Here is a 56,793-nt window from a genome sequence, read left to right on the forward strand (position 1 = left end):
ACGCGGTCGACAACGTGCCGGGCGTGGCCAAGGTCGGGCCGAAGACGGCGGTCAAGTGGCTGACGCAGTACGGCTCGCTCGACGGGGTGATGGCCGCCGCCGCGCAGATCGGCGGCGCGGTCGGCGAGAACCTGCGCGCCGCGCTCGATTTCCTGCCGCTCGGCCGCAGGCTGGTGACCGTGCGCTGCGATCTCGAGCTGCCCGTGCGGCCCGAAGACCTCGCGCCGCGTCCGCCGCAGCGCGAGAAGCTGATCGAGCTGTTTACGCGCTACGAGATGAAGTCGTGGCTGAAGGAGGTGAGCGCGGCCGGCGACGGCGCCGCCGTGCCGCCGAAGGTCGAGGAGCCGGCCGCCGCGCCTGCCGAACGGTACTATGCGACGCTGCTCGACTGGCCGTCGTTCGAGGAGTGGCTGAAAAAAATCGAGGCCGCGCCGCTGACCGCGCTCGACACCGAGACGACCAGCCTCGACCCGTTCGCCGCGCGCATCGTCGGCATCTCCTTCGCTGTCGCGCCCGGCGAGGCAGCCTACGTGCCGCTGGCCCACGACTACGCCGGCGCGCCCGCGCAGCTGCCGCGCGACGAGGTGCTGGCGCGCCTGAAACCCTGGCTCGAATCGCCGCGCCACGCCAAGATCGGGCAGAACCTCAAGTACGACCAGCACGTCTTCGCCAACCACGGCATCGCGCTCGCCGGCGTGGCGCACGACACGCTGCTGCAGTCCTACGTGCTCGAAGCGGGCAAGTCCGGCGTGCGCGGCCACGACCTCGGCCAGCTCGCGCTGCGCCATCTCGGGCTGGAGACGATCGCCTACGAAACGCTGTGCGGCAAGGGCGCGAACCAGATCGGCTTCAACCAGGTGGACGTCGCCCTGGCCGGCGAATACGGCGCCGAGGATTCCGACCTCTGCCTGCGCCTGCAGGAGCGGCTGTTCCCGCAGATCGCCGCCGACTCCGGGCTCGCGTACGTCTACGGCGAGATCGAGATTCCGGTGCGCGACATCCTCTTCCGCATGGAACGCAACGGCGTGCTGATCGACGCCGACCTGCTCGCCCGGCAGAGCGACGAACTCGGCCGGCGCCTGATGGAACTGGAACAGGAAGCGCACGAACTGGCCGGGCAGCCGTTCAACGTCAATTCCCCGAAGCAGCTCGCCGACATCCTGTTCGGCAAGCTCGGCCTGCCGGTACGCAAGAAGACGCCGTCCGGCACGCCGTCGACCGACGAGGAAGTGCTTTCCGAACTGGCGCTCGACTATCCGCTGCCGAAGCTGCTGCTCGAATCGCGCCAGCTCGCCAAGCTGAAGGGCACCTACACCGACAAGCTGCCGAAGATGGTCAATGCGCAGACCGGGCGCGTGCATACCAGCTACGCGCAGGCCGTGGCGGTCACCGGCCGGCTCGCTTCGAGCGATCCCAACCTGCAGAACATCCCGGTGCGCACCGCCGAAGGGCGGCGCATCCGCTCGGCCTTCGTGGCGCCGGCGGGCGCCAGCATCGTCTCGGCCGACTACTCGCAGATCGAGCTGCGCATCATGGCGCACCTTTCGGAGGACGCGCGCCTGACCGAGGCCTTCGCGCACGGCGAGGACGTGCACCGCGCCACGGCGGCCGAGATCTTCGGTGTCACGCCGATCGAGGTCGGGCCGGACCAGCGGCGGGTGGCCAAGGTCATCAACTTCGGGCTGATCTACGGCATGAGCGCCTTTGGCCTGGCGCGCCAGCTCGACCTCGAACGCGGCGCGGCGCAGAACTACATCGACCGCTATTTCGCGCGCTATCCCGGCGTGGCGAAGTACATGGAGAGCACGCGCAGCGCGGCGAAGATCAACGGCTACGTCCAGACCGTCTTCGGCCGCCGCCTGTGGCTGCCGGACATCACAGCGGCGCAGGTCGGCCGCCGCCAGGGCGCCGAGCGCGCGGCGATCAACGCGCCGATGCAGGGCACGGCGGCGGACCTGATCAAGCTGGCGATGATCGCCGTGCAGCGCTGGCTCGACCGCGAAAAGCTGCGGACCAAGCTGATCATGCAGGTGCACGACGAGCTGGTGCTGGAAGTGCCGGACGACGAACTGACGCGCGTGCGCGTCGAGCTGCCGCCGCTGATGACGCAGGTCGCCGCCTTGCGCGTGCCGCTGGCGGTCGAGGTCGGCGTCGGCGCCAACTGGGACGAGGCGCACTGACCGGAATCGCGGCTTCCGCAGCGCCGCCGCGGAAGCCGCCGCCGGTCAGACCCTGAAGCGCGCGATCTGCGCCTGCAGCCCCTGCGCGATCCGTTCGAGCTGGACGGCGTTGTCCGCCGTGCTGCGCACGGTCGCCGTCGTCTCCTCGACCATCTGGGCGATCTGCTCGACGCGCTGGGCGATCGAGGTGCTGGCGCTGCCCTGTTCCTGGGTCGCCGCCGCCACTTCGCGGACGCGCTCCAGCGTGCGGCCGGCGCCGTTCTCGATGGCCTGCAGCGACTCGGCGGCCGACTGCGCGAGCTGGACGCCCTGCTCGACTTCCGGCAGCGCCTCGTTCATGGCGCCGACGGCGCCCTCGGTGTCGCCCTGGATGCCGGCGATCATCTGCTCGATCTCGGTGGTGGCGGTCGAGGTGCGCTCGGCCAGCTTGCGCACCTCGTCGGCGACGACGGCGAAACCGCGCCCCTGCTCGCCGGCGCGTGCGGCCTCGATGGCGGCGTTGAGCGCCAGCAGGTTGGTCTGTCCGGCGATATCCTTGATCACGTTGGCGATCGAGGAAATCTGCAGCGCCCGGCCCTCCAGCGCGCGGATGCGCTCGGAGGCGTCGGTGACGGTGGCGGCGATCTTCTGGATGGCGCCGCTCGCCTGCCGGACGCGCCCGTTGCCTTCCCCGGCGAGGCTCATGGCTTCGCGGGAGTCGTTCTCGGTGTCGCGGGCGCTGTCGGAAATGTGGGTCGAGCTGACCGTCAGCTGCTCGATCGCCGCGGCCATCGCCGAGGTCGCGTCGGCCTGCTGGCCGGCCGCCGCCGAGACTTCGGTCGACGCGCGGCTGATCTCCTCCGCGTTGCCGACGAGCAGCGCGGCGCTGCGGTTGATCTCCTGGATCAGGCTGCGCAGCGACGCGACCATGCTGCCCAGGGAGTGCAGCAGGCTGCCCGGCGGCGCGTCGACGCTGGCGGAGAGGTCGCCGTCGGCGATCCGCTGCATGACCGCCACGGCCGCCGCCGGTTCGCCGCCCAGCTGGCGCAGCACGCCGGCGGCGATGCGCCAGCCGAGAAGGATCAGCAGGACGATCAGCACGGCGGAGACGCCGCCCAGCATCAGGGCCGCGCCGCGGAAGGCGGTATCGACGTCGTCGATGTAGATGCCCGTGCCGATGACCCAGCCCCACGGCTTGAACAGCTGGACGTAGCCCAGCTTGGGCTCCGCCTGCCGCTGTCCCGCGCGCGGGAACCAGTAGTCGACGAAACCGCCGCCGCCATTGGCCGTGGCCACGATCTCCCGGATCAGCGGCTTGCCGCGCGCGTCCTTCACGTCCTTCTGGTTCTGGCCTTCGAGGGCCGGGTTGGCCGGCTGCAGCAGGTAAACGTGATCGGTGTCGACGATGAAGTAGTAGTCGTTGGCCGCGTAGCGCACGCCGCGCAGGCTTTCCTTGGCCGCCTGCCGCGCCTGCGCGTCGGTCATCGCGCCGGTGCGGACCTGCTGGTAGTGATGGTCGAGCACGGCCAGCCCGACCTCGACGAGGTTCCGCGTCTTTTCCTTGCGGTCTTCGAGCATGCTGCCGCGTAGCTGCAGGAGCGCGATGGCGCAAAGCACCAGCAGGCCGGCCAGGGTCAGGCCGATCAACAATTGCATGCGCGTCGATACGCGCCACGAACTCAACCCGGCCATGTTGCCCCTTTGCTGTTCATTAGAATCACTACACCCGTCTCATTCTACCTAAACACCGACGGCGGGAATGCGCGGCCGGCGCGGCCTCAGTAGCGCAGCACCCGGGCGAGAAAGGCGGCCAGCAGCGGATGGCGCGGCTGGCCGAAGACCTGCTCCGACGGCCCTTCCTCCAGCGCCTGCCCGTCGGCGATGAACAGGCAGCGGTCGGAGACCTCGCGAGCGAAGCCCATGTTGTGCGTGACGATGATCAGGTCGCGCCCCTCGCCGCGCAGCTCGGCGATGAAGTCGAGCACTTCGGCGGTCATCTCCGGGTCGAGCGCCGAGGTCGGCTCGTCGAAGACCAGGAAGCGCGGCCGGATGGCGATGGCGCGCACGATCGCCACGCGCTGCTGCTGGCCGCCGGACAGCTCGGCCGGGCGCTGGCCGGCGTGGCGGGAAAGCTGGAAGCGCGCGAACAGCGCGTCGACGATGGCCTCGGCCTCCGCCGCCGGCAGGCCGTGTACTCTGACGAGCGGCAGCAGCACGTTTTCCCGGGCGCTCAGGTGGGGAAACAGGTTGTACGCCTGGAATACCGTGCCGATGCCGCGCCGGTGCGCCAGCAGTGCGGTTTCGGAAAACTCCAGCGCCTGCCCGTCGATGGACACGCTGCCCGCGTCCGGCGCCGTCAGGCCGGCGAGGATGCGCAGCAGCGTGGTCTTGCCGCCACCGGACGGGCCGATGATGGCCAGCGACTGGAAATCGGGGATGCTCAGCGTGACGCCGCGCAGGGCCTGGCTGTTCCCGAAGCGCTTGCCGACGTCGCGCAGTTCAAGCCGCAAAGTGGAATCTCCGTTCCAGGACCCGCCCGATCAACGAGATCGGCAAGGTCAGCAGCAGGTAGCCGAGCGCCAGCGGCAGGTAGCTTTCCAGCGTGCTGTAGGTGAAGGCGTTGACCTCCTGCGCGTTGAGCGTGAACTCGCTGACGGCGATGATCGACAGCAGCGACGAATCCTTGATGATCGAGGCGAACTGCCCGGCCAGCGGCGGCACGAGCTGGCGGACCACCTGCGGGAAGACGACGTAGCGGTAGGTCTGCGCGGGCGTCAGGCCGATGGCGCGCGCCGATTCGAGCTGCGAATCGCGGATGCTGTCGATGCCGGCGCGGATCATTTCCGAAAGGTAGGCGCCGGCGAACAGCGACAGCGCGAGGACGCCGACGAGGTAGCGGTTTTCGATGCCGAAGGCGTTGGCCACTACGTAGAACAGGATCAGGATCTGCACCAGCAGCGGCGTGCCGCGGATCGACTCGACGTACAGTGCGGCCGCGTAGCGCAGCGGCAGGAAGGCCGAGCGGCGGGCCAGCGCGGTGAGCAGCCCGATCAGCAGGCTGGCGGCCAGCGACACGGCGGAGATCGCCACGGTCATCAGCCAGCCCTGCAGGAACTTCTGCCGGTAGGTCCAGATCGCCGGCCAGTTCCAGCCGTAGTGCAGCTGGTTGAAGGCGAAGCTGAACAGGCCGGCGGCGAGCACCGCGACCAGGACCCAGGAGACGGCCTGGGCGAGGCGTGCCGCAGGCCCCCTTGATGGCGCGAAAAGGAGATTCACGAGCCGGGCGGCCGTCTCTTACATGAAGAACGCCGATCCCATGCTCTTGAACTCGTCCTTCATCTCCTTCAGGTAACGGTCGCCGAGCCGGTCGAAGCCGCCCTGCGCCCGGTAATCCTTGAGGAAGGCGTTGACCTCGGCGCGCAGCGCGTCGTTGCCCTTGCGGATGCCGACCGCCCACGACTCCTTGCGGAAGGGTTCGAGGATCGCCCGCGTGGTGGCCTGGTTGCGCCGCCAGTTCTGGTAAACCGACATCTGGTCGTAGATGAAGGCGTCGGCCTTGCCCTGCGCGACCTCCAGGACGGCGGCGGACTCCTTGTCGAGCACCAGGATTTCCGCCTGCTTCAGGTTGCCGGTGGCGAAGACGTGGCCGGTGGTTCCCTTCTTCACCGCCACCTTGACGCCTTTCCGGTCCAGGTCGGCGATGCTGCGCGCGGGCGAATCCTTCTTCAGCAGCAGGCACAGGCCGGTGGCGATGTAGGGATCGGAAAAGTCGATCGACTGCGCGCGCTCGGCGGTAGCGGTCATCGAGGAAATGATCAGGTCGACCTTGCCGGTCTTCAGCGCGGGGATCAGGCCGTCGAAGGCCATGTTCTCGATGACCACCGGGCGCCCGAGCGCCTTGGCCAGATCCGTCGCCAGGTCCACGCTGACGCCCGTGGGCTTGCCCTGCGGGTCGGTCATCTCGAACGGCGGATAGGCGAGTTCCATGCCGACGACCAGCGGCTTGCCGGCCTCGGCCTTGTCCGCCGCCCCGGCCGGGGAAACGAGCGTCAACAAGGCCGCGGCGGCGGCGAAAAACAGGCGTATTTTCTTGTCCATCTGCATTCTCCTTGGCGCGATTCATGACTTCCGTCGTTGGAGAATAACTCCGCGCAGCGGCCAACGTCATGGTTTTTTTCTCCGATCCGGATACCATTCATCCCTTCGGACTCTTGTACGGATTCCCCGCGATGGATCGATGTTTCCGCCCGCGCCGGGCGCTGCTCCTGGCCGTCCTGCTTTCGCCGCTCGCCGCGTTCGCCCAGAAAACCGACGGCGCGAACCCCGAATGGATCGGGCTCGGCCGCAACGAGAATTTCCGCGCCTACCTCGACCAGCGTTCGGTACAGCGTGACGGCGACCGGGTGCGGGTGTACCAGCTGACCGATTTCGCCACGGCGCAATGGGCCGACGAGCGCACCGTCGTCGGCTCGATCCGGGCACTGGTCGAATACGACTGCACCCGCGCCCGCACGCGGACGCTGGCCCTCGAAGCCTATTCCGAACAGATGGGCGAGGGGCGGCTGGTGGCCAACGAACAGAAGCCCGACGCCGAGTGGGAAGCCATCGCGCCGGGAGGGTCCGGCGAGAACGTGCGGCGGCTGGTGTGCGGGAAATGATCGTCCGCGCGGCGTCCGCCCGCCCCGTCGCGCTGACGTGAAAAGACCGCGCCGCTGTTGGCGGGCGCGGTCTTTCCGGATGCTTCCGACACCCTAGCCGATTTCGATCAGCACCTGCCCCTTGGTCACCTTCTCTCCGGCGGCGACGGCGATCGTCTTGATCTGGCCGTCGACCGGGGCCTTGATGCGGTTGAGCATCTTCATCGCTTCCAGGATCATCAACGTGTCACCCTGCCGCACGGCCTGGCCGGGTGCCGTGCCGATCTCGGCGACGACGCCGGGGATCAGCGCCCTGATGACGCCGGGGTTCTGCTTCTCGAACGGCTTGCGCCGAAGAAACTTCTTGGTGGGGCACGCCTCGTAGGTGCCGCCTTCCAGCGCGATCTCGCAAAACTGTCGTTGTTCGCTCATGGTCGTCCTCCGGTCAGAACGGCGGCACGCCGTGCTTGCGCTCCGGACGCGCTTCTTCCTTGTGGCGCGTCAGCCTGAGGGCGTGGGCGATGCTCGCGCGCGTCTCCGCCGGCGGGATCACCGCGTCAACGTAGCCGCTGGAGGCGGCGACGTACGGGTTGGCGAACTTGTCGGTGTATTCCTTGACCTTGAGCTTGCGCATCTCCTCCGGATTGTCGGCGGCCAGGATTTCGCTGCGGAAGATGATGTTGGCCGCGCCTTCCGGGCCCATCACGGCGATCTCGGCGGTCGGCCAGGCGAAGACGAAATCGGCGCGCAGGTGGTGCGAGCACATGGCGATGTAGCCGCCGCCGTAGGCCTTGCGCAGGATCACGGTGATCTTCGGCACGGACGCCTCGCTGTAGGCGTAGAGCACCTTGGCGCCGTGGCGGATGACGCCGTTGTGCTCCTGGTCGGAGCCGGGCAGGTAGCCGGGGATGTCCATCAGCGTCAGCAGCGGGATGTTGAAGGCGTCGCAGAAGCGGATGAAGCGGGCGATCTTGTCGGAGGCGTCGATGTCCAGCACGCCGGCCAGGAACAGCGCCTGGTTGCCGATGATGCCGACGGTCTCGCCCTCGATGCGGGCGAAGCCGATGATCGCGTTGGGCGCGAACAGCTCCTGCACCTCGAAGAACTCGGAGTCGTCAACCAGCGCGCGCACGATGTCGCGCACGTCGAACGGGATCCTCGAATCCTTGGGGATGAGCTCCTCGATCCTGTAGCTGGCCTTGGGCTTCTTCGCGTCGACAATCGCCGCCCTGGCGCGGTTGCTGTCGGGCAGGTAGCCGACCAGCGTACGAATCTGCGCGAAGCAGTCCAGCTCGCTGGCGGCGAAGAAATGCGCGTTGCCGGCCGTCTCGGCCTGCACGCGGGCGCCGCCGAGGTCCTCCATCGAGATTTCCTCGCCGAGCACGGTCTTCACAACTTCCGGCCCGGTGATGAACATCTTGGAGATCTGGTCGACCACGAACACGAAGTCGGTCAGCGCCGGCGAATACACCGCGCCGCCGGCGCACGGCCCGAGGATTACCGAGATCTGCGGCACGACGCCGGAAGCGAGCGTGTTGCGGTAGAATATCTCGCCGTAGCCGGCCAGCGAATTGACGCCTTCCTGGATGCGCGCGCCGCCCGAGTCGTTGATGCCGATGATCGGCACGCCCATCTTGATGGCATGGTCCATCACCTTGGTGATCTTGCGCGCGTGCATCAGGCCGAGCGAGCCGCCGGCGACGGTGAAGTCCTGCGCGTAGATGCACACCGGGCGGCCGTTGATGGTGCCCGAGCCGGTCACCACGCCGTCGGCGGCCAGTTCCTTGCCGGCCATGCCGAAGTCCTGGCATTTGTGCTCGACGAACAGGTCGTATTCGTGGAACGAGCCTTCGTCGAGCAGGACGGCGATGCGCTCGCGGGCGGTCATCTTGCCGCTGGCCTTCTGTTTGCCGATGGCCTTTTCGCCGCCGCCCTGGGTCACGGTCGACTGGCGCGAAAAGAAGTCGATGATGCGCTGCATGAATGACATAGTCTTATTCTCCCTTCAATGTTTCAGTGGAACGGCAAGAAGCGGCGGACGGGCGGCCGCGCAGCACGCTGGCATGGCGCGGCCGTTTCCCGGCGCCGGATCGGAGAGTCCGCTTGCCGCCCCGAAAGCGGCCGCAGCCGGCCTTCGGGAGGCGCGAGTGTAGCAGGATTGTGCCGGGCGGACCTCGACGCGCTACACGGATCACCTTGATAATTCAGGGATTTTTCTGCAAGTTAAGCGATCATCGCGGCATTTTCGGAGGATTTTCACGGCCGTTCGCCGCCATTTCGCGACCGGACGAAAAATGTGCGAAAGCCGACCTTCGAACGCGCGACGATCTCTAGCGCGATTCCTTGATGATGCGTCCGAAAGCCGGCTGCACGGGGCGCGCATTGGGCTGGTACAGGCGCCGGAACATCGCCAGCTGTTCGGCGGAAACCTGCTGCGGCTGCTTGAGGACCATCCACAGCACGTCCTCGGAGCAGGGCGGCGTGGTCAGCGACCCCATGAAGGTGAAATAGCCCCGCTCGGCCGGGAGCAGCCGGTCGATGTCGATGGCCAGTCCCGGCGGCGCGGTCTCGCCGCCCTTTTCCAGCGGCAGGTTGTTCAGCGCGGCCTGGACCACCGGATTCTCGCCGCCCTGTTCCAGCAGGACCGAGACGATGGCCAGCTTGCCGTCTTCGGCGCGGTGCACGAGTTGCGCCTCCATGTCGAAGGCCTTGCCGGCGACCGAGAATTCCGCCGGGTTGTGGAAGCGCACGTGGGTCAGGCGGTAGTTCTTGCCGAGCAGCAGCAGGTTGCCGCCGTAAACCGCCAGTTGCAGATGGCGGCCCGTATCGACGACGCGGAACGGGACGGGCCGGTAAACGAACTGGATCGGCTCCAGGTCGACCGCGAAGCCGTCGCGCAGGTCGATCGGCGACTGCCGCCGGCCGCTCGCGCAGACGGCGTAATCCGGGCCGAGCTCGCTCCAGTGCTCGGGGCCGGCAGCGCCTTCGTAGTAGGCCCAGTTTGGCGGCGGCGCGCGGCGCGCCTCCGCCGCATGCGCCACGGGCCGGCCGGCCGGCGCGGACGCGGATTTACCGGCGAGCATGCCGGCGGATTGCCGGGCCAGCCGCTGCGCGTCCTTTTTCACGGCCTGTTCGACCAGCGTCTCGTTGGTCTTGCGCAGGTCCGCGGCGAGCTCGTTGACCTTGTCCAGCGTCTTCGCCACCGACGGCGCGGCCGCGGCATCGCCTTTCGGCCGGCACACTTCGCGCAGCAGGCGGTCATCCGGCGTGCCGCTGCGCACGGGCATCTCGAACGGACTGCGCACTTCGTCCTGGCGCAGCACGCTGTCGTCTTCCCGGTAATAGATGCGCTTGAGCGTGGCATGCGTGCGCTCGGCGCAGTCGTAGCGGCTCTCGATCTCGATGACGCGATAGGACGCCGAGGTCTTGGGGTCGACGATCGGCTTGTCGAGCACGATGCGCCCCCTGGCGGTCAGGGCGGTGCCCGGCCCGGGAGCGATGCTTTCCCGGTCGATCTCCACGCGCTTGCCCTGTTCCGTGGCCACCGCCTGCCAGGCGGCCGAAACGGCAGCGGGCAGCGTCGCGAGAAGGACGATGGCGAGAATTTTCGGGGGCATGCCGGGATTCATTTTTCGACTCATCGTTTCTTTGACGGACGATCCGCCGAATACTTTAGGGTGGTCCGTGACGAGCTTGTACCGCACCGGCTTACGTAAAGAGCAGCCCGCCTTCGGGCGAGGAGTCGAATGTCCCTTTGCCGAATTGATCTGACGCTCAAGCCTCTGAAAAAAGGTAACTGTCAGGCTACCCCTGGATTTTACAAATTAGGAGAACTCCGATGGTTGGGCTTGCCGCTAGTGCCTAAACTCCGGTGCCACTAAAGAGACGGTTTGCTGTGTACGGAGTGGAGGAGTCGATCTTGAAGTCGTCCATGTTTACGGAAGTGTTCCATGCTGGTTCGGTTAACGAGGTGGGAATGAGTAGCTGCGATTTTGAGGGGGGGGGGGGGGGGGGGGGGGGGGGGGGGGGGGGGGGGGGGGGGGGGGGGGGGGGGGGGGGGGGGGCAAACCCTCCACCAAACCCTCCATTATCCAAGGTGCGTGTGCTGGTGGTCGATGACGATCCTGTTCAGCGTGCTTCGCTGGAAATGTTGCTTACAGCCAGGGGCGCGATCGTACATACCGTACCAGATGGCTTTGGCGCGATCGAGGCATATCTGGCCACTTCGATCGATGTGATCGTTATGGACTTGAGAATGCCCGATATGTGGGGAGACGAAGCATGCGAGGCGATACGCATGTTTACTGAATCAGCCCAGCCCGTTGTTGTAGGCTGCTCTTCATTGGCGAATGGTCCGGAGCGTGCCAGGCGGGCGGGGATGGACGGCTATGTCGGGAAGCCGGTAGCGGGAGACTGTCTGATCGATGAAATTGTCCGGTGCCTGCACCGCGCCAGGTAATTTGAATGCGTTGAACGGTTTATTGAATCCACTGACCGCCTTGTCCCAACCAAAATGTTTTTCGGCATGCTTGCTCTACGGCACAGCAACGTTGCCGACCAGTACGATACCCGTGGAGCTTCGACGACCGTTTCGCTGAGTCTTTCTCCTGTGGGTTCATTGAAAATCCCGGCTGCGGGTCGGCAGGCTGCCCAGCAGCGGCGTGTGATCGACCAGCCGCCGGGCGATCAGGTGCAGGACTTCGCCTTCGCGCTGCAGGACGCCGAGCACGCCGAGCAGGCGGGCGCCGAGCAGTTCGCGGCGCTGCCGTTCGACGAGGCGGGGATGGACGATCACGTTGACCAGCCCGGTTTCATCCTCCAGCGTCAGAAAGACGACGCCGGTGGCGCTGCCGGGGCGTTGCCGGTGGGTGACGAGGCCCGCGCAGCGGGCCGGCGCGTTGTGGTTCGCGCTACGCAGCGTGGAGGCGGAGACGTAGCGGCGCTGCGCGAGAGCGGTCCGCAGCAGCGCTAGCGGGTGCCGGCCGAGCGTCAGGCGCAGGGCCGCATAGTCGGCGACGATATCGTCGCCCTCGCCGGGCGGCGGCAGCGATACCGCTTCCTCGTACGCGGGCGCTTCCAGCAGCAGGTCGCGCTGGACCGGGACGGCGGCGACCGCCCATGCGGCCTGCCGCCGGTGTCCGGCCAGCGCCGCCAGCGCGCCGGCGGCGGCCAGCGCGTCGAGAGCGTTGCGGTCCAGGCCGGCGCGGCGGGCGAGGTCGGCCGCGTCGCGGAACGGCCGGGCGGCGGCGATGCGCGCGCCGGCTTCCGCGTCCAGTCCCTTGATCTGGCGCAGGCCGAGGCGGACGGATGACGGCGCGTCCTCTTCCAGAACCGTTTCCCACGCGCTGCGCTGCACATCGGGCGGATGGACTTCGACGCCGTGGCGGCGCGCGTCCTGCACGAGCTGCGCGGCGGAGTAGAAGCCCATCGGCTGCGCGTTGAGCAGGCCGGCGAGAAACGCGGCCGGTTCGTAGTGCTTGAGCCAGGCGGAGATGTACACCAGCAGCGCGAAGCTGGTAGCATGCGATTCCGGAAAGCCGTATTCGCCGAAGCCCTCGATCTGGCGGAAGATCGCCTCGGCGAATTCGCGCGGGTACCCGTTGTCGAGCATGCCGTTGATCAGCTTGTCGCGCAGGTGCCCGACGCCGCCCTTGCGCTTCCACGCGGCCATCGAACGGCGCAGGTGGTCGGCCTCGCCCGGCGTGAAGCCGGCGGCGACGATGGCCAGCTGCATCACCTGCTCCTGGAAGATCGGCACGCCGAGGGTGCGTTCGAGGACCGATTTCACGTCGTCCGACGGATAGCTCACCGGTTCGACTTTCTTCCGGCGGCGCAGGTAGGGATGCACCATGTCGCCCTGGATCGGGCCGGGCCGCACGATGGCCACCTCGATGACGAGATCGTAGAAGCACTCGGGCCGGAGGCGCGGCAGCATGGCCATCTGCGCGCGCGACTCGACCTGGAAGACGCCGATCGTGTCGGCGCGGCTGATCATCGCGTACACCTCCGGGTCCTCGCGCGGGATGTCCTGCATGCGGAAGACCTGCCCGCGCCGCTGCGCGACGAAGTCGAGCGCGTGGCGGATCGCCGTGAGCATGCCGAGCGCGAGCACGTCGACCTTCATCAGTCCGAGCGCGTCGATGTCGTCCTTGTCCCACTCGATGACGCTGCGCCCTTCCATCGCGGCGTTCTCGATCGGCACCAGCCGGTCCAGGCGGCCGCGGCTGATGACGAAGCCGCCGACGTGCTGCGAGAGGTGGCGCGGGAAGCCGCGCAGCTGCTCGGCCAGGACCAGCCATTTTTCCACGCGCGGGCTGCGCGGATCGAGTCCGACGGCGGCGAAACGTTCGGGCCACTGCTCGCGCTGGTCCCACCAGGCCAGCGAGGCGGTCAGCGCGTCGATGCGGTCGATGTCGATGCCGAGCGCCCGGCCGGTGTCGCGCAGCGCCGAGCGCGTGCGGTAGCTGATCACCGTGGCCGTCAGCGCGGCGCGCTCGCGCCCGTATTTCCCGTAGACGTACTGGATGACTTCCTCGCGCCGCTGGTGCTCGAAATCGACGTCGATGTCAGGCGGCTCGTTGCGCTCCTTCGAGACGAAGCGTTCGAACAGCAGTTCCGACTGCGCCGGATCGACCTCGGTGATGCCGAGCGCGTAGCACACCGCCGAGTTGGCCGCCGAGCCGCGCCCCTGACACAGGATGCCCTGCGTACGCGCGAACTTCACCACGTCGTAGACGGTGAGGAAGTAGGCTTCGTAGCGCAGTTCGGCGATCAGCGCGAGCTCGTGCCCGATCTGACTGCGCACCTTTTCCGGAACGCCGGCGGGATAGCGCACAGCCAGCCCCTGTTCCACCTCGACGCGCAGGTAGCGTTCCGGGGTCTGGCCGTGCGGCACGATCTCCTCGGGATACTCGTAGCGCAGTTCGTCGAGCGAAAAGGCACACAGCCCGGCGATGCGCACGCTCTCGGCCAGCAGTTCGGGCGGATAGAGGCGCGCCAGCCGCAGGCGCGGGCGCAGGCAGCGCTCGCCGTTGGGAAAGAGCGCGTGGCCGGCCGCGTCAACCGAGGTCTTCAGGCGTAGCGCGGTCAGCGCGTCCTGCAGCGCGCGGCGGCCGCGCGCGTGCATGTGCACGTCGCCGGCGGCGACCAGCGGCAGGCCGGTTGCCGCCGAGAGCGCGCGCAACGCCGCCAGCCGCCCGGCATCGTCGGCCGCCAAGTGCCGCTCGAAGGCGATCCAGGCGTGGCCGGAAAACGCCTGCGCCAGCCAGCGCGCATCGCCCTCCGCCGCATCGGCCGGCGCGATCCACAGCGCCAGGCAGCCGGGAACGCCCCGCGCCAGGTCGCCGCGCGTCAGGTGGTAGCTGCCCTTCTCCGCGTGGCGGCGGCCGAGGCTGACGATCGCCGAGAGGTTGCCGTAACCGTCGCGGTCCCGCGCCAGCAACACCAGCTTCATGCCGCCGGCAAGGACGAGCTCGGTCCCGCAGATCAGCTTCAGCCCGGCCACCTTCGCCGCCACGTGCGCGCGCACGATGCCGGCGAAAGAACACTCGTCGGTGATCGCCAGCGCCGCGTAGCCGAGTTCCTGCGCCCGCGCCACCAGTTCCTCCGCATGCGACGCGCCGCGCAGGAAGCTGAAGTTGGACAGGCAGTGCAGTTCGGCGTAGTCGGGGAGGACCATCGATGGAAATTCCGGGTCACGAAAAATAGCCATGCAGGAACCACCCGCCCGCCCGGCACTCGCGATAGATCCACAGCCATGCCGCATCCTGCGCCAGGGCGACGAAGTAGTCGCGGCGCACGTCGCCGGCCTGTTCCCCGCCATCCCACCAGCCCGACTCGATGCGCTCCGGACCGGCCAGCAGCGTCAGCGGGCCGCGCCGATATGGCCGGCCGTCAACTTCCGGCAAGGCTTCGGGCGCATCCAGCAGCCAGAGCGGACGGGGCGGCGGCAGCGGCGCGCAGGCCGCATATTTCCCGAGCGGCGCGGTCCGGCGTGTCGCGCATTCCGGGCGATGGTCGGCGTGCGCCGCGACCCGATACACCCGCGCCTCCCCGAGCCGGGCGCCCAGGCGTTCCAGCAGGACGCCGATCGCTTCCTGGCCGGCCCGCGCGTCGTCCAGCAGCGGACGGTTGCGCGCGGGCAAGGCCTCGACCCGCGCCGCCTCCAGGCACAGCGCCTCGACCGGTGCGGCCAGCGCCATGCGCTCCAGGCGTTCGCGCAGCACGCGCTCGATGCGGCCGCCGTCCGCCGTCACGTCGGCGAAGCGCAATTCCACGCGCGTCTCGCCCCGGCGATGCAGCAGGCGCAGCACCGCCTCGCGCGCGCCGGCCTGGCGCGCCGCCAGCCAGCCGGCCAGCGCCCCCGTCAGGCGGCGCGCCGCGAACAGCAGGGCGGCGGCGTTGTCCACCGCGGCCGGCAGTTGCAACGGCAGGGCGAAACGTTCGGGAAAGACGAAGTCGGGACGCGGATCGGGGCATTCGCCGTACGCGCGCCCGAGCAGCCGCATGCTTTCCTCGCCGAGGCGCCGGGCCAGGGCGGTCGCCGGCAGACGGCGCGCCGCGCCCAGCGTGCGTGCGCCGAACCGCGCCAGCGCGGCCGCCGCGCCGCCCGGCAGCACGGTCACCGGCAGAGCATCCAGCTGCCGGCCCAGAGCTTCGGCGTCGGCACAGCGCGTCTCCGGGCGCAGGCGCGCCAGCCACTCGGCGCCGAGCGGCGTCGGCGCCGCCGCGGAAGAAATGGAGAAGCCCTGCGCCGCCACGCCGGCCAGCGCGGCCGCCTGCAGTTTTTCCAGCCCGCCGAACAGGCGCAGGCAGGCCCCGACGTCCAGCAGCAAGGTATCCGCCGCCAAAGCGACCCGTGGCGTCAGGCCGCCGGCCCAGCAGGCCAGCGCGTGCATCGCCGCCGCCTCGCGCGGCCGGTCGCGCGCCAGCAGGACGATGCCGGGCGAGAGCGCGCGCGCCGCGGCGACGCCGATGCCGGACGCCACGCCCGCCCGCCGCGCCGCCTCGTCTTCGAGCAGAACGCGGCCGTGCTCGACGACGGCGCTAGGCGACGGCAAAGGGACGCGGGCCTCGAGGGGAAGCCGCGGCAGATGCAGGGCGAGCCATATGGGTGTCATGGCCGTCGCGCCACGCCGACGGGCGCGGCGGTTCGAGCAAGATCGTCCGCTCGCACGGCGGGCCGCGCCGCTTGAGCACGTCCACGCCGAGCGTCCCCCGCGGGCCGGCGGAAAGTAACAGGCGCAGCGGCGCCGCCGACGCTTCCGCGCGGGTACGCCGCGGGCGGAACAGGAACGCCGGGGCGCTGCCTGCGGCGGCGGCGACCTGCAGGCGGCGCACCTGCGCGGGATCGGCATGCCCCGCCCAGCACACCACGGCGCCAGCGGCGCCGCTGGCCAGCGTCTGCTCCGCCGCCCACAGCAGATCGCGCGGCGATTCCGGCGCAACCACCGCGAGGTGCGCGCAGTCGGCGCCGCCGGCAATCCACGCCGGCGCGTGCAAGGCGTGCGGCGGTGCGATCAGCACCGCCCAGCGCCCCTCCGCGCGCACCGCGTTCAACACCGGCAGCAGCAGCGCGCACTCGCCGAAGCCCGCGCCATCCGCCAGCAGTTCGCTCAACGCCCCGCGCGGCCAGCCGCCGCCCGGCAATTCGGCGTCGAGCGCCGGAAACCCGCTGGACAGGGCGGGAACCTCCGCGCCCGCCAGCCGGCCGCGCCAGACGTCGGGACGCGCCAGGATGTCGTCGAGGGCAACGGCGGTGCGCATGATCCAAAGGCATTGATTCAAGCCACGGAAAAAAACGTAAAACAACAATTAACCACAGCGACACGGCGGGCACGGCGAAAAGGCAAGTTTTGGTTTTTCCGCCGTGCCCGCCGTGTCGCCGTGGTTAAACCAACCCCGATCACCGCGGCAAGCGGCGGACCAGCCCGACCATCACGCCGAAGATTTCCAGCCGGCCCGCCGGGCGGATCACCGGGTAGGCCGCGTTGCGCGGCTTGAGGACGTTCCGTCCGTCCTCCACCGCCAGTTCCTTGAGCGTGAATTCGTGGTCCACCACGGCGACCACGAAATCGCCGGGCCGGGCCTCGCCGGTGCGCTCCACCGCGATGATGTCGCCGTCGTGGATGCCGGCCTCGACCATCGAATCGCCGCGCACCGGGATCATCACCGTGCGCGAGGGATGGCGGACGAGGTAGTCGTCGACCAGGAAGGCGTCGGCGCCGACGCCGTCGATCGCGTCGGGCCGGCCGGCGCGGACGTTCCCGCCCGCCAGCGGCCGTTCGAAGAAGCGCGCGGCGGGAATCCAGGCATCCTCGTCCGGCGCGCGCTGGACGAAGCCGGCTGCGGCCAGGCGCTCCAGCAGCTTGCGCGACGCCGTTTTGGAGGCGAAGCGCAGCAACTCGGCGATGCGCTGCATCGACGGAATGCGGCGGTTCTCCGCGTAATAGTCGCGCAGGAGGTCGAGGTACGCTTCATCCTTGTTCGGGGTCACCATGGCCATCGCTCCAGTGCTCATTCGGGCACCATGGTAGTGCCCGAACGGACACCTGTCAAACCCGAGGCATGTAAAAAAACGGCGCACCGGCAAACGCCGGGCGCCGTTACTTTAGCCGGTCCAACCGTCAGACCTTGATGCTTTCATCCTCGATGTAGCTGCGGATGATCGACTCCACATCCTGGTCGGCGCTGAAGCCGAGCCGGGCGGCGCGCTCGGTCGTGAAGGCCGCCGGCCAGGAGAGCACCAGCGCCTCGATGCGCGGGTCGGGCTGGATGCGGATGCGGTCGGCCACCGCGTCGCCGGCGATCCGCCGCAGCGTGTCGATCATCTCGCCGACCCCCGCGGTGGTGCCCGGCAGGTTGAGCACCCGCTTAGTGCCCCACGCCGACGACGGCAGTTCGCCGGCGTGGATCAGCGCTTCGATCACCTTGGCCGGGGAGAGCAGCCAGATCTTCGCCTCGCGCCCCACCGGGCAGATCGCTTCGACGCCGTTGAGCGGTTCGCGGATGATGCCGCTGGCGAACGAGGAAACCGCCAGATTGGGCTTGCCGGGGCGCACGGAGATGGTCGGCAGGCGCAGCGAACGGCCGTCGATGTAGCCCTTGCGCGAGTAGTCGGTGACGAGGTATTCGCAGCAGACTTTCTGGGCGCCGTAGGAGCCTTGCGGGTTGGGTGTGGTGCCGTCGTCGAGCACCGCCGGTAACTCGCCGCCGAACACGGCGACCGAGCTGGTGAAGACGAAGCGCGGCGGTTTGGCCTGTTTTCGGCAGAGGTCGAGCAGGCCGCGCGTGCCGTCGAGGTTGACGCGCATGCCGAGGTCGAAGTCGGCCTCGGCGCCGCCGCTGACCACCGAGGCGAGGTGGAACACCGCCGTGGTGTCGCCGCCGAGCGCGGCCTCGACGCCGGCCCGGTCGGTGAGGTCGCCCTTGACGCAGGTGAGCCGCGCATCGACGTGCTCCGGGAACGCCATGTCGAACAGGGTGATCCGCGCGATCGGCACCTGCCGGCCCTCGCCGTCCGCCAGCGTGCCCTTCTTCAGCAGCGCCTGCGCCAGACGGTAGCCCAGGAATCCTCCTCCTCCGGTAATCAGTACTTTCATGTCGAGCCCTCGCCAAGTGGTTGTTTACAATCCGGGGGCGCCGCCCGGCGCCCCCTATGCCGGAATCGTAGCAACGGCGAATGTTTCCGTATATTGAAAAGAATAGAATCATCGATTCCGAAATTTCATCGATCGGCCATGTCCAATTCCGTCCCGCCGCTGCTGCTCAACCGCCTCCGTATGCGTCAGGTGCTGCTGATGCTGGCGATCCACGAGCACGCAACGCTGCACGCCGCCGCGCGGCAGCTCGGCACGACGCCGTCGGCCGCGAGCAAGATGCTGCACGAGCTCGAAGCGGCGGTCGGTGAGGCGCTGTTCGAGCGCGAGGGACGCGGGCTCCGGCTCAATCCGGCCGGCCAGGCCGTGCTGCATGCCTGCCGCGGCGTGCGCGGCACGATGGCCGCCTTGGGCAACGAGCTGTCCAAGCTGCGCCAGGGCGGCGCGGAAAAGATCTTCATCGGCAGCATCATGGTCGCCCTGCCCGACTGCCTGAGCGGCGCGCTGCTGGAGACCAAGCGGCGCTATCCGCTGCTGTCGGTCGAGGTGACCGTCGACACCAGCGACCGGCTGATCGAGCGGCTCTGCGACGGCAGCCTCGACATCGTCGTCGGACGCCTGCCCCGGCCCGGCGATCCGGCCAGCCAGGAATGCGTCTTCCGCCCGATCGGCGAGGAGGAGGTGGCGATCGTCGCCTCGCCGGGCCATCCTCTAGTCGGGCTGGCCCGGCGGGAACCGCTCCCCTTCAAGGCGCTGCTGGACTACCCGTGGATATTGCAGCCCAAGGGCAGTCCCTCGCGCGAGGTCATCGACCAGGAATGCATCGGCCACGGCGCCGGCATGCCGACCGGCTTCGTCGAAACCTCGTCGCTGGTGTTCACCGCCACGCTGCTGATGCGCGAGCACATGCTGGCCGTCGCGCCCCGTTCGATCGCCGCGCAGTACGTGGAAAGCGGCGTGCTGAGCGTGGTCCCCTACGAGTTCATGCACCGGCTCTCGCCCTGGGGCAGCATCGTGCACCGGGACCGGCACGCGAGCCCGGCCAAGGACACGCTGCTCGAACTGCTGCATGCCGGCGCAATGGCCGGGAAACGCTGAGACGGAACCGGAAAGCGGCCGGCCCGCACGGATTTCCGGCGCGGCTTTCGCACCCGCGCCGGGCGCTCTAAACTTGCCGAATTCCGTTTTCCCGAACCGCGCCATGGACGATCTGGACCGCCTCCACGCCGACATCGACGCCCGCGTGCTCGCCATCCGCGCCGGCGCGCCCGACTGGCCCTGCGCCAAGGGTTGCGATACGTGCTGCCGCCATCTCGCCGACGTTCCTTCGCTGACCGCGATGGAATGGGAACGGCTGCGGGACGCGCTGGCCGCCTTGCCGGAAAGACAGCGGGAACGCATCTCCCGCGCCGTCGCCGCGCTCCCGGAAGCGCCGGCGGGTCCGGTCGTCTGCCCGCTGCTCGACGGCGAGACCGGCGCCTGTCCGGTGTATGCCTGCCGCCCGGTGGCCTGCCGGACCTACGGTTTCTACGTGCAGCGCGATCGCGGCCTGTATTGCCGGGCCATCGAGGTCCAGGCGGCGGCGGGCGCCCTGGCGGACACCGTCTGGGGCAACCACGATGCCGTTGACCGCCGGCTGGCCGCCTTGGGCGAGACGCGCCCATTGACGGCGTGGTTCCGGGCCGCGCCCGCCTGAACGCCGTACCGTTTTCGCGGTCTGACGGCCGATCACAAGGAAACCGCTCTTCACAACAAGTACAGTTCATGACCGACGACACAAGAAAAGATCCCGTATCGGCCCGCATCCGCGCGCGCATCCAGCGCGCCGGCCAGCGTTTCCACGCCAACGACAACATCGCCGCCTTCCTCGAACCGGGCGAGCTGGACGCCCTGGTTGACGAGGTCGAGGAAAAGATGAAGGGCGTGCTGGCCAGCCTGGTCATCGACACGGAAAGCGACCACAACACGCAGGACACGGCGCGCCGCGTCGCCCGGATGTACCTCGGGGAAGTGTTCCGCGGCCGCTATATGCCCGCGCCGCCGGTCACCGAATTTCCCAACGTCGAGCGGCTCAACGAGTTGATGATCGTCGGGCCGATCACCGTGCGCAGCGCCTGCAGCCACCACCTCTGCCCGATCATCGGCCGGCTGTGGATCGGGTTGATGCCCAACGAACATTCCAACCTGATCGGCCTGTCGAAATACTCGCGCCTCGCCGAATGGGTGATGAGCCGGCCGCAGATCCAGGAAGAGGCGATCACCCAGATGGCCGAGCTGCTGATGCGCAAGGTCAGCCCCGACGGCCTGGCCGTGGTCATGGAAGCCGATCACTTCTGCATGCACTGGCGCGGGGTGAAGGACGCCGAAACCAAGATGATCAACAGCGTGATGCGCGGCAGCTTCCTCAAGGACGCCGCGCTGCGCCGCGAATTCCTTTCCCTGATCAAGCTGAAGACTTAGAAGAGGCCACGATGCTCGTCCGATTGCTCTACGCCAGCCGCCCCGCCGCCCCGCTGACCGCCGCGGTGGTCGACGCCATCCTCGTCCAGTCGCGCGCACACAATGCCCGGCTCGGCATCACCGGCATCCTCTGCTACGGCCGAGACACCTTCCTGCAGGTGCTCGAAGGCGGCCGCGACGAGGTGTGCGAGCTTTACAACACCATCGTGCGCGACGACCGCCACGCCCACGTGCGCATCCTCAGCTTCGAGGAAATCTCCGAGCGCCGCTTCGGCAACTGGACGATGGGCCACGTGGACGTGTTGACGGTCAATCCGTCGCTGCTGCTCAAGTACGCCGAACTGCCGCTGCTCAACCCGTTCAACTGTTCGGGCAAGGCGTCGCTGGCGCTGCTCGACGAACTGCTGGCCACCGCGGCGGTGATCGGCCGAAGCGGCTAGCCGGCCGCGCTACTTCGGGTTCCCGGCGCTCGCCGCGGTCTGCCCGAAGAGCACGGCGCGGGCTTCGTCGGTGACGGTCGGCGCGGTGTTGATCCCCTCGGCCCGGCGGTACGCCTCGACCACCGCCGGCCGCGTCCGGATCGCCTCGAACCAGCGCTTCAGGTGCGGGAAGTCGTCCAGGTTCTGCTGCTGCCGCTGCCACGGCACGATCCACGGATACGCCGCCATGTCGGCGATGGAATAGTCGCCGGCGACGAACTCGCGGTCGGCCAGGCGCGTGTTCAGCACGCCGTACAGCCGGTTCGTCTCCTTCACGTAGCGCTCGATGGCGTAGGGAATCTTCTCCGGCGCGTACAGGCCGAAATGGTGGTTCTGCCCGGCCATCGGGCCGAGCCCGCCCATCTGCCAGAACAGCCATTGCAGCGTCTCCGTGCGCCCGCGCAGGTCGGACGGGATGAAGCTGCCGGTCTTCTCGGCCAGGTAGAGCAGGATCGCCCCCGACTCGAAGACGGAGACCGGCGCCCCGCCGTCGGCCGGCGCGTGGTCCACGATCGCCGGGATGCGGTTGTTCGGCGAAATCCGCAAAAAGTCCGGCCGGAACTGCTCGCCCTTAGAGATGTTGACCGGAAAGATCCGGTACGGAAGCTGCGCTTCCTCCAGGAAGATGGTGATCTTGTGGCCGTTGGGGGTGGTCCAGTAATGGAGGTCGATCATGGCGGGTCTCCTGAAAGCCGGTTGGACCCGCCAATTGTGCGCCCGTTTCGACTTCAGAACGGCATCGCACCGGTGATCGAATGCATGAACAGGTAGATGAAGAGGATCGGCCAGGTCAGCTTGAAGAACAGTTTCTGATAGTTCGACGAAGTTCATCTCGCAGCGCTCGCACAGCAGGTACAGCGCCGGAATGACCGGGCTCGCCAGGCGCCAGGCCTGGCCGACCATGGACGCCACCGCGATCTCCTCGGTCGAGATGCCCAGCTGACTGCCGACGGGCGCGACGATGGCCGCGATGCCGAAATAGAACGCATCCTGGGGCAGGAAACAGATCGCCGGGGCAGCGAGCAGAGCGTAGATCGGCGCCATGTGCACGCCCAGCGACTGGGGCAGGACGGCGATGATGCTGTTGGCCACGGCGGTTGACATGCCGCTGTTTCCCAATATCCCCGTGAATGCGCCGGCGGCGAACGTGGCCAGCGACGGGATCAGGACGTCGGAGGCGCAGTTCCTGATGAGATCGAGCTGCTCGTCGAGCTTGTAGTTCACCGCCAGCGCGATGGCCGAGCCGACCATGAACAGCACGCCGCCGTGCCCGATGTCCGCAATCAGCGCGCCGACGACGAGCACGGTCAGGATCAGGTTGAAATAGAAATACCGGGGCCGCTTGAAATCCGGCTCGAAATTCTTGACCGAGGACACCATCTCCTCGATGTGCTCGGGCGTGACGTTCAAGGAATGCGCCGGGTCGTAGTTCAGCCGGGCCCGTTCCTTCTTGCCCAGCCAGAAGGCAACGCCGATCACGTACATCCACGCCATGAGCATGCCCGGCAGTATCTGCCTGAACATCGTGCCCATGTTAACGCCGAGCGCCGTGGCGTTGGCCACCAGCGGACCGCCCCACGGCAACTGGTTGAAGATGCCGACGGGCAGGGTGATCAGCACCGCCAGATACGACAGTTTCATCTCCATGCGTTTGAACAGCGCCAGGAACGCCGCGGTACACACCACGATCGTGGTGGTGGTGTCGCCGTCCAGCGTAACCATGCTGGCAACCATGATCGTGGCGACGCTCACCTTCAGCGGATCGCCTTTGGCCATCTTGATGAAGAAGATGCAAAGCGGGTCGAACAGGCCCGCCTTGAGCATGACTCCGAAATAAAGGATGGCGAACAGGATGAGCACGAGCCCGGACATCACGCCCATCTTGACCTTGTGGGTCGTCGGGTTCTGGCTGAAGAACAGCCCTTTCTTGATCCAGTCGAAGATCAGGACGGGGTCCTTGCCGGTGATCAGGCATGCCGCGATTCCGAAGACGATCGGAACCAGGATCAGCGCGGTGAAGACGTTCAGTTTTTTCTTGGTCAGCAGCACCAGGAATGCTGCGATCATCCCGTAGGCCAGGAACGTTATCATTGTTTTCCCCTTGATTTGAATGTGCCGGTCTCGGCATCGGCGATGCGTGTCGCCGAACCCTCGTTGCGTTTGCTGCCCTGAGAAGCTTGTTTTTTGCTACTTGGCGAGAAGCCGCGGTTCCAGGCGGATGCCCTACCCCGTTTTCGCCGGCCCTGTGTCGGGTCGGCGAAGGATGCCGCCGTACGGGCCGATCGTTGCCCGGCGGCATCCGCCCGTTCACGTCACTTGATGAACCCGACCCGGCCGTGGATTTTTTTGACGATCTCGCCTTTCCGGGCGTTGAACTCGGCCTTGTTTTTCTCGATCAGGTTGTTGCCCTGGGTGTCGATCGAGATGATCAAGGGCCCGAATTCCCTGACGCGGTTGACCCACAGCGTTTCCGGCATGCCGAGGTCCTGCCATTCGGCGCGCTCGATTTCCTCGACCTGGGTCGCCGCGACGACGGCGCATCCGCCCGGGAAGATCGCGTGAACCGCCTTGTGCCTTTTGCAGCCCTCCTCGGTCAGCGGCCCCATGCCGCCCTTGCCCACGATCAGCTTGACGCCGGTCTGTTCGATGAACTCCTTTTCGAACTTTTCCATCCGCATGCTGGTCGTCGGACCGATCGACACCATTTCGAATTTGCCGTCCTCCCGCTTGCGCACGATGGGGCCGGCGTGGAAGATCGCGCCACCCTTGAGGTCCACCGGCAGCTCGCGCTTCTGTTCGATCAGCCGGCGGTGCGCCACGTCGCGGCAGGTGACGAGGTGGCCGGTCAGATAGACGACGTCGCCGATGCGCAAATCCTCCAGGTCCTGATCCCTGATCGGCGTGGTGAGAATCTTCTTGCTCACAGCGTGACTCCTTCGTGCGAAATGATCCGGTAGCTCAGATCGGGGTTGACGCGGATGCGGCCGCGCCGATGCGCCCAGCAGCCGGTCGAGACGGCGACGCCGATCGTCGAGGGATGGCGCGCGGAGGACTCGATGTTGACGCCCATCACGCTGTCGGTACCGGTCAGTCCTTGCGGCCCGATGCCCATTTCGTTGAGTCCTGCTTCGAGCAGCGTCTCCATCATCGCGGCATCGGCATCCGGGTGGCGGGAGCCGATCGGGCGCATCAGCGCCTTTTTGGAAAGGCGGGCGGCCGTCTCGACCGCCGTCGAGATGCCGACGCCGACCAGCAACGGCGGACAGGCATTGACGCCGCGCGACGAGATGACGTCGAAGACGAAATCGGTCACGCCCTCGTAGCCCTGGCCCGGCATGAGCACGGTCGCCGAACCCGGCAGCGTGCACCCGCCGCCAGCCATATAGACGTCGATCGTCACGCCGTCATCGTCGGGGACGATTTCCCAGTCGAGCCAGGGAATGCGCGAGCCGGTGTTGGTGCCGGTATTCTTCTCGACGAAGGTTTCGACGGCGTTGTGTCGCAGCGGCGCGGCGATCGTGGCGCGGCGCGTGGCTTCGGCGAGGACGTCGCCCAACTCGCCGAGCAGCGGGAACCCGGCGCCGGCCGTGATGAAATACTGGATGACCCCGGTATCCTGGCAGCTCGGCCGGTCCAGCCGGTTGGCGGCTTCCTGGTTCTCGGCCATCGAAAGATAGATCGCCTTGGCCAGCGGTTTGGTTTCCCGCGCGCGGAGCTCCGCGAGTTTCCTCTCGACATCCGTCGGAAGATGCTTGCCTATGTAGGCGGTGAATTTCGCCATCGTGTCGGTGAGCGACTGCACGGCGTCTTGCTTGTCCATCGGTTTCTCCTGTCCATGCCCCTTTAGGCGGCGTGGGTAATCTATAATTTTCCAGGAGAGACAGAAATACGTATTTCGGCAAACCATATGTGCCATACAGGAAAAAATGAAATTGCGCACCGACCTCGCCTTTTTTTCCACCCTGATCAAGAGCGGCAGCCTTTCGGCCGCGGCCAGGGAGTTCAACGTCACGCCCTCGGCGGTCAGCAAGTGGCTGGCCCAGCTCGAATCGCGCCTGGGGGTGCGCCTGATCGCCCGCAACACGCGGCGCATCAGCCTGACGCAGGAAGGGGAGATTTATCTCGCCGAAGGTCGGCGCATTCTTGGCGAAATCGATGAGCTGGAACGCACGATAGCGAGCGGCCAGGGCGCGCCCGTCGGGCTCCTGAAGGTGCAGGCCACGCTGGGCTTCGGCCGGTACTTCATCGCTCCGGCGATATCGAAATTCGCGGAGTCATACCCGGACCTGGAGATTCAGTTGCTGCTCACGGACCGGCCGTTGAGCCTGGCGGAAGGCGACGTGGATGTGAGCATCCGCTTCGGCCCGCCGCCCGACGGCCGGGTGATGGCGCGCAAGATCGCCAATCACCGGCGCCGGATCTTCGCCTCGCCGATCTACCTCGAAGGCCGCAGCAGGCCGATGGTGCCGCACGACCTGACCCAGCACAACTGCCTGATCGTCCGCCAGGACGACGTGGCCTACGGTCAATGGCATTTCACCAAGGCGCGCAAGACGCAGAGCGTCAAGGTGCGCGGCACGCTGAGCAGCAACGACGGGGCGGCCGTGCTGACCTGGGCGCTCCAGGGACATGGCGTGATGATGCGTTCGGAATGGGACGCCGCGCCGTTCGTTCGGAGCGGCCAGCTGGAGGTTCTACTGGAGGACTATGCGCTGCCTCCGGCCGACATTTACGCCGTCTACCCGCAGAAGCGGAACCTCGCCGCCAAGGTGCGCGCGTTCGTGGACTTCCTGGCGGAACATTTCGCCCAGAAGTCCGGGCGGCAGCGTTTCCTGTGGTGACGCGCGCCGGCTGACGGACATCCTTCCGTCATCCGGCGCGGCGAGCAGGCGGCGGGGATCAGCCGCCTGCCACGGTCTTCAGAGAAGTTCCTTCGGGATGTTGCCGCCGTTGTCTGCCAGGCGCTGCAGGACCGTCTTGTGCAGCCACATGTTCATCTGGGCGGAATCGGCCATCTTTTCCGGCGGGCAGCCGAGTTCCGCGGCGAGGGTCTTGCGCGCGTCGAAACTGCTGTCGAGGCCGAGCAGCTTGAGCAGGTCGACGATGGAGGTCTTCCAGTTGAGCTTCTGGGGATTGGACGCGGCCAGGCCTTCGAGCTTGGCGACGACGTCCACCGGCGAGATCGCGGCCGGTGCCGGCGCCGCCGGGGCTGCGGCCGTGGGCGACGCGGCCGGCGGAGTGGTGGGTTGGGGTTTATTGCCGAAACCGAGCTTCTCGAGGATTGCGCTGAACAGGCTCATGGGGAGTTCCTTTCGGGACGGTTGACGACACCTCGGAGCATACGCACGACTCCGAGCCACGCTTCACTCTACATCACCGGAAACCCCGGCAATTTCAAGGTAAATCGGATTTTGCAATTCACCGGGTCCGGGCGATCCGGACGACCGCCTCCATGTGCCAGGAAATAGCTTTTCGGCAGCGCATTGACCGTAAAATTAGAATAATCTAATATATAGATCGAGCGCGGCACGCGGATTCCCGCTCTTTCGCACCGCTGCCTTTCTTGCCGCCGCCCTGTCCGCAACCGGAGCGCACGCCTCATGACCATCGACTGGAGCCATTTCACCCCGGCCGCTGCCCTCGCCGGCGGTCTGCTGATCGGGCTGGCGGCCGCCCTGCTGCTGGCGTTCAACGGCCGCATCGCGGGCATCAGCGGCATCCTGGGCGGATTGCTGGCGCGTCCGCGTTCGGGCGAATTCGCCTGGCGCGCCGCCTTCGTCCTCGGGCTGATCCTCGCTCCCGCGCTGTACCAGGTCTTTGCCGCGCTGCCGGCAAGCCGTGTCGACACGGGCGGCGCCGGACTCGTCGCGGCGGGCCTGCTGGTCGGCTACGGCGCCCGCCTGGGCTCGGGATGCACCAGCGGCCACGGCGTCTGCGGCCTGTCGCGCCTGTCGCCCCGCTCGCTGGCGGCCACGCTGACCTTCATGGCCGCCGGCTTCGCCACCGTTTTCGTCGCGCGGCACCTGCTCGGATGAGATCGCGATGCCTGTTCTGACCGCCTTCGCGGCCGGGCTGATGTTCGGGCTGGGGCTGATCGTCTCGGGCATGAGCGATCCGGCCAAGGTGCTCGGCTTCCTCGACCTCGCCGGGGCCTGGGACCCTTCGCTGGCGCTGGTCATGGCCGGCGCGGTCGCCGTGGGGCGGGTCGCCTTCCGCCTCTTCCGCGACCGCTCGCGGTCGCTGCTCGGGATGCCGCTGCAGATGCCCACCGCGCGGCAGATCGACCGGCGCCTGCTGGCCGGCAGCGCGCTGTTCGGCATCGGCTGGGGGCTGGCGGGCATCTGCCCGGGTCCGGCCCTGGTCCTGCTCGGGGCGGGGTCGACGCCGGGCATGCTCTTCACCGCCGGGCTGCTCGGCGGCATGGCGGCGTTCGAGGCGCACCGGCGCCGGCGGGAAACGCCGCGTCCTTGAAGCGGAGGACGTGGCGAGAGCGGAACTGGCTATACTCGCCCGCATGCAGAGACGATCGCTCCTCGCCGCATGCGCGCTGGCATGCTTCCTCGCCGCGTGCGGCAGCGTGCCCACGGCGCCGGAACACGTGCCGGCGGCCCCGGCGCGGCCGCTGGCTTCCGAACCGGGGCGGGAAGTCGCCCTGTATGCCCTGGGGCTGATCGACACCGGCTACCGCTTCGGCGGCAAGAACCCCGAGGCCGGCCTCGATTGCAGCGGCATGGTGGCCTACATTTTCGACCGGGCCGCCGGCCTCAAGCTCGGCGGCAGCGCGGCGGACATCGCCCGGCGGGGCCGTCCGGTCGGCCGCGACGACCTGCGGCCGGGCGATCTGGTGTTCTTCAACACGCGCAACGCGCCGTTTTCCCACGTCGGCATCTACATCGGCGACGACCGTTTCATTCACGCGCCGTCAACCAACGGGCGCGTGCGCATCGACCAGATGAGCGCGCGCTACTTCGCGCAGCGCTTCAACGCCGCGCGCGCCTACTTCGACTGATCCGGCGGCCGGACCGGCCGGGATATTTACACCATTTTTATTCCCGGCGCGGGAGAATCGGCGGCGACACCACCACCCGGCCGGCCTTCCGGCGATTACATGGCGATTCCCGGCAAAAACGGCGCGACCCGCTCCTTTCCCCGCGCGGACTGGCTGCCGCAGGCGCTGACCGTGCTCGCCTGCGCCGGCACCGCCGCCATCGCGATGCCGCTGGCCGCCGTCCTGGACCCGGCGAACATCGTGATGCTGTTCCTGCTCACGGTATTGCTCGTCGCCGTCCGTTTCGGGCTGCGGCCGGCGCTGCTCGCCGCCGTGCTCAACGTCGCCCTGTTCGATTTTTTCTTCGTGCCGCCGCGCTTTTCCTTCGCCGTGCGCGACGGCCAGTACCTGGTGACTTTCGCGGTCATGCTGACGGTAGCCGTCATCACCGGCCGCCTGACCGCCGGGCTGCGCCGGCAGGCCGACGACTCCGCCGCCGCCGAGGAGCGCGCCCGGGCGCTTTCCGAAATGGCCCGCGACCTTTCCGGCGCATTGACGCTGGAACAGGTGGCCGACATCACGCGCGCCTTCCTGTCCCGCCAGTTCGACGCGCGCGCCGACCTGCTGCTGGCCGACGACGGGCAGCTGCGGCCGCTCGCCGGCGGCAAGGGGCCGCCGCTGCACGTCGAGCCCCGCCTGGCGACGATCGCGTACGAACAGGGCAAGCCGGTGGAATGCTCGCAACTGGCGTCCGGCGGCTATGCCGCGCTGTATCTGCCGCTGCAGGCGCCGACGCGCGTGCGCGGCGTGGTCGCCGTGGCGCCCGCCGGCGACGCGCCGCCGGAGGCGCTGTTCGCCCGCAGGCCGCAGCTCGAAACCGTGGCCCTGCTGATCGCCATCGCCATCGAACGCATCCATTACGTCAACGTGGCGCAGCGCACGCAGATGCAGATCGTCGCGGAGCGGCTGCGCAGTTCGATCCTCTCGGCGCTCTCGCACGACCTGCGCACGCCGCTCACCGTCCTGGTGGGGCTGGCGGACTCGCTGGCCGTCACCCGCTCGCCGCTGGACGGGGCGGCGCGGGAAACCGCCGGGGCGATACGCGACCAGGCCGGACGGCTGGCCGGGCTGGTCGCCAACCTGCTCGACATGGCCCGGCTGCACGCCGGCGAGGTGACGCTGCAGAAGGAGTGGCAGCCGATCGAGGAAGTCATCGGCGCGAGCATCAAGCTGCTCGGCCACGCCCTCGCCGAACATCGGGTGAAGGTGGCGCTGGCCGTGAACCTGCCGCTGGTAGCGTTCGACGCGGTGCTGATCGAGCGGGTGTTCTGCAACCTGCTGGAAAACGCCGCGAAGCATTCGCCGGCGGGCAGCCCCATCGAGATCGAAGTGCGGGCCGCGGACGGATGGCTGTGCGTCGACGTTGACGATCACGGCCCGGGCTTCCCGGCGGCCGCCTCCGCCATGTTCGACATGTTCGTGCGCGGCGAGAGCGAATCGTCCCGGCCCGGCGTCGGGCTGGGGCTGGCCATCTGCCGGGCCATCGTCGAAGCGCACGGCGGGACCATCGCGGCGGCGAACCGGCCACAGGGCGGCGCCTGTGTGACGTTTACCCTGCCGCTGGGCGAACCGCCGGCCATCGAGGATGAGACGCCCGCCGAGCCGGGAGCCGGCGCATGAGCGCGGAGAAGCCCACGGCGCTGATCGTCGAGGACGAGCGACAGATTCGCCGCTTCGTGCGCAGCGCGCTGGAGGAGGAAGGCTGCCGCGTGGCCGAGGCGGAAACCTCGGCGCAGGGGCTGCTGGAAGCGGGCAGGCAGACGCCCGATCTCGTCCTGCTCGACCTCGGCCTGCCGGACGGCGACGGCGTCGAATTCATCCGCGCCCTGCGCGGCTGGTCCGACGCGCCGATCCTGGTGCTGTCCGCCCGCGCCCACGAAAAGGACAAGGTGCGGGCGCTCGACGCCGGCGCCGACGACTATCTGACCAAGCCTTTCGGCGTCGGCGAACTGCAGGCCCGGGTGCGCGCCCTGCTGCGGCGCAGGAATCGCGGCGACGCGGCGTCGCCGCGGGTGGAGTTCGGCGAAACCGCGGTCGACCTCTCGCTCCGCCGGGTGGTGCGCCACGGCGAGCCGGTGCATCTCACGCCGATCGAATACCGCCTGCTCTGCGTGCTGCTGGCCAACGCCGGCAAGGTGCTGACGCAGCGCCACCTGCTGCACGAGGTGTGGGGCCCGGCCAGCGTCGAGAGCCATCACTACCTGCGGGTGTACGTCGGCCGCCTGCGGCAGAAACTGGAAATCGACCCGACCCAGCCGCGCCATTTCCTCACCGAGACCGGCGTCGGCTATCGCTTCCAGCCCTAGGGTTGCCCGACGCACCTTTTTCCGAAAGCCATCATGCATCGAGCCGCCAACGCCCACGGCCAAGCCTCCGGCCGGGAATTCCGCGCCCTGACCCTGGCCGCGCTGGGCGTCGTTTACGGCGACATCGGCACCAGTCCGCTGTACGCCCTGCGCGAAGTCTTCGCCAGTCCGCACCACCCCGTGCCGATCACGCCGGAGAACGTGCTCGGCATCCTGTCGCTGGTCTTCTGGACGCTGATGCTGGTGATCAGCGTCAAGTACGTATCGTTCATCATGCGCGCCGACAACCGCGGCGAAGGCGGCATCATGGCGCTCATGGCGCTGGCCCTGCACGAGGCGCCCGACGGGCGCCTGCGCCGGGCCGTGGTCATGCTCGGGCTGTCCGGCGCCGCGCTGTTCTACGGCGACGGCGTCATCACGCCCACCGTGTCGGTGCTGTCGGCGGTCGAGGGGCTGGAAATCATCACGCCGGCCTGCAAGCCCTTCGTCATCCCGCTGGCGCTCGTCATCCTGGTGTCGCTGTTCTGCATCCAGCGCCACGGCACCGGCAGCGTCGGCAGGCTGTTCGGGCCGATCATGCTGCTCTGGTTCGCCGTCCTGGCCGTGCTGGGCCTGCGCAGCATCTTCGACGCGCCCGAGGTCTTGCGCGCGCTGAATCCGGCCTGGTGCTTCGCCTTTCTCGCCGGGCATCCGCTGCTCGGCTTCTTTGCGCTCGGCGCGGTGGTACTGACCATCACCGGCGGCGAGGCGCTGTACGCCGACATGGGCCACTTCGGCCGCCGGCCGATCAGCGTGGCGTGGTTCGGGCTGGTGCTGCCCGCCCTGCTGATCAATTATTTCGGCCAGGGCGCGCTGCTGCTGACCGACCCGGCCGCCGTCGAGAACCCGTTCTACCTGCTCGCGCCCGGCTGGGCGCTGTACCCGATGGTCGCCTTGTCGACGGTGGCCACCGTGATCGCCTCGCAGGCCGTCATTTCAGGCGCCTTTTCGCTCACCCTGCAGGCCATGCAGCTCGGCTATTCGCCGCGCTTCGAGGTGCGCCACACGTCGGAGCAGCGGATGGGCCAGATCTACCTGCCGGCGATCAACTGGCTGCTGCTGGCCGCCGTCATCGCCGCCGTCATCGGCTTCGGCTCGTCGAGCAACATCGCCGCGGCCTACGGCATCGCCGTCACCGGCACCATGCTGATCACCAACCTGCTGGCCTTCGTCGTGGCGCGCCGCGCCTGGCGCTGGACGCTCGGCCGGGCATTGCTCTGCGTCGTCCCGTTCGTGCTCATCGACGTCGCCTTCTTTGCCGCCAACTCGACCAAGATTATCGACGGCGGCTGGTTTCCGCTGGCCTTCGGCGCGGCCGTGTTCACCGTGCTGACCACCTGGAAGCGCGGCCGCCAGCTGCTGCACGACAAGCTCGGCCAGGACCGCATCCAGCTGGCGCCGTTCATCAGGAGCCTGTCCCTGGGCGGCGCCACGCGCGTGCCCGGCACCGCGGTGTTCCTGACCGGCCGGCCGGAGGGCGTGCCGCACGCACTGCTGCACAGCCTCAAGCATTACAAGGTCCTGCACGAGCGCATGGTCATCGTCACCCTGCGCATCTTCGACGTGCCCTACGTCCCTGAGATCGACCGCGTCGAAGTCACGCCGCTGGGCCAGGATTTCTGGCAGGTCACCGTCCAATACGGCTTCAAGGACGAACCGGACCTGCCGGAGGCGCTCACCCACTGCGCGCAATACGGCCTCGAATTCGACATGATGGACACCTCGTTCTTCCTCGGCCGGGAGACGCTGGTCCCCCGCTTCGGCAAGGAGATGGCCTACTGGCGCGTGCTGCTGTTCGCTGCTCTGTTCCGCAACGCCACCAGCATCACGGCGTTCTTCAAGATCCCGACGAACCGCGTGGTCGAACTGGGGTCGCAGGTCGTGCTGTGATTTTCTGACGAACTTTTTTTACCACGGCGGCACGGCGGGCACGGCGAGAAAACAAGAATTGCTTTTCGCCGTGCCCGCCGTGCCGCCGTGGTTGATTATTTCTGGTTTCCCCCGTGGTTAATTCACCACGCCCCCGAAGAAAAGCGCGTCCTGCTGCTTGCGCAGGGCCAGCAGCTCCGACGCCGGATCGATCTCGACGTCGGCCAGGGTGATCAGCGCGCCGGCCTCGACGTCGCGCACCAGCCGGCGGTTGGCGGCGAGGTAGAACGGCAGCGGGTTCTCCGGACCGAGCGGCCGCCCCGGATGCAGTTCGGCGGTCGCACCGTCGATGGTGTGATGGTGCCCGCCCATGGACAGCGGCGATCCCGCGGTCAGCCGGCGGACGGCGCGCGCCACCAGGTCGAGGTGCGGGCGCGGTTCCTGCGCGCCGCACGAGCGGCCGTACACGGCGGCTTCGAGCACGCTCGTCGCGGCCTCCAGGCCGAGCAGGTGGCGCGGGTTGAAGATCATGGCGCGCTTGCCGTCGCGCGAGACGAGATGGCCCTTTTCCGCGAGCAGCTTCCAGGTTTCCGCGTCGTCGCAGCGCACCACCACGAAGACGCCGCCGGCGAAACTGGCCTCCTCCGGACGGCGCAGGCAATGGAACACGTCCAGCACGCCGGCGCGGCCGAACAGTCCGCCTTCGGCCGCCGGCCCGAACAGCGTCGGCACCTCGGGAATGCGCGCGATCGGCGCGTGCAGGTCGGGCCGGTCGGGGACGAACCCGGTCGAGTTGGCCACCACCAGCAGTTCGCACAGATCGGGCACGGCGCGCTGCGGCAGCGCGGCGCACACCTGCGCCCGCTCCCGCGCCGCCTCGGCCGCCATGCGCCGGCCGAGCGCCATGTGCCCCGCCAGCGCGGGCAGCGGGTGGGCCGCGCCGTTGCAAGTCAGCACGCCGGCGGCTTCGTCGAAGACGAAGTCGTATTCGCTCGATTTGCCGGCGGCGAGAATCTCGAAGCCGAGCGTCTGCGCCCAGGTGATCAGCCCGATCAGCAGGCTCGGTTGATCGCCGTCGACCGGCGTCGCGACCTTGCCGCGCTGGCGCGCGTAGGCGGCGAGATAGGGGCCGACCACGCTGTCGACCTCTTTCGACACCAGCACCAGGTGATGGCCGGCTTCGATGGCCAGACGCCCGTGCCGGGCGCCGGCCTCGGGGTTGCCGGTGGCTTCCACGACCACGTCGAGCGGCAGGCCGGACACGCTGCCGAGATCGGCGGCGGCGATGTATTTGCCCGCCGCCCACGCCTTCTCGGCCTCGCCGGCCGTGGCGCAGACCGCCACGTCGCCGGCGGGAACGCCGACCGCGACGAAGCTCTTCGCCGCCACCGCCGCGTCGAGATCCACCGCCACGCGGACGTTCATCAACGGCACGCGCAGCCCCTGCGCGATGAAGCTCCGGCCGAAGCCGCCGCTGCCGACGACGCAGGCTTCGACCGGCCGGCCGGCCGGGGAAAAATAATCGAGATGGTTCATGCGGGTCTCCGTTCGGTGATGGCTGCACGGCCGGAAGGCCGGTGATCAGACCAATGATTGCATGCAATAAAAGGCAATATCTCAGCGATTAACGCTTCTATCCGGATATTTGTCAAGTTATTAAATGCAATAACCCTTATGGAGACAAGGCGACAGGCAAAAAAAACGGGCGCCGACCGGGCGCCCGAAGGAGATGCGAGGAGGAAACCGAGAATCAATAGTGGTACGCCGATTCGCCGTGCGAGGTGACGTCCAGGCCTTCGCGCTCCTCTTCTTCCGGCACGCGCAGACCGATGAACACGTCGACCAGCTTGTAGGCGATCAGCGAGACCACGCCCGACCAGACGATCGCCGTGCCCACGCCCCACAGCTGGCTGACCACCTGGGCGGACATGTCGTATTCGCCGACCGCGTTGGCCACGTAGTCGTAGACGCCGCTGCCGCCGAGCGCCGGATCGCAGAACACGCCGGTCAGGATGGCGCCGAGCATGCCGCCCACGCCATGCACGCCGAACACGTCGAGCGAATCGTCCGCGCCGAGCATGCGCTTCAGGCCATTGACGCCCCACAGGCAGACGATGCCCGCCAGCAGGCCGATGACGATGGCGCCGATGACGCCGACGAAGCCGGCCGCCGGAGTGATCGCCACGAGTCCGGCGACCGCGCCGGACGCCGCACCGAGCATCGACGGCTTGCCCTTGAGCATCCACTCGACGAGCATCCAGGACATCGCCGCGCAGGCCGTCGCCACCCAGGTGTTGACCAAAGCCAGCGCCGAACCGCCGCTCGCCTCCAGCGCCGAGCCGGCGTTGAAGCCGAACCAGCCGATCCACAGCAGCGAAGCGCCGATCATGGTGAAGGTCAGGCTGTGCGGCGCCATCGATTCGCGCCCGAAGCCGATGCGCTTGCCGATCATGAAGGCGCCGACCAGGCCGGCCACGGCCGCGTTGATGTGCACCACGGTGCCGCCGGCGAAATCGAGCGCGCCCTTCTGGAACAGGAAGCCGGCCGTCTTGCCCGCCGCTTCGGCGGCCGCCGCGTTGACGTAGGCGTCGGGACCCGCCCAGTACCACACCATGTGCGCCATCGGGATGTACGAGAAGGTGAACCACAGCACCATGAACGCCAGGATCGCCGAGAACTTGGCGCGCTCGGCGAAGGCGCCGACGATCAGGCCGCAGGTGATCGCCGCGAAGGCGCCCTGGAAGGCGACGAAGGTGAACTCGGAGATCGACACGCCCTTGCTGAAGGTGGCGCCCAGCGAATCGGGCGTGATGCCTTTCAGGAACAGCTTGTCGAGCACGCCGTAGAAGCTGCCGCCCTCGGTGAAGGCCAGCGAGTACCCGTAAACCACCCACAGCACGCTGATCAGCGAGAAGACCACGAAGACCTGCATCAGCACCGACAGCATGTTCTTGGTGCGCACTAGGCCGCCGTAGAACAGCGCCAGGCCGGGGATCGACATGAGCATGACCAGCGCCGCGCAGACCATGATCCAGGCGTTGTCGGCCTTGCTCAGGGCCGGCGCCGGCGCGGCGGCCTCGGCAGCGGGTGCCGCGGGCGCCGCCGCCGGAGCGGCCGCGGCCGCAGCCGCCGGGGCGGTCGCCGCCGGGGTCGCGGGCGCGTTGTCCGCGGCCCAGGCCGGGCTGCCGAAAGCCACGGCGCCGAGCAGGGCAAGAATGGCGAATAGATGTTTCATGGTTAACTCCTTCACAGGGCGTCCTCACCGGTTTCGCCGGTGCGGATGCGGATGACTTGTTCGAGGTCGAAGACGAAGATCTTGCCGTCGCCTACCTTGCCGGTGCCCGCCGACTTCTCGACGGCTTCGATGACCTGGTCGAGGATGGCGTCCTGGATCGCGGCCTCGACCTTCACCTTGGGCAGGAAATCGACGACGTATTCGGCGCCCCGATAGAGTTCGGTATGCCCCTTCTGCCGGCCGAAGCCCTTGACCTCGGTCACGGTGATGCCCTGCACGCCGATGGCGGACAGCGCCTCGCGGACTTCGTCAAGCTTGAACGGCTTGATGATGGCGGTAACCATTTTCATGATGCGCTCCCAGTACGAAGAAATCAGAACGTGCGGCTGACGGACAGGATGGCGATGCCGCGTCCGGCGTCCTTGTTGCTGCTGCTCAGGTCGGCCGCGCCTCCGTCGTCCTGCCAGGACTTGGCGAAGCAGTACGGCTGGTACGAGGAGGCGCCGGAACACTTGCCGGAGGCGTTGGTATCCACGTAGGACAGGCCGATGACCCAGCCGTTGATGTCCTTGGTCACGCCGATCTTCCAGTCGGTGTAATCGCCGTTATGCACGTTCTTCAGATCGAGGCGGCCGACGTGGCCGTTGACGCCCCAGCCGTCGCCCAGGTCGTAGTTGGCGTTCAGTTCAAGGTAGCCGGTGCCCCGGGTGCGCTTGCCCGTTCCCGCGCCCGTCGCGTTGACGCCGCGCAGGCCGAAGTAGTCGTCGATGCCGTACGAATACTTGAGGGTGAGGAACTTCCACGAACCGGCGAGATAGAGTTCCTTGTTCGTCACCGCACCGCTGTCCGCCTTCCAGCCGAGCGAGCGGCCCTGCGAACCCGGGTAGTAGTAGAGGATGCCGCCGACGTCGACGCCGAAATCGCCAAAGCTCGCCTTGTAGCCGCCGTAGAAATCCATCTCCAGGTTGCCGTCGGGGAAGCCCGCGCCGGAACTGACGTTGGAGTTCCAGTTGCCGAGATACAGGCCGCTGGCATGGGCGTAGTCGAAACCGCCCTGCAGCGCCGGCTTGCCGTAGGTCTGGTCGATGCCGCGGAAGCGGTAACTGGACGTCAGCCCGACGTTCGCCGTCAGGGTGTGCGGGCTGGCGTCGGCGTCGGCCGCAGCCGGCGTCTGCGCCAGCGCGGGAACGGCGGCGCCGGCGGCGAGCAGCGCGGCAAGCAAGGTTTTCTTCATGGACGTTTCTCCTTCGGGACATTGCGGTTGATTTTCACGAAGGGCATCAAAGCATCAGCCGTGCCAGGTAAAAAATAACTTATTTTTCATTGCTTTGCATACAAATCCATGCATCATCCGCCGGCCGGCGCACAGGGCTGGCGCGAAAAAAGGAAGAGGGCGCACCAATGCAGTGCCGACCCGCCCGCCGCCCTGCCTTGCCATGCACACGGAATTTTCCGTGAGGCCGGACGCCATCCCCGCGCCCGGCGCGCGGCCCATGACGGACAACACGCTGTGATAAACTCGAATCCCCTTTCCGAGGAGCGCCGCCATGCTCGACCCCAAGATTTTCGAAGAGCTCAGCGCCCGCCTGAGCGCGCTGATCGCCGCCAGCCCGGCCGCCGACATCGAGAAAAACGCCCGCGCCCTGCTCTCGGGATTCTTCAGCCGGCTCGATCTGGTCAGCCGCGAGGAATTCGACATCCAGGCGCAGGTCCTGCAACGCACGCGCGAAAAGCTCGCCGCGCTGGAAGAGCGCGTCGCCCGCCTGGAGAAGCCCGCCGAGCCGGCCGACGCCGAGTGATCCTCCGCGTCCGCCCGTAGCGCCCCGGCCGCCCCGCATGTCGCTCGCCATCGTCAACAGCCGGGGTCTCGACGGCCTGGGCGCGCCACCGGTCGCCGTGGAAGTCCATCTGGCCGGCGGCCTGCCGAGCGTCACGCTGGTCGGTTTGCCGGACACGGAGGTCAGGGAAGCCCGCGACCGGGTCAGGGCGGCCCTGCAGAACTCCGGCTTCGAATTCCCCGCCCGGCGCATCACCGTCAACCTCGCGCCCGCCGACCTGCCCAAGGAATCCGGACGTTTCGACCTGCCCATCGCGCTCGGCATCCTCGCCGCGTCGGGCCAGATTCCGGCCACGGCGCTCGGCGGCTACGAATTCGCCGGGGAACTCTCGCTCTCCGGCCAGCTGCGGCCGATCCGCGGCGCGCTGGCCATGGTGCTGGCCGCCGGTCGGCGCGACGGCGGCTTCGTCCTGCCGCGCGAAAGCGCCCGGGAAGCGGCCCTGGCGCACGACGCGCGCATCCTGGCCGCCGACAGCCTGCTCGAAGTCTGCGCCCACCTGACCGGCCAGGGCGCGCTGGAGGCGTGCCCCGGCGCGGACGGCGAGCCCGGTCCGGCCGCCGCCGCGCCCGATCTGGCCGAGGTGCGCGGCCAGGCGCACGCCAAGCGGGCGCTGGAAATCGCCGCCGCCGGCAACCATTCGCTCCTGCTCGCCGGACCGCCCGGCACCGGCAAGTCGATGCTCGCCAGCCGCCTGCCCGGCCTGCTGCCGCCGATGACGCGCGAGGCGGCGCTCGAATCGGCCGCCGTCCTTTCACTGAGCGGCCAGTTCGAACCGGAGCGCTTCGGCCGCCACCCCTATCGCTCGCCGCACCACACGGCGTCCGCCGCCGCGCTGGTCGGCGGCGGCAGCGTGCCGCGCCCCGGCGAGATCTCGCTGGCGCATCGCGGCGTGCTGTTCCTCGACGAGTTCCCGGAGTTCGACCGGCGCGTCCTGGAAGCGCTGCGCGAGCCGATGGAGAGCGGCCGCATCCACATTTCCCGCGCCGCGCGCCAGGCCGAGTTTCCCGCCGATTTCCAGCTGGTCGCGGCGATGAACCCCTGCCCGTGCGGGCATCACGGCGATCCACGCGGCCGTTGCCGCTGCTCGCCGGACCAGGTCGCCCGCTATCGCGGCCGGCTGTCCGGTCCCCTGCTCGACCGCATCGACCTGCAGATCGAGGTGCCGGCGCTGGCGCCCGAGGCCCTGCAGGGCGCGCCCGACGGGGAGCCGTCCGCCGCCGTGCGCGCCCGCGTCGTCGCGGCCCGCGAGCGCCAGCTGCGGCGCCAGGGCAAGCCGAACGCCCGGCTGGAGCCGCGCGAGATCGACGTCCATTGCCGGCCCGATGACGGCGGCGCGGCGCTGCTGAGGAACGCCGCGGCCCGCCTCGACCTTTCCGCGCGCGCCTATCACCGGGTCCTGCGCGTCGCGCGCAGCATCGCCGACCTCGCCGGCAGCGAGGCCCTCCTCTCCGCCCATATCGCCGAAGCCATCCAGTACCGCCGCCTCACCAAGGATTGACCGCATGTCCGCAACAACGAAAGAGCCCGGCAACGCCGGGCGGAACGCCGTTTTTCTGCTTGCCGCCCTGGGCACGATCGGGCCGTTCACCGTTGACACCTACCTGCCCGCCATGCAGGACATCGCGGCGACGCTGCAGGCGTCGCCGCTGGAAGTCCAGCAGACGCTGACCTCGTACCTGTTCATGTTCTCCGTCATGTCGCTCTGGCACGGCGCGATCTCGGACGCGATCGGGCGCCGGAAAGTCATCCTGGTGACGCTGGTGCTGTTCATCCTGGCCTCGCTCGGCTGCTTCTTCGCCGGACACGTCGGGCAGCTCTGGGTCCTGCGCGGCCTGCAGGGCTTCGCGGCCTGCGCCGGCGTGGTGGTCAGCCGCGCCATCGTGCGCGACATGTTCCACGGCGCGCAGGCGCAGCGCCTGATGTCGCACATCACCATGATGTTCGCCATCGCGCCGGCCATCGCCCCGGTCATCGGCGGCCACCTGCAGGCCGCCTTCGGCTGGCGTTCGATCTTCGTCTTCCTGATGCTGGTCGGCGCCGCGCTGGCGCTCGGCTGCTGGAAATGGCTGCCCGAAACCCTGCCGCCGGAGCGGCGCCAGTCGCTGCACCCCGTTCTACCTGGGCAAGGCCTACTGGCACGTCATGACCTCGCCGGTGTTCCTGGCCGCCTGCGGCGGGCTGGCCTTCAACTTCGCCGGGTTCTTCCTCTACATCATGTCGGCGCCGGTGTTCCTGATGCGCCACCTCGGCGTGCCGGAGACCGGCTTCCTGTGGCTGTTCGGCCCGGCGATGCTCGGCCTGCTGGCCGGCTCCTGGCTGTCGGGGCGGCTCGCCGGCAAGCTGTCCCCGTCGCGCACGATCCTGCGCGGCTACCTGCTGATGGCCATCGCGGCGGCGTGCAACCTGGCGCTCAACCTGGCCCTGCCGCCCAGCCTGCCCTGGAGCATCCTGCCCATTCCGCTCTATACGCTCGGCATGTCGCTGACCATGCCCAGCCTGACGCTGCTCGCGCTCGACCCCTTCCCGCAGCAGCGCGGGCTGGCCGCGTCGTGCCAGATGTTCCTGCAATCGTTGAACAACAGCCTGCTCGCCGGCATCATCGCCCCGGCGGCCTGGGGCTCGACCCTCTCCCTGTCGATCGGCATGGCCTGCCTGATGCTCACCGGCGCGGCATGCTCGTGGCTGCACCACCGGCTGTCCGCCGGACGCCGGGTCTAGCCCGGATACTTCACAAACCGCCGGAAAGGCGCCTGGAGCCGGGCACGACACGCCGACGTGCTGGCCCCGAATCGCGTGCGGGGGAGCAGTTCATTGCCACTGCACCTGATGTTCGCCGCACTCAAGGAAAACTCCGATCCAACTTCACCCTCAACGTCCATCCATGGACCTCTGATGAAATATTCGGATTAGGGCACTTGCCCAAAGACGCTTGCCGAGAGGTGATGTGTCTTTTGGAGGTGGGGTGTGTATCCGCCGCCGTGCCGGGCACGAATCGATAATAAAATCCCTTTGTTCTATGCAATCGGGTTGACTTTAGATTGATTCCATGGGCATCATCCGTGGATTGATGCATACCGCATCCTTTCGGAGACAACCATGTCGCATGGATACCAGACGCCGTTCACCTGCGCCGAAGGACGCTCCATGAGGGTAAGTAACCTGTCCCGCCGGGCGGTTCTGGCCGGTTTTCTGATAGGCATGCTGGTGCCGCTGCCGGGCGCGGGGGCGGCACCGTCCCCGGCCGGGGCGGCGGCCGGCGCGACCGAGCCGGCGCCGGCCCACGCGGCGCCGCTGACCTCCCGCCTGCTGGCCGAACCGCTCGTCCCGACCGGCCCGTCCTCGCCCGCCGAACGGACCGCGCTGCGCGCGGCCCTGGCGCGCTTCGACGCCGCAGGCGACCCGCTGGACCGCGGCGTCCTCGACGCCTTTCTCGAACGCCACCCGGACAGCGTGTGGACCAGCGCCCTGCGCGGCAACCTCGGCCTCGCCGCGGCGCATGCGGGACGCTACACGCAGGCCCTGCGCGACTGGCAGGCCGCCTGGGACGCCGGTCAATCCGCCACGGCACGCCCGGCCCGGGCCTTCGCCGACCGCCTCCTGGGCGAACGCCTGCACCTGCTGACCCGCCTCGGCCACCAGGATGCCGTCGCCGCCCTGCTGGCGGACACCGACGACCGGCCGCTGGCCGGCAGCGCCAGCGAAGCCCGCACCTTCGCGCGCGAAGGCCTGTGGCGGATGCGTCACCAGCCGGAAACGGCCTTCCTCTGCGGCCCGCGGGCCCTGGACCAGCTGCAGCCCGCGCCGTCGCCCGACCGGTCTCCCGGCGCCGCCGTTCCCCCGCCGGCCGCGCCGGGCGGCCATACCCTGGCCGCGCTGCACGCCCTGGCCCGGGCCCGGGGACTCGACCTCACGCCCGTGCACCGCCGCGACGGGCAGGCCATCCCCGTCCCCGCGATCATCCACTGGCAGAGCGGCCACTACGCGGCCCTCGTCGCCGCCGACGGCGACCGCTACCTGGTGCGCGACCCGGTCATGCCCCAGGAAACCTGGCTGCCCCGCGCCAGCCTCGACGCCGAAGGCAGCGGCTACTACCTCGCGCCGGCGCCGCAGGTGGCGGCCGCCGGCTGGCGCGTGCTCGCCGCCGACGAAGCCGGCCGCATCCGGGGCGCCGGCAACACCGGCACCATCATTCCCACCGAGACGCCGCCGTGCGACGCGAGCACGGCCTGCGCCTGCGACGGCGGGGACGGCGACGGCGCCGGGGGCGGCGATGGCGGCCCGTTCGGCTTCATCCCGCCGGCGGCCATGCTCACGGCCCGCGTCCAGTCGCTGGCGGTCAGCCTCGCGCTGTCCGACACCCCGCTCGCCTACACCCCGGGCAAAGGCCCCGCCGTCCCGCTCACGCTCACCTACAGCCAGCGCGAAGCCTACCAGCCGGCCGCCTTCACCTATTTCAACGTCGGCCCGAAATGGACCCTCGCCAGCCTGTCCTACATCGTGGACGACCCGCGCAGCGCGGGCAGCGGCGTGCAACGCTACAACGCCGGCGGCGGCACCACGCTCTACGCCGGCTACGACGCCGCCACCGGGCAGTTCGCCCCCACCGCCCGGGACATGGCGGTGCTGGTGCGGACCGCGGCCGAGCCGGTCGCCTACGCACGGCGCCTGGGCGACGGCAGCACGGAAATCTACGCCCACAGCGACCGCCAGGCGGCCTATCCCCGGCGCGTCTTCCTGAGCCGGATCGTCGACCCCGCCGGCAACGCCCTCAGCTTCACCTACGACGCCCGGTTGCGCCTGACCGCCCTGCGCGACGCGGACGGGCGCAGCACCACCTTCCAGTACACGCACGCCGACCCCTTGCGGGTGACCGGCATCACCGATCCCTTCGGCCGGCAGGCGACGATCGCCTACGACTCCCTCGGGCGCCTGGTTTCGATCACCGACGTCCTGGGCTTCACCTCCAGCGTCACCTACGCCGGCGGCGGCCACTTCATCGACAGCCTGACCACGCCCTACGGCACTAGCCGGTTCGCCTACGGCGAGAACGGCGTGCGGCGCTGGCTGGAACTCACCGATCCCCACGGGGCCACCGAGCGCGTCGAATTCCTCAACGGCGCCGCCGGCATCCCGTTCAGCGAAACGCAGGTGCCGGCCGGCATCGACGCCTTCAACGCCTACATCAACGGCCGCAACACCTTCTACTGGGACAAGACCGCCCATGCCCGCGCCCGGGGCGACTACACCCAGGCGCGGATCAAGCACTGGTACCACGACCGCACCGACGGCAACGCCGCGGTCGGCGTGCTCGAATCGATCAAGCAGCCGCTCGAATCCCGCGTCTGGTTCAACTATCCCGGCCAGGGCTGGGCCGGCGCCAACGGCACCTGCGACCGCCCCTCGGCGATCGCCCGGGTGCTACCCGACGGCCGCACGCAGTTGACCCGGATGACCTACAACGCGCAGGGCCAGCTGCTCACCCGCGTCGATCCCAAGGGCCGGCGCACCACCTACACGTATGCCGACAACGGCATCGACCTGGTGAAGGCCACGCGCGCCACGGCCGCCGGCGAGGACGTGCTGCTGGAAATGACCTGGAACGCGCAGCACCGTCCCCTGACGTTCACGGACGCCGCCGGGCAGGTCACCCGCTTCACCTACAACGCCGCCGGCCAGACGCTGACGCAGACCAATCCGCTGGGCGAGACCACGACCTACCGCTACGACGCCGACGGCCGCCTGCAGGCGGTCCTCGACGCCCAGGGCCGGACGCAGCGCCGCTACGCCTACGACGACCACGGCCGGCTGGCCGCGGAGACGGATTCGGAAGGCTACGCGCTGGCCTACGCCTACGACGCCCTGAACCGCCGGATCAGGACCACCTACCCGGACGGCACCACCCGTGAGCACACCTGGGACAGGTTCGACCTGGCCGCCACCCGCGACCGCCACGGCAGGACCACCCGCTACACCCACGATGCCACGCGCCGGCTGACCGCGGTGACCGATCCGCTGGAGCGCACGGTCCAGTACGGCTACCAGGAGAACGGCCGGCTCGCCAGTCTGACCGACGCGCAGGGCAACGTCACCCGCTGGGAGCGGGACCTGCAGGGGCGCGTCACCGCCAAGGTCTATCCGGACGGCGCACGCGACACCCGGGCCTACGACAGCGCCGGCCGGCTGGCCGAGCGCACCGACGCCCTGGGCCAGACCGAACGCCGCCGCTACGGGCTGGACGACCGCCTGACCGGCATCGAGTACCTCAACCCGCAGCAGCCGACCCCGGCCGTGCAGGTCCAGGACGACGACGCCTACCCGCGCCTCGCCGCCCTGACCGACGGGCTGGGCACCACGCGCTACGCCTACGTGCCCGCCGGCACGCCGGGCGCCGGGCAGGTGCAGGCGATCGACGGGCCCTACGACAACGACGTCGTCGCCTACGTTTACGACGCCCTGGGCCGCCCCACGCAACGGACGGTCGGCGAGGCGGCCGAGACCTTCGCCTACGACGCGCTCGGCCGCCTCACGGCGCACGCGACGCCGCTGGGCCGGTTCAGCTACGCCTACCTGGGCCAGACGCCGCAGGTCCAGCGCCAGCAACTGGCCGGCGGCTTCGTGATCGAGCGCATGTACGAGGGCAATGCCGGCGACCGGCGCCTGAAGGTCATCCTGCCGTGGTCGCTGGCCAGCCTGCCGGGCACGAACGCGGCGGTGCACGTGTACGAGAACCGGCCGGAGCAGCTGATCGCGGCGCACGGCACGCTGCCGGGCCGTGCGGTGCGCTACGCCTACGATGCGGCCGACCGGCTGGTGCGGGAGGAGCGCCTGCCCTGGTTCCTGGACTGGAAGACCTGGATTCCCGGCCTGGCCGAGGCCGGCGCGCCGCTCGCCACGCTGCTCGGCGAGCACGGCCGCACCCCGCCGAACCCGCCGAACCAACCGAACGTCCCGAGCAGCCGGCGCACCACCGCCTACACGCTGGACGCGGCCGACAACCTGACCCGGGTCGAGGCCCCGGACGCGGGCTGGAGCGGGACGGTCAATGCGAACAACCAGTACGTGACGGCCCAGGGCGCGCTCTGGCACTACGACGCGGCGGGCCGCCTGCGCGACGACGGCCGGCGGACGTATGCCTGGGATGCGGCCCAGCGGCTGGTCCGGGTGGCCGACACGGCTTCGGGGCGAATCAGCGAATTCGCCTACGACGGGCTGTCGCGGCTGACGGTGCGCAGGGAATACGCCCACGCCGGCGCGGCGCCGGTCGAGACCCGCTACCTGTGGTGCGGCGACCGGGTCTGCCAGCGCCGCGACGGGCGGGACGTGCCCGTCGGCCGCCACTTCGACGAGGGCGAACTGCAGGGCAGCACGGCGCTGTATTACGTGAAGGACCACCTGGGCAGCGTCGCCGACGTGGTGACCTCGCAGGGCCGCCGTCTCGGCACGCTCGACTACACCCCCTACGGCGACACCGCGGCCGCCTCCGGCACCCTCCCCGACCACCGCTACGCCGGCATGCTCGCCCATCCCGAAACCGGCCTCTATTTCACCCACTTCCGGGTTTATGATCCCCTCACCGGTCGATGGCTCTCCAGGGACCCCAGCGGCGAAGAAAGCGGGCTGAACCTCTATGCCTATGTCGGGGGGAATCCGGTCAAGTACAAGGACCCGTTAGGTCTCGAGAAAACTGTTGACGACATGCTCGGGTCGGATTACAAGGACATCCCGCCTCCTGCCGATTACCCGACAAATGATCGCCGGCCCGTACCGCCGCCTCCACCGCCTCCACCATCCACGCCGAACCCTGATCCGTGGCCAGGCTTGGATGACTGGCGTGGTCAGTGCATTCGGCTCTACGCGCAGTGTGTGAACCAGAGGTGGACAGGCAATTGCGGCTCGTGCTTGAATAAATGTACTGCTCAGCAAGAGTGGCCATTCACCGGCCTCGGCTCATGCAGACCTCGGCGTAATCAGTGCCCGGCTTTGTAGCTATGGATCAGGATTTCGATGTATTGATTGGCGAGTGGCACGAATTGGCCGATCAGCGACCAGAAGTGATCGAGGGCCGTTTTGCATCTGATGGCAAGGCGCTATTGGAGCAGGTGTTGAGCAATGCGATGGGCAGTACTCCTTTCTGGGAATTCTCATCACCCTCGGAGTTTGCCCAGTACGTGATCAATCTTAGAGAGAACGAAAAAGCTTGGTCACGGCACCTTGGAGAAGTCATCCTTGCTTCGCAAAGCTTGCTGGACCAAGGCAATCCTGACGCAGCGGAAAAGATCTTTGACGAATTCGAGGCCAAGTGCCCTTGGCAAATGTTCGTGGATATCGCCAGGACGCAGCGCGCGAATACCTTGGGCGACCGAGGGGCAGGCGCAGCTTGAGCGGTACTGCGGTCGGCCTGGTTTCGGAAAAAAGGCCGGAGCAATTTAGATTTTCAATTTATTCCTACCCTTTTAATGCTCCCGCCCGACCCGTTCCCGGAGTCGCGTCATACCAAATGTTCTGCAATCGATGAATAACACGGCGCGGCATGCTCGTGGCTGCATCAGTGGCTGTCGGCGGGGCGTCGGAATTAGCTGGCGCCCAACTTCGCCTCGTAGGCCGACAGCGTCACCCCTGCGCGCGCCAGGAATTCGCGCAGCTGCTTGATTTCCTGCTTGGGGCAGGTCGCGTTGTTGTGGGGATGGTGCATGAAGAACTCGAAACGGTTCAGCACGATGCGGAAGCGCGCGCCGTGCGCCGATTCGATGGTCGCCCCGAGATGGACGAGCAGGGATTCGACTTCACGCCAGTGGATGTTGGCGCTCGGGGGATCGTGGTAGATGGTCCGCAGGAGATGCAGGTGTTTGTGGCTCATGGCGGTCTCGCGGGAATTGGACTGCTTCCATGATAGACCCGATTGGCGCGATCGCGGCAGGGGCTGATCGGGCCTCTACAAAGCGGCGATCTTCGCGCGCATGGCTTCGGTCCCGGCCGCTACCTTGTCGAGGATGGCGTCGAGCGCCCAGAAGCGCTCGCGCACGTCGAAGGTGATGGTGCGGCTCCTGATCGAGGCGAAGGTGCCGAGGCGCTGGTGATACAGCTTGGCCAGCACCGGGTAGCCGAAGGGTTCGGACAGCGCCGCCAGGACCAGGAAGGTGGCGACTTCGTCGGCCAGCTCCGGGTGCCGCGCGCCCGAAGTGTACAGCCATTTGTACAGATCGGGGTGGAAGTTGGTGTGCACGCCGTTGAAGCCGCGCGAGCCCGCTTTCATCGCGTCATAGGCGATCGCCGCGTTGGCGTTGAGGATGGCGAAGGACGTACCGGCGGTCATCGCCACGCGGCGCTTGACCGTGTCCAGGTCGCAGGAGACGTCCTTGAGCATGACGAAGCGCCCGCTGTCGAGGCAGTGGCGCAGTTCGTCGTCGCTCAGCAGGCGGCGGTAGGGCGCCGGGCATTCGTAGAGGCCGAGCGGAACGTCCTGCGGCAGGCGGTCGAGCAGCCACTGCAGGTTGCCGCGGAACACCTCGCTGCCGCGATTCTTCGGGTCAAGGTGGTTGGTCACCAGCACCACGCCGTCGGCGCCGGTGTCGACCGCGGCGGTCAGTTCTTCGAGCTGGCTGTACGGATCGTCGCTGACGTGGCCGGACGCCACCACCGGCACCCGCCCGGCGGCCTGCCGGACGACGAACCTGCCCAGTTCCAGACGCTCCCTGACCGACAGGAACTGCATCTCGCTCGACTGGCAGACCGCGAACAGCGCGTCCGCGCCGTGGGCGATGTACCACTCGATCAGCCGCTCCAGGCCGGGATAGTCGATTTCGCCGCTTTCCAGAAACGGCGTGATCATCACCGGGATGATTCCCTCTATGCGCCTGGCACCCATGCTTCTCCTCCGCTCGAATTGCGGGAAGCGCGTTCCCGCGCGGCTGCAGCGCCGCGAACGGCGATTCTAGTCCGGTCGCGGCGGCGCGGGCAATCGGCCGGCGTTGCGTTCAGTGCTGCAGGATCTTGGCGAGGAACTGCTGCGCCCGTTCGGAGCGCGGGCGGTCGAAGAAGTCGTCCTTCCTTTCGTCCTCGACGATGCGGCCGTGGTCCATGAACACCACCCGGTGCGCGACGCGCCGCGCGAAGCCCATTTCATGGGTGACGCAGATCATGGTCATGCCTTCCTGCGCGAGTTCGGTCATCACGTCGAGCACTTCGTTGATCATCTCGGGGTCGAGCGCCGAGGTCGGCTCGTCGAACAGCATGCAGATCGGGTCCATCGCCAGCGCCCGCGCGATCGCCACGCGCTGCTGCTGGCCGCCGGACATCTGCCCCGGATACTTCATCGCGTGGATGCGCAGGCCGACGCGGTAGAGCAGGTCGGCCGCGCGCTGCTCGGCTTCCGCCTTGTCGCGCCCGAGGACCTTGACCTGGGCGATGGTCAGGTTGTCGATGATGGTCATGTGCGGGAACAGCTCGAAGTTCTGGAAGACCATGCCGACGTGCGCGCGCAGGCGCGGCAGGTTGGTGGCCGGATCGCCGACCGAGGTGCCGTTGACGCGGATTTCGCCTTTCTGGAACGGCTCCAGCCCGTTCACGCACTTGATCAGCGTCGACTTGCCCGACCCCGAGGGGCCGCACACGACGACGACCTCGCCGGGATCGACGTGCGTCGTGCAGTCGGTGAGCACCTGGAAGCTGCCGTAGTGCTTGTCCACGTGGCTGATTGTGATCATCGGGGTAGCGGACGTTTCGCCTGGGTTCATCGTATTCATCCATCAAGGTATCGGTTGTCGGGCAGCGCCCGGGGTTCTCCGCTCAGCGCCCGACGGCCAGCCTGGCCTGCAGCCGCTTCACGCCTTGCGAGAGGACGAGGCAGAGGACGAAATACACCGCCGCGACGAACACGTACATTTCGACCAGCCGGCCGTCGCGCTGGGCGATCTTGCTGGCGATGGTCACCAGGTCCGGCAGGGAGATGATGTACACCAGCGACACGTCCTGGAACAGGATCACGGTCTGCGTCAGCAGCACCGGCAGCATGTTGCGGAAGGCCTGCGGCAGGATCACGTAGCGCATCACCTGCCAGTAGGTGAAGCCCAGCGCGTAGCCGGCGCCGCCCTGCCCGCGCGGGATGCTCTGGATGCCGGCGCGCATGATCTCGCAGTAGTAGCACGCCTGGAAGAAGATGAAGGTGACCAGCGCCGAGGTGAACGCGCCGACCCGGATCGGCTGGCTGGCGCCGACGATCCACGCGCCGATGTACGGCATGAGGAAGTAGAACCAGAAGATCACCAGCACCAGCGGCACCGAGCGCAGCAGGTTGACGTAGCCGCTGGCCAGCCACGACAGCGGCTTGATCGACGACAGCCGCATCATGGCCAGCAGCGTGCCGAGGATGACGCCGCCGAGCATGGACAGCACCGTCACCTGCAGGGTGAAGGCCAGCCCCTGGAAGACGAGCACCCGCCACGAGCGGGCGATGACTTCGAAGTCGAAATTCTCGAGCATGCCGGCCTCCTCAGCGCCCGCCGCCGATCACGAAGCCCGGCACCGCCAGCCAGCGCTCGACGCGCCGCATGGCCAGCACGATCACCAGGTTCAGCAGCAGATAGAGGATCGTCGCGGCGGTGAAGGCTTCGAACACCTGGAAGCTGAACTCCTGCATGGAGCGCGCCTTGGCGGTCAGTTCCATCAGGCCGATGGTCAGCGCCACGGCGCTGTTCTTGATGATGTTCATGAACTCGGAGGTGAGCGGCGGCAGCACGAAGCGGAAGGCCATCGGCACCAGCACGTAGCGGTAGCTCTGCCACAGCGTCATGCCGAGCGCGGTGGCGGCCATCATCTGGCCGCGCGACTGCGACTGGATGCCGGCCTTGAACTGCTCGGCGATGCGCGCCGAGGTGAAGAACGACAGGGCCAGCACGGACGTCCAGAAGGACGAATTCGGCAGTTGCTTGACCCAGGTGCCCAGCGCCTTGGGCAGCAGTTCCGGGACGACGAAGAACCACAGGAACATCTGCACCAGCAGCGGAATGTTGCGGAAGATTTCCACGTAGGCGTCGCCCAGCCAGACCCAGCGGCGGTCGGGCAGGGTGCGCGCGATGCCGATCGCGACGCCCAGGATCAGCGCGGCGATCCACGCCGACAGGCTGGTCGCCAGCGTCCAGCGCAAGCCCTGCAGCAGCGTCTGGAAATACGTGCCGCTGGCGTCCGGCGCCATTTCCCAGAAGATTCCCCAGTTCCAGTTGTAGTTCATTGCTCTTTTCCGATGCGGGTGGAATGCTGCGGACCGGCGCGGCCGGTCCGCAGCGCCGGGTGGATCAGCGATACACTTCCGGGTCGGGCGAGTCGGTCGGGTTGGCCACGACCTTCTTGAACGACGCGCCCATCGGGATGTTCAGGTTGATGCCGCGCGGCGGAATCGGGTGCTGGAACCACTTCTCGTAGATCGCGTTGATCTCGCCGCTCTTGTAGATCTTGACCATCGCCGCGTCGACCACCTTCTTGAACGCCGGGTCGTCCTTGCGCAGCATGATCCCATACGGCTCGACCGACAGCGGCTCGGCCGAGATGGCGAACAGCGCCGGATTGGCGTGGTTGGCCGCCAGGCCGGCGAGCAGGATGTCGTCCATCACGAAGGCCGCGGCGCGTCCGGTGTCAACCATCAGGAAGCCCTCGGCGTGGTCCTTGGCGGAGAGGATGTTCATGCCCAGGTTGCGCGCGGCGTTGAGCTCGGTGAGCTGCTTGATGTTGCTGGTTCCGGCCGTCAACACCACCGTCTTGCCCTTGAGGTCGTCGAGCTTCATCAGGTTGTCGGCCTTCTTGGCGATGAAGCGGTTGGCGGTGACGAAGTGGGTGATGGTGTAGGAAACCTGCTTCTGCCGCTCGGCGTTGTTGGTCGTCGAACCGCATTCGAGGTCGATCGTGCCGTTGGCCATCAGCGGGATGCGCGTCGCCGAGGTGACCGGCTGGTAGGCGACCTTGAGGTTCGGCAGCTTGAGCTCCGCCTTTACCGCGTCGACGATCTTCAGGCACAGGTCCATCGCGTAGCCGATGGGCTGCTGCTTGTCGTCGAGATAGGAAAACGGGATCGAGGCGTCGCGATTGCCGAGGGTGATGGTGCCGGAAGCGCGGATCTTGTCCAGTGTGCCTTGCTGCGCGAAGGCGGCTCCGCACAGGCCGAGCGCCAATCCGATGAGCAGGGCGAGAGAGCGGTTTTTCATTCCTGTGACTCCTTTCGGGTATCAGTTCGAACGTCGGGGGGTTCCATTGCATTGCAGCGTCACCACTGCAGAATGCGTGCCATGGCGGCTATCTTCCAGCAGGCAAAGGAAAACCCGGCGTTTTCCGCCGCGTGGAGCAACGGCGGAAACGGGCGATCCGCACTTTCCTAGTGCGGATCGCGCGGCGGGCGCCCAAGCTTGGGCCGCCCGGAAGGAGAGTCAGGGATGAAGAGGTCGATCGCTTCGGCCGTTCGGCGGCCGGGACGCCGCGCTACGCCGGCCGGACGGGAAACGCCATGCGCACGTCCAGCCCGCCGCCCGGCGCGTCGGCCAGTTCCAGCGTGCCGCCGCCGCCCTCGACGATGCGCCGCACGATCGCCAGGCCCAGCCCGCAGCTGCCGCGCGTGGCGCGCGCCGCGTCGATCTGGGCGAAGGCTTCGAGAGCACGCTCCCGCGCCGCTGCGGGAATGCCGGGGCCGCGGTCGCGCACGCTCAGCAGCACGCGGCCCGCTGGCGCGACCGACAGCGCCACGTCGATCGGCGGCGCGCCGTACTGCAGCGCGTTGGCGATCAGGTTGTCGAGCAGGCGCTGCAGATCGCCGCGGTCGATGGACACGCCGCAGGCCGCCGCGTCCTCGCTCACCGCGATGTTCACCGGCCGGCCCAGCTCGCGGTGGCGGGCCACCTCGTCGCTGACCGCGTCGGCCAGCGGCAGGACCTCGCCGTGGCCCGCGCGCGGCGCCTCGCTGCGCAGGAAATCCAGGCACTGGTCGACGATGCGCTCCATGTCTTCCGCGTCGCGTTCGAGCCCGCCGCGCTCGGCGTCGTTTTCCAGCAGGGCCAGGCGCACGCGCAGGCGCGCCAGGGGCGCGCGCAGGTCGTGGGTCAGGCCGGCCAGCATCTCGCGCCGGTCGGCCTCGGCTTGCGCCAGCTGGGCGAGCATCGTGTTGTGCCGCTCGGCCAGCCGGTGCACCTCCTGCGGACCCGACGGCGTGACCCGGCGTGCGCTGCCCTCGCCGGTGGCCGAAACGGCCTCGCCGAGCCGCCGCAGCGGACGCACGATGCCGCGCACGAACAGGCCGGCGATCAGCATCAGCACGGCCAGCGCGATCGCCAGCTTCAGCCACAGGTCGGGCGGCAGGTCCTGGGGCTTGAAGCGCGGCGGCGGCAGGATCAGCCACCAGCGCTCGCCGCCCGCGTCGAAGCCGATCCACAGGCCGCTGCGCACGCCGCGCCCGGGATGGCGGAGGCTGACCGGCTCGCCGAGCGCCTGCTGCAGATCTTCGGCGAGTTCGCGCGCGAAGCCGAATTCCGGATCACGGGCCGGCACCTGCTCGTCGTCGGGGCGCAGCTGCAGCCACTGTTCGCCCGGCTCGGCGCTTTCCAGCCGCCGCCGCGACTCGGCGTCGAGGCCGGGCAGGATGGACTGGAGCAGCCGCACCTGGCCGGCGATGTAGTGCACCGTCTGGTGCCGGTGCATGGCGCCGCGGTTCTGGAAGATCAGCGAGAAGGTGGTGATCTCCGCTACCGCCACCACGGCGATCACCAGCAGCACGGTGCGCAGCGCCAGCGAATCGGAGAAGAAGCCGGCGCGGAACAAGCGGGAGCCGCTCACGGCCGGCCGTCCGGCGGGTTGGACGCGGCGGCGGGATCGGCGTCGGGCACGAAGACGTAGCCGACGCCCCACACCGTCTGCAGATAGCGCGGATGCGCCGGATCGTCCTCGACCAGCCGGCGCAGGCGATGCATCTGCACGTCGATGGCCCGGTCGAACGACTCGCTGTCCTCGCCGCGTGTCAGTTCGAGCAGCCGCTCGCGCTTCATCGGCCGGCCGGCGTTGCTCACCAGCGCGTTGAGCAGGGCGAACTCGCCGCTGGTCAGCGCCACCGCCTGCCCGGTGCGCGACAGCTGGCGGCCGGCCCGGTCGAATTCCCAGTCGCCGAAGCGCACGGCGCCGCCCTGCAGCACCGGCGCCGCGGCGTTCGGCGTCCCCCGGCGCAGCACCGCGTCGATGCGGGCGGCCAGCTCGCGCGGGTCGAACGGCTTGCCGACGTAGTCGTCGGCGCCCATTTCCAGGCCGATGACCCGGTCGACCGGCTCGTCGCGCGCGGTGAGCATGATGATCGGCCGCATCTCGCCGCGCGCGCGCAGGCGGCGGCAGGCGGCCAGCCCGTCCTCGCCCGGCATCATCAGGTCGAGCACGATCAGCTGCGGCTGGTAGCGTTCGAGAAAGGCGTCGAGCTGGCGCGTGTCGGGCAGCAGCAAGGTATCGAAGCCGTGGCGCCCCAGATAGGTCGCCAGCAGCTGGCGCAGCTCGGGATCGTCGTCGACCAGCAGGATCTTTTTCATGGGCGCGGTACTCGGCGGCAGGATGACTGTCGCCCATTCTAGGCGTCCGCCGGACGCCGGAGCGGCAATTGAAACAATTTGCAATTGCGGGAGAATGCGGGACTCGCGGCATGGCGCCCGTCCCGCCGGAAAAACGGCCGCGCCCGCCGGCGGACGGATCGGCGCTTCCGGGGAAACAATTTGCAATGAACTCCTCCCGCCTCGAAATCCTTTGCAACGGCGCGGCGCCGAAAATGCAGCCATCGGATACGGCGCTGCTTCCCGGCGTCCGTGGGCCGATCGAACCCTACAGGAGACCGTCATCATGAAACGACTTGCCACCCCTCGCGCACTCGCCACCGTTCTCGTCCTGTCGCTCGGCCTCGCCGCCGGCGGCAGCTTCGCCGCGCCGCGCGGCGACTGCCCGGCGGGCGGCCCCGGCTATGGGCACGGCGGACCGGGCGCCGCGCACGCCATGGCGCCCGGATTCCACGGGCGCGCCTTCTCCCGCCTGCATGACGAACTGAAGCTCGACGCGCAGCAGGAAGCCTTGTGGAAGGACGCCGAGGCGTCCGCCCGCGAACACCGCGACGCGATGCGCGCGCGCATGGCCAAGGATCACGCCGAGATCAAGGCCATGCTCGATCAGCCGGGCACCGACCTGCGCGCCGTGGCCAAGCGCATGGACGAGCTGCGCGCCGAAGGGTTGAAGCAGCGCGACGCGGTCCGCGAGCGCTGGTTCGCGGTCTACGACTCGCTCGGCGCGGGACAGAAGGAAAAGGCCCGCCTGTTCTTCAAGGACGGCGCGGAGCGCATGGAGCGCATGGCGGACCACGGCCGTGACCGGCCCGGACGCGGCCAGCCGCGGCACGCCCCGCGCCATGCCCCTGCTCCCGCTCCGGCGCCGGCGCCGCAGAACTGATCCGGCCGGACCCGCCTCGCCCTGCGGCGCCCGGAGGATGCCGGCGGCCACCCGCCGGCGTCCGAGGGAGGCCGGGGCGACAAATGCCTAACATGGATTTACCATCCCGCTCTTGCCGTCCGGCGCCGGCCGCCGGACGGGTGTCCGATAATTCGAGGTTTTCGCCGCCAACCATCACCAAGGGACATCGTGCGCATTCAGTTCCACCGGATCACCCCGCTGGCCGCCGTGCTCGTCTTCGCGCTCGGCGGCTGCGCTTCGCTGGACCAGCGGCAGGCCGAGGCCATGGCTGCCGCCACGGTCGCGGTTCCCGGCGCCTGGTCGGCCTCGGCGCCGCTGCTGCGCGGCGCCGCGCCGGCGCCGGCCGTGCTCGCCGCCTGGTGGCGCCAGTTCGGCGACGCCCGGCTTGAACAATTGATCGACGCCGCGCTGGCGGCCGCGCCCGACGTGCGCAGCGCCCAGGCCAAGCTGCGCCAGGCCCGCGCCGCGCGCGACCTGGCCGTGGCCAACCTCTACCCGAGCGTCGGCGTCTCCGTCGGCGCCACCCGCTCGCGCTCTGGCAGCGAGGCCGGCGGCAGCGGGAAATCGCAGACGCTTTACGCCGCCGGCTTCGACGCCAGCTGGGAGCCGTCGATCTTCGGCGGCCTGCGCGACGCCGCCGACGCGGCGCTCGCCGACGCGGCCGCGGCGCAGGCCGGCCTGGAATCGACGCGCGCCTCGCTGGCCGCCGAAGTGGCGCTCGAATACGTGACCCTGCGCGCCAGCCAGCAGCGCCTCGCCATCGTGCGCGCCAACGTGGACAGCCAGGCCGAGACCCTGCAGATCACCGAATGGCGGGAAATGGCCGGGCTCGTCACCCGCCTCGACGTCGAGCAGGCGCGCACCAACCTCGAACAGAGCCGCGCCTCGATTCCCGGCCTGGAAACCACGCGCGCCGAGGCCGAGCACCGCCTCGCCATCCTCGTCGGACAGGCGCCGGGCAGCCTGCGCGAGACGCTGCGCGAAACCCGGCCGCTGCCGGCGGCGCCGGACGGGATCGCGGTCGGCATTCCGGCCGACACGCTGCGCCAGCGGCCGGACGTGCGCGCCGCCGAACTCACGCTGCGCGCCGAGATCGCCCGCACCGCGCAAACCGAGGCCGACCGCTATCCGAGCCTGACGCTCTCCGGCTCGTTCGGCTGGAAGGCTTTCGCCCTGTCCGCGCTCGACGGCGGCAACAGCGTCGTGCGCTCGCTGGCCGCCAGCCTCGCCGGCCCGCTGTTCGACGCCGGCCGGGTGGAAAGCCGCGTCGCCGCCCAGACCGCCGTGCAGGACCAGGCCTTCGTGGCCTGGGAAAAGAGCCTGCTCACCGCGCTGGAGGACGTGGAAAACGCGATGGCCGCCTACGCCAACGGCCGCGACCGGGTCGACGCCCGCAGCCGCGCCGCGAGCGCCGCCGCCAATGCGGCCGAACTGGCGCGCGCGCAATATCAGGCGGGCCTCGTCAACTTCCAGAGCGTACTGGAGACCGAGCGCACGCTGCTCACCGCGCAGGACAACCTGGCCAGCGCCGAGGCCGACGTACTCACCGCCGTCATCCAGCTGTACAAGGCGCTGGGCGGCGGCTGGAACAACGCAGAAACCGCCGCATCGACGGAGCCTTCCCGATCATGACCGCCAGCGAACGACCCAACGACACCGCCACCCCGGATTTTCTCAAGACCGGCGCCGCCTCCCCCGGCAAGCGCCGGCGCTGGACGCTCATCGCGCTGGCCGGCGCCGGCCTCGTCGTGCTGCTCGCCCTGTTCGCCGGCAACGGCGACGACGCGGCCGGGCGCTACCTCACCGAGGACGCGGTCACCGGCAACCTGGTGGTCAGCATCTCGGCCAGCGGCACGCTGCAGCCGACGCGCTCGGTCGACGTCGGCAGCGAACTCTCGGGCACGCTGGAAGCCGTGCTGGCCGAGGAGAACGATCAGGTCACCAAGGGCCAGGTGATCGCCCGCCTGGACATGGCCAAGCTGCGCGACGCGGTGGCCAAGTCCAAGGCCGCGCTGGCCGCCGCCGAGGCCGACGTGGCGCAGAACGAGGCCACGCTCGGCGAGGCGCGCGCCAACCTGGAACGCCTGCGCCGCGTCGCCGAACTGTCCGGCGGCAAGGTGCCTTCGAAGAGCGAGCTGGAGACGGGGGAAGCCTCGTACCAGCGCGCCGTGGCCAATCTCGCCAGCGCCCGCGCCTCGGTCTCGCAGGCCAAGGCCACGCTGCAGACCGACGAAACCAACATCCAGAAGGCCGCGATCCGCTCGCCGATCAACGGCGTGGTGCTGACGCGCAAGGTCGAGCCCGGCCAGACGGTGGCCGCGCAGATGACCACGCCGGTGCTGTACACCATCGCCGAGGACCTGACCCAGATGGAACTCCAGGTCAAGGTCGACGAGGCCGACGTCAGTTCGGTCAAGCTCGGGCAGACCGCCAGTTTCACCGTCTCGGCCTGGCCGGGGCGCAATTTCCCGGCGACCATCCGGCGCGTCGGCGTCGGCTCGACGACCACCGACAACGTCGTCACCTACAAGACCGTGCTCGCGGTGACCAACGACGATCTGGCGCTGCGGCCCGGCATGACCGCCACCGCGCGCATCATCACCGCCAACCGCGAAAACGCGCTGCTGGTGCCGAACGCGGCGCTGCGCTTCTCGCCGCCGAC

Annotated in this window: 51 protein-coding genes and 2 pseudogenes (2 of these 53 cut by a window edge); 23 read left to right on the forward strand and 30 right to left on the reverse strand. The window is 68.6% G+C overall.

All coding sequences use genetic code 11. The features are described from left to right. Window positions 1-2,180, forward strand: the 3' portion of a protein-coding gene (gene polA / locus QM701_RS10700; protein ID WP_415167046.1) for a DNA polymerase I. The gene continues 547 nt to the left of window position 1, outside the view; 2,180 of the gene's 2,727 nt are visible here — the last part of the coding sequence; the start codon falls outside the window, past its left edge; its stop codon occupies window positions 2,178-2,180. Window positions 2,181-2,225: 45 nt separating this feature from the next. On the opposite strand, the gene QM701_RS10705 is transcribed toward polA, so the two are convergent. From QM701_RS10705 to QM701_RS10720, 4 genes are all read right to left on the reverse strand, one after another. Then, entirely contained in the window at window positions 2,226-3,851 is a 1,626-nt protein-coding gene (locus QM701_RS10705; protein WP_415167047.1) for a methyl-accepting chemotaxis protein, read from the reverse strand. Between the two features lie 86 nt (window positions 3,852-3,937). Then, a complete protein-coding gene (locus QM701_RS10710; RefSeq protein ID WP_415167048.1) occupies window positions 3,938-4,669 on the reverse strand; it encodes an amino acid ABC transporter ATP-binding protein in 732 nt (243 codons plus the stop codon). Continuing rightward, window positions 4,659-5,435, reverse strand: a complete 777-nt coding sequence (locus QM701_RS10715; protein WP_415167049.1) for an amino acid ABC transporter permease — start codon at window positions 5,433-5,435, stop codon at window positions 4,659-4,661. Before QM701_RS10715 ends, QM701_RS10710 begins: the two co-directional genes overlap by 11 nt. An 18-nt stretch (window positions 5,436-5,453) precedes the next feature. Next, window positions 5,454-6,257 (reverse strand): transporter substrate-binding domain-containing protein, encoded by an 804-nt coding sequence (locus tag QM701_RS10720; RefSeq protein WP_415167050.1) that lies wholly within the window; start codon window positions 6,255-6,257, stop codon window positions 5,454-5,456. A 131-nt stretch (window positions 6,258-6,388) separates the two neighbouring features. Between QM701_RS10720 and QM701_RS10725 the strand changes: the two genes are divergently transcribed. After that, window positions 6,389-6,817 (forward strand): surface-adhesin E family protein, encoded by a 429-nt coding sequence (locus QM701_RS10725; protein WP_415167051.1) that lies wholly within the window; start codon window positions 6,389-6,391, stop codon window positions 6,815-6,817. Window positions 6,818-6,910: 93 nt separating this feature from the next. On the opposite strand, the gene QM701_RS10730 is transcribed toward QM701_RS10725, so the two are convergent. The 3 genes from QM701_RS10730 to QM701_RS10740 form a co-directional block, all read right to left on the reverse strand. After that, window positions 6,911-7,228 (reverse strand): acetyl-CoA carboxylase biotin carboxyl carrier protein subunit, encoded by a 318-nt coding sequence (locus tag QM701_RS10730; protein ID WP_415167052.1) that lies wholly within the window; start codon window positions 7,226-7,228, stop codon window positions 6,911-6,913. Window positions 7,229-7,241: 13 nt separating this feature from the next. Next, on the reverse strand, window positions 7,242-8,777 hold the full coding sequence (locus QM701_RS10735) for an acyl-CoA carboxylase subunit beta (protein WP_415169385.1): 1,536 nt from the start codon (window positions 8,775-8,777) through the stop codon (window positions 7,242-7,244). A 349-nt stretch (window positions 8,778-9,126) separates the two neighbouring features. Next, window positions 9,127-10,413 carry a carbonic anhydrase gene (locus QM701_RS10740; protein WP_415167053.1) on the reverse strand — a complete coding sequence of 429 codons (1,287 nt, stop codon included), beginning with the start codon at window positions 10,411-10,413 and terminating at the stop codon, window positions 9,127-9,129. Between the two features lie 485 nt (window positions 10,414-10,898). Here QM701_RS10740 and QM701_RS10745 point away from each other — a divergent pair, with 485 nt between their 5' ends. Then, the gene (locus QM701_RS10745; protein ID WP_415167054.1) at window positions 10,899-11,255 is read left to right on the forward strand and encodes a response regulator; all 357 of its coding nucleotides are present in this window, start codon (window positions 10,899-10,901) and stop codon (window positions 11,253-11,255) included. A 156-nt stretch (window positions 11,256-11,411) separates the two neighbouring features. Here the strand turns inward: QM701_RS10745 and QM701_RS10750 are convergent, their stop codons facing one another. From QM701_RS10750 to denD, 5 genes are all read right to left on the reverse strand, one after another. After that, on the reverse strand, window positions 11,412-14,474 hold the full coding sequence (locus tag QM701_RS10750) for an error-prone DNA polymerase (protein ID WP_415167055.1): 3,063 nt from the start codon (window positions 14,472-14,474) through the stop codon (window positions 11,412-11,414). 16 nt (window positions 14,475-14,490) lie between these two features. Further along, window positions 14,491-15,855, reverse strand: coding sequence for a Y-family DNA polymerase (locus QM701_RS10755; protein ID WP_415167056.1), 1,365 nt, complete (start codon window positions 15,853-15,855; stop codon window positions 14,491-14,493). Then, window positions 15,842-16,582: a translesion DNA synthesis-associated protein ImuA gene (imuA, locus tag QM701_RS10760; RefSeq protein WP_415167057.1), complete on the reverse strand. Its 741-nt coding sequence runs from the start codon at window positions 16,580-16,582 to the stop codon at window positions 15,842-15,844. The genes QM701_RS10755 and imuA overlap by 14 nt, the downstream gene beginning before the upstream one ends. A 118-nt stretch (window positions 16,583-16,700) precedes the next feature. Further along, complete coding sequence (locus tag QM701_RS10765; protein ID WP_415167058.1) at window positions 16,701-17,315, reverse strand: LexA family protein; 615 nt, start codon at window positions 17,313-17,315, stop codon at window positions 16,701-16,703. 106 nt (window positions 17,316-17,421) lie between these two features. After that, complete coding sequence (denD, locus tag QM701_RS10770) at window positions 17,422-18,396, reverse strand: D-erythronate dehydrogenase (RefSeq protein ID WP_415167059.1); 975 nt, start codon at window positions 18,394-18,396, stop codon at window positions 17,422-17,424. 138 nt (window positions 18,397-18,534) lie between these two features. Here denD and QM701_RS10775 point away from each other — a divergent pair, with 138 nt between their 5' ends. The 4 genes from QM701_RS10775 to QM701_RS10790 all read left to right on the forward strand — a co-directional run bounded on the left by QM701_RS10775 (window position 18,535) and on the right by QM701_RS10790 (window position 21,293). Then, window positions 18,535-19,491, forward strand: a complete 957-nt coding sequence (locus QM701_RS10775; protein WP_415167060.1) for a LysR family transcriptional regulator — start codon at window positions 18,535-18,537, stop codon at window positions 19,489-19,491. A gap of 103 nt (window positions 19,492-19,594) precedes the next feature. Next, window positions 19,595-20,089, forward strand: a complete 495-nt coding sequence (locus QM701_RS10780; protein WP_415167061.1) for a YkgJ family cysteine cluster protein — start codon at window positions 19,595-19,597, stop codon at window positions 20,087-20,089. Between the two features lie 68 nt (window positions 20,090-20,157). Next, window positions 20,158-20,853, forward strand: a complete 696-nt coding sequence (gene folE / locus QM701_RS10785) for a GTP cyclohydrolase I (RefSeq protein ID WP_415167062.1) — start codon at window positions 20,158-20,160, stop codon at window positions 20,851-20,853. 11 nt (window positions 20,854-20,864) lie between these two features. Next, window positions 20,865-21,293, forward strand: a complete 429-nt coding sequence (locus QM701_RS10790; RefSeq protein ID WP_415167063.1) for a BLUF domain-containing protein — start codon at window positions 20,865-20,867, stop codon at window positions 21,291-21,293. Between the two features lie 9 nt (window positions 21,294-21,302). On the opposite strand, the gene QM701_RS10795 is transcribed toward QM701_RS10790, so the two are convergent. The 4 genes and pseudogenes from QM701_RS10795 to ttdA all read right to left on the reverse strand — a co-directional run bounded on the left by QM701_RS10795 (window position 21,303) and on the right by ttdA (window position 25,152). Next, window positions 21,303-22,007 (reverse strand): glutathione binding-like protein, encoded by a 705-nt coding sequence (locus tag QM701_RS10795; RefSeq protein WP_415169386.1) that lies wholly within the window; start codon window positions 22,005-22,007, stop codon window positions 21,303-21,305. A 153-nt stretch (window positions 22,008-22,160) separates the two neighbouring features. Next, window positions 22,161-23,423 (reverse strand): annotated as a pseudogene (locus QM701_RS10800) (citrate:proton symporter); the annotation flags it as partial. 221 nt (window positions 23,424-23,644) lie between these two features. Beyond that, window positions 23,645-24,256: a L(+)-tartrate dehydratase subunit beta gene (gene ttdB / locus QM701_RS10805; protein WP_415167064.1), complete on the reverse strand. Its 612-nt coding sequence runs from the start codon at window positions 24,254-24,256 to the stop codon at window positions 23,645-23,647. Then, window positions 24,253-25,152 (reverse strand): L(+)-tartrate dehydratase subunit alpha, encoded by a 900-nt coding sequence (ttdA, locus tag QM701_RS10810; protein WP_415167065.1) that lies wholly within the window; start codon window positions 25,150-25,152, stop codon window positions 24,253-24,255. Before ttdA ends, ttdB begins: the two co-directional genes overlap by 4 nt. Before the next feature lie 106 nt (window positions 25,153-25,258). Between ttdA and QM701_RS10815 the strand changes: the two genes are divergently transcribed. Continuing rightward, window positions 25,259-26,173, forward strand: coding sequence for a LysR family transcriptional regulator (locus QM701_RS10815; protein WP_415167066.1), 915 nt, complete (start codon window positions 25,259-25,261; stop codon window positions 26,171-26,173). 78 nt (window positions 26,174-26,251) lie between these two features. Here the strand turns inward: QM701_RS10815 and QM701_RS10820 are convergent, their stop codons facing one another. Next, a complete protein-coding gene (locus QM701_RS10820) occupies window positions 26,252-26,632 on the reverse strand; it encodes a DUF3597 domain-containing protein (RefSeq protein WP_415167067.1) in 381 nt (126 codons plus the stop codon). A 300-nt stretch (window positions 26,633-26,932) separates the two neighbouring features. On the opposite strand from QM701_RS10820, the gene QM701_RS10825 reads away from it, so the two are divergent. The 6 genes from QM701_RS10825 to QM701_RS10850 all read left to right on the forward strand — a co-directional run bounded on the left by QM701_RS10825 (window position 26,933) and on the right by QM701_RS10850 (window position 32,615). Further along, window positions 26,933-27,367 (forward strand): YeeE/YedE family protein, encoded by a 435-nt coding sequence (locus QM701_RS10825; protein ID WP_415167068.1) that lies wholly within the window; start codon window positions 26,933-26,935, stop codon window positions 27,365-27,367. A gap of 7 nt (window positions 27,368-27,374) precedes the next feature. Next, on the forward strand, window positions 27,375-27,803 hold the full coding sequence (locus tag QM701_RS10830) for a DUF6691 family protein (RefSeq protein ID WP_415167069.1): 429 nt from the start codon (window positions 27,375-27,377) through the stop codon (window positions 27,801-27,803). Window positions 27,804-27,846: 43 nt separating this feature from the next. Beyond that, window positions 27,847-28,341: a C40 family peptidase gene (locus tag QM701_RS10835; protein WP_415167070.1), complete on the forward strand. Its 495-nt coding sequence runs from the start codon at window positions 27,847-27,849 to the stop codon at window positions 28,339-28,341. 99 nt (window positions 28,342-28,440) lie between these two features. Beyond that, window positions 28,441-30,000: a DUF4118 domain-containing protein gene (locus tag QM701_RS10840; RefSeq protein WP_415167071.1), complete on the forward strand. Its 1,560-nt coding sequence runs from the start codon at window positions 28,441-28,443 to the stop codon at window positions 29,998-30,000. Continuing rightward, a complete protein-coding gene (gene kdpE / locus QM701_RS10845; RefSeq protein ID WP_415167072.1) occupies window positions 29,997-30,686 on the forward strand; it encodes a two-component system response regulator KdpE in 690 nt (229 codons plus the stop codon). Before QM701_RS10840 ends, kdpE begins: the two co-directional genes overlap by 4 nt. 33 nt (window positions 30,687-30,719) lie before the next feature. Further along, the gene (locus QM701_RS10850) at window positions 30,720-32,615 is read left to right on the forward strand and encodes a potassium transporter Kup (protein ID WP_415167073.1); all 1,896 of its coding nucleotides are present in this window, start codon (window positions 30,720-30,722) and stop codon (window positions 32,613-32,615) included. 117 nt (window positions 32,616-32,732) lie between these two features. Here QM701_RS10850 and QM701_RS10855 read toward each other — a convergent pair whose 3' ends face one another. The 5 genes from QM701_RS10855 to QM701_RS10875 all read right to left on the reverse strand — a co-directional run bounded on the left by QM701_RS10855 (window position 32,733) and on the right by QM701_RS10875 (window position 37,378). After that, entirely contained in the window at window positions 32,733-34,130 is a 1,398-nt protein-coding gene (locus QM701_RS10855; RefSeq protein ID WP_415167074.1) for an NAD(P)H-dependent oxidoreductase, read from the reverse strand. 214 nt (window positions 34,131-34,344) lie between these two features. Beyond that, window positions 34,345-35,829 carry an ammonium transporter gene (locus tag QM701_RS10860; RefSeq protein WP_415167075.1) on the reverse strand — a complete coding sequence of 495 codons (1,485 nt, stop codon included), beginning with the start codon at window positions 35,827-35,829 and terminating at the stop codon, window positions 34,345-34,347. A gap of 11 nt (window positions 35,830-35,840) precedes the next feature. Continuing rightward, on the reverse strand, window positions 35,841-36,179 hold the full coding sequence (glnK, locus tag QM701_RS10865) for a P-II family nitrogen regulator (protein ID WP_415167076.1): 339 nt from the start codon (window positions 36,177-36,179) through the stop codon (window positions 35,841-35,843). A gap of 23 nt (window positions 36,180-36,202) precedes the next feature. Beyond that, window positions 36,203-37,063 carry a TorF family putative porin gene (locus QM701_RS10870; RefSeq protein ID WP_415167077.1) on the reverse strand — a complete coding sequence of 287 codons (861 nt, stop codon included), beginning with the start codon at window positions 37,061-37,063 and terminating at the stop codon, window positions 36,203-36,205. Window positions 37,064-37,117: 54 nt separating this feature from the next. Continuing rightward, the gene (locus QM701_RS10875) at window positions 37,118-37,378 is read right to left on the reverse strand and encodes a hypothetical protein (protein ID WP_415167078.1); all 261 of its coding nucleotides are present in this window, start codon (window positions 37,376-37,378) and stop codon (window positions 37,118-37,120) included. On the opposite strand from QM701_RS10875, the gene QM701_RS10880 reads away from it, so the two are divergent. The 6 genes and pseudogenes from QM701_RS10880 to QM701_RS10905 all read left to right on the forward strand — a co-directional run bounded on the left by QM701_RS10880 (window position 37,377) and on the right by QM701_RS10905 (window position 46,048). After that, window positions 37,377-37,628, forward strand: coding sequence for an accessory factor UbiK family protein (locus tag QM701_RS10880; RefSeq protein ID WP_415167079.1), 252 nt, complete (start codon window positions 37,377-37,379; stop codon window positions 37,626-37,628). The genes QM701_RS10875 and QM701_RS10880 overlap by 2 nt on opposite strands. A gap of 37 nt (window positions 37,629-37,665) precedes the next feature. Further along, window positions 37,666-39,165: a YifB family Mg chelatase-like AAA ATPase gene (locus tag QM701_RS10885; protein ID WP_415167080.1), complete on the forward strand. Its 1,500-nt coding sequence runs from the start codon at window positions 37,666-37,668 to the stop codon at window positions 39,163-39,165. A gap of 112 nt (window positions 39,166-39,277) precedes the next feature. Next, window positions 39,278-39,709 (forward strand): annotated as a pseudogene (locus tag QM701_RS10890) (MFS transporter); the annotation flags it as partial. A 100-nt stretch (window positions 39,710-39,809) separates the two neighbouring features. Continuing rightward, window positions 39,810-40,385 carry an MFS transporter gene (locus tag QM701_RS10895; RefSeq protein ID WP_415167081.1) on the forward strand — a complete coding sequence of 192 codons (576 nt, stop codon included), beginning with the start codon at window positions 39,810-39,812 and terminating at the stop codon, window positions 40,383-40,385. Window positions 40,386-40,763: 378 nt separating this feature from the next. Next, window positions 40,764-45,653, forward strand: coding sequence for an RHS repeat-associated core domain-containing protein (locus QM701_RS10900; protein WP_415167082.1), 4,890 nt, complete (start codon window positions 40,764-40,766; stop codon window positions 45,651-45,653). A gap of 2 nt (window positions 45,654-45,655) precedes the next feature. Continuing rightward, window positions 45,656-46,048 carry a hypothetical protein gene (locus QM701_RS10905; RefSeq protein WP_415167083.1) on the forward strand — a complete coding sequence of 131 codons (393 nt, stop codon included), beginning with the start codon at window positions 45,656-45,658 and terminating at the stop codon, window positions 46,046-46,048. A gap of 191 nt (window positions 46,049-46,239) precedes the next feature. Here the strand turns inward: QM701_RS10905 and QM701_RS10910 are convergent, their stop codons facing one another. The 8 genes from QM701_RS10910 to QM701_RS10945 form a co-directional block, all read right to left on the reverse strand. Next, window positions 46,240-46,524 carry a type II toxin-antitoxin system HicA family toxin gene (locus QM701_RS10910; RefSeq protein WP_415167084.1) on the reverse strand — a complete coding sequence of 95 codons (285 nt, stop codon included), beginning with the start codon at window positions 46,522-46,524 and terminating at the stop codon, window positions 46,240-46,242. 75 nt (window positions 46,525-46,599) lie between these two features. Then, complete coding sequence (locus QM701_RS10915) at window positions 46,600-47,532, reverse strand: dihydrodipicolinate synthase family protein (protein WP_415167085.1); 933 nt, start codon at window positions 47,530-47,532, stop codon at window positions 46,600-46,602. A 109-nt stretch (window positions 47,533-47,641) separates the two neighbouring features. Continuing rightward, window positions 47,642-48,370, reverse strand: a complete 729-nt coding sequence (locus QM701_RS10920) for an amino acid ABC transporter ATP-binding protein (RefSeq protein ID WP_415167086.1) — start codon at window positions 48,368-48,370, stop codon at window positions 47,642-47,644. 82 nt (window positions 48,371-48,452) lie between these two features. Beyond that, window positions 48,453-49,145, reverse strand: a complete 693-nt coding sequence (locus QM701_RS10925) for an amino acid ABC transporter permease (RefSeq protein WP_415167087.1) — start codon at window positions 49,143-49,145, stop codon at window positions 48,453-48,455. A 10-nt stretch (window positions 49,146-49,155) separates the two neighbouring features. Beyond that, a complete protein-coding gene (locus tag QM701_RS10930) occupies window positions 49,156-49,893 on the reverse strand; it encodes an amino acid ABC transporter permease (RefSeq protein WP_415167088.1) in 738 nt (245 codons plus the stop codon). A 64-nt stretch (window positions 49,894-49,957) separates the two neighbouring features. Then, window positions 49,958-50,860, reverse strand: a complete 903-nt coding sequence (locus QM701_RS10935) for an amino acid ABC transporter substrate-binding protein (RefSeq protein ID WP_415167089.1) — start codon at window positions 50,858-50,860, stop codon at window positions 49,958-49,960. Between the two features lie 271 nt (window positions 50,861-51,131). Then, a complete protein-coding gene (locus QM701_RS10940) occupies window positions 51,132-52,475 on the reverse strand; it encodes an ATP-binding protein (RefSeq protein ID WP_415167090.1) in 1,344 nt (447 codons plus the stop codon). After that, the gene (locus QM701_RS10945) at window positions 52,472-53,209 is read right to left on the reverse strand and encodes a response regulator (protein WP_415167091.1); all 738 of its coding nucleotides are present in this window, start codon (window positions 53,207-53,209) and stop codon (window positions 52,472-52,474) included. The genes QM701_RS10940 and QM701_RS10945 overlap by 4 nt, the downstream gene beginning before the upstream one ends. 304 nt (window positions 53,210-53,513) lie before the next feature. On the opposite strand from QM701_RS10945, the gene QM701_RS10950 reads away from it, so the two are divergent. The 3 genes from QM701_RS10950 to QM701_RS10960 all read left to right on the forward strand — a co-directional run. Beyond that, window positions 53,514-54,110, forward strand: a complete 597-nt coding sequence (locus QM701_RS10950; protein ID WP_415167092.1) for a periplasmic heavy metal sensor — start codon at window positions 53,514-53,516, stop codon at window positions 54,108-54,110. A 189-nt stretch (window positions 54,111-54,299) separates the two neighbouring features. Beyond that, window positions 54,300-55,763 (forward strand): efflux transporter outer membrane subunit, encoded by a 1,464-nt coding sequence (locus tag QM701_RS10955; RefSeq protein ID WP_415167093.1) that lies wholly within the window; start codon window positions 54,300-54,302, stop codon window positions 55,761-55,763. Continuing rightward, a protein-coding gene (locus QM701_RS10960) for an efflux RND transporter periplasmic adaptor subunit (protein WP_415167094.1) crosses the window boundary here: on the forward strand, window positions 55,760-56,793 show its 5' portion. 265 nt of this gene lie beyond the right edge of the window; only the first 1,034 of its 1,299 coding nucleotides appear in the window; the start codon lies at window positions 55,760-55,762; its stop codon lies off the right edge, out of view. The genes QM701_RS10955 and QM701_RS10960 overlap by 4 nt, the downstream gene beginning before the upstream one ends.

The sequence above is a fragment of the Propionivibrio sp. genome, assembly GCF_047602565.1.
Taxonomy (GTDB): Bacteria; Pseudomonadota; Gammaproteobacteria; order Burkholderiales; family Rhodocyclaceae; genus Propionivibrio.

Coding starts and splice junctions, on each gene's coding strand:
- QM701_RS10705 (WP_415167047.1), bottom strand. CDS start 3,851: ATGGCCGGGTTGAGTTCGTGGCGCGTATCGACGCGCATGCAATTGTTG.
- QM701_RS10720 (WP_415167050.1), bottom strand. CDS start 6,257: ATGGACAAGAAAATACGCCTGTTTTTCGCCGCCGCCGCGGCCTTGTTG.
- QM701_RS10725 (WP_415167051.1), top strand. CDS start 6,389: ATGGATCGATGTTTCCGCCCGCGCCGGGCGCTGCTCCTGGCCGTCCTG.
- QM701_RS10730 (WP_415167052.1), bottom strand. CDS start 7,228: ATGAGCGAACAACGACAGTTTTGCGAGATCGCGCTGGAAGGCGGCACC.
- QM701_RS10735 (WP_415169385.1), bottom strand. CDS start 8,777: ATGCAGCGCATCATCGACTTCTTTTCGCGCCAGTCGACCGTGACCCAG.
- QM701_RS10740 (WP_415167053.1), bottom strand. CDS start 10,413: ATGCCCCCGAAAATTCTCGCCATCGTCCTTCTCGCGACGCTGCCCGCT.
- QM701_RS10750 (WP_415167055.1), bottom strand. CDS start 14,474: ATGGTCCTCCCCGACTACGCCGAACTGCACTGCCTGTCCAACTTCAGC.
- QM701_RS10765 (WP_415167058.1), bottom strand. CDS start 17,315: ATGAGCACTGGAGCGATGGCCATGGTGACCCCGAACAAGGATGAAGCG.
- denD (WP_415167059.1), bottom strand. CDS start 18,396: ATGAAAGTACTGATTACCGGAGGAGGAGGATTCCTGGGCTACCGTCTG.
- QM701_RS10775 (WP_415167060.1), top strand. CDS start 18,535: ATGTCCAATTCCGTCCCGCCGCTGCTGCTCAACCGCCTCCGTATGCGT.
- QM701_RS10780 (WP_415167061.1), top strand. CDS start 19,595: ATGGACGATCTGGACCGCCTCCACGCCGACATCGACGCCCGCGTGCTC.
- folE (WP_415167062.1), top strand. CDS start 20,158: ATGACCGACGACACAAGAAAAGATCCCGTATCGGCCCGCATCCGCGCG.
- QM701_RS10790 (WP_415167063.1), top strand. CDS start 20,865: ATGCTCGTCCGATTGCTCTACGCCAGCCGCCCCGCCGCCCCGCTGACC.
- QM701_RS10795 (WP_415169386.1), bottom strand. CDS start 22,007: ATGATCGACCTCCATTACTGGACCACCCCCAACGGCCACAAGATCACC.
- ttdA (WP_415167065.1), bottom strand. CDS start 25,152: ATGGACAAGCAAGACGCCGTGCAGTCGCTCACCGACACGATGGCGAAA.
- QM701_RS10815 (WP_415167066.1), top strand. CDS start 25,259: ATGAAATTGCGCACCGACCTCGCCTTTTTTTCCACCCTGATCAAGAGC.
- QM701_RS10820 (WP_415167067.1), bottom strand. CDS start 26,632: ATGAGCCTGTTCAGCGCAATCCTCGAGAAGCTCGGTTTCGGCAATAAA.
- QM701_RS10825 (WP_415167068.1), top strand. CDS start 26,933: ATGACCATCGACTGGAGCCATTTCACCCCGGCCGCTGCCCTCGCCGGC.
- QM701_RS10830 (WP_415167069.1), top strand. CDS start 27,375: ATGCCTGTTCTGACCGCCTTCGCGGCCGGGCTGATGTTCGGGCTGGGG.
- QM701_RS10835 (WP_415167070.1), top strand. CDS start 27,847: ATGCAGAGACGATCGCTCCTCGCCGCATGCGCGCTGGCATGCTTCCTC.
- QM701_RS10840 (WP_415167071.1), top strand. CDS start 28,441: ATGGCGATTCCCGGCAAAAACGGCGCGACCCGCTCCTTTCCCCGCGCG.
- kdpE (WP_415167072.1), top strand. CDS start 29,997: ATGAGCGCGGAGAAGCCCACGGCGCTGATCGTCGAGGACGAGCGACAG.
- QM701_RS10850 (WP_415167073.1), top strand. CDS start 30,720: ATGCATCGAGCCGCCAACGCCCACGGCCAAGCCTCCGGCCGGGAATTC.
- QM701_RS10855 (WP_415167074.1), bottom strand. CDS start 34,130: ATGAACCATCTCGATTATTTTTCCCCGGCCGGCCGGCCGGTCGAAGCC.
- QM701_RS10860 (WP_415167075.1), bottom strand. CDS start 35,829: ATGAAACATCTATTCGCCATTCTTGCCCTGCTCGGCGCCGTGGCTTTC.
- glnK (WP_415167076.1), bottom strand. CDS start 36,179: ATGAAAATGGTTACCGCCATCATCAAGCCGTTCAAGCTTGACGAAGTC.
- QM701_RS10870 (WP_415167077.1), bottom strand. CDS start 37,063: ATGAAGAAAACCTTGCTTGCCGCGCTGCTCGCCGCCGGCGCCGCCGTT.
- QM701_RS10880 (WP_415167079.1), top strand. CDS start 37,377: ATGCTCGACCCCAAGATTTTCGAAGAGCTCAGCGCCCGCCTGAGCGCG.
- QM701_RS10875 (WP_415167078.1), bottom strand. CDS start 37,378: ATGGCGGCGCTCCTCGGAAAGGGGATTCGAGTTTATCACAGCGTGTTG.
- QM701_RS10885 (WP_415167080.1), top strand. CDS start 37,666: ATGTCGCTCGCCATCGTCAACAGCCGGGGTCTCGACGGCCTGGGCGCG.
- QM701_RS10895 (WP_415167081.1), top strand. CDS start 39,810: ATGACCTCGCCGGTGTTCCTGGCCGCCTGCGGCGGGCTGGCCTTCAAC.
- QM701_RS10900 (WP_415167082.1), top strand. CDS start 40,764: ATGTCGCATGGATACCAGACGCCGTTCACCTGCGCCGAAGGACGCTCC.
- QM701_RS10905 (WP_415167083.1), top strand. CDS start 45,656: ATGGATCAGGATTTCGATGTATTGATTGGCGAGTGGCACGAATTGGCC.
- QM701_RS10910 (WP_415167084.1), bottom strand. CDS start 46,524: ATGAGCCACAAACACCTGCATCTCCTGCGGACCATCTACCACGATCCC.
- QM701_RS10915 (WP_415167085.1), bottom strand. CDS start 47,532: ATGGGTGCCAGGCGCATAGAGGGAATCATCCCGGTGATGATCACGCCG.
- QM701_RS10920 (WP_415167086.1), bottom strand. CDS start 48,370: ATGATCACAATCAGCCACGTGGACAAGCACTACGGCAGCTTCCAGGTG.
- QM701_RS10925 (WP_415167087.1), bottom strand. CDS start 49,145: ATGCTCGAGAATTTCGACTTCGAAGTCATCGCCCGCTCGTGGCGGGTG.
- QM701_RS10930 (WP_415167088.1), bottom strand. CDS start 49,893: ATGAACTACAACTGGAACTGGGGAATCTTCTGGGAAATGGCGCCGGAC.
- QM701_RS10935 (WP_415167089.1), bottom strand. CDS start 50,860: ATGAAAAACCGCTCTCTCGCCCTGCTCATCGGATTGGCGCTCGGCCTG.
- QM701_RS10945 (WP_415167091.1), bottom strand. CDS start 53,209: ATGAAAAAGATCCTGCTGGTCGACGACGATCCCGAGCTGCGCCAGCTG.
- QM701_RS10950 (WP_415167092.1), top strand. CDS start 53,514: ATGAAACGACTTGCCACCCCTCGCGCACTCGCCACCGTTCTCGTCCTG.